Source organism: Bacillus sp. PS108 (genome assembly GCF_037963335.1).
Taxonomy (GTDB): Bacteria; Bacillota; Bacilli; order Bacillales; family Bacillaceae; genus Bacillus; species Bacillus subtilis.
Window position 1 is genome coordinate 177501 of the sequence record NZ_CP150155.1, and the last position, 57671, is coordinate 235171.

Genomic DNA, 57671 nt, shown 5'->3' on the forward strand with positions numbered 1-57671 from the left:
ATCCCAATGGCGGCGTTAGTGGCTGTAATGGTTATGGTGTCTGTCGGCACTTTTGATTGGTCTTCTTTAAAAGGTCTCAAAAAAGCGCCGCTCACGGACTCGATTGTCACGGTTGTGACTGTGGTTACGGTTGTTGTGACGGATGACTTATCTAAGGGTGTATTTGTCGGTGTTCTTTTAAGTGCCGTGTTCTTTGTAGCAAAAATCTCGAAGCTGAAAATCGTTTCTCATGCAGAGGATCAAAAGCTTAGAACGTATCAAGTGAAGGGGCAAATCTTTTTTGCGTCAGTGACTGATCTTACGAATGCGTTTATATATCAAGAGGATATTGAGCGGGTTGTGATTGACTTAACTGAAGCTCACGTATGGGACGATTCTGGTGCGGCCGCACTTGATAAGATTGTTGCGAAGTTTAAGGAACAAGGCATTGAAGCTGAGTTAAAAGGTTTGAATAAAGCGAGTAAATCTCTAATGAAACAGATGGCATAAAATAGAGAAGCCCAGATGAATGAGATCTGGGCTTTTTTATATAACATACACTTAAGCAGCATTGATATAATAGAGAGAAGAGAAATTTTAAATAGGGGACTTGCATATGATGCTTCAGAAGCTGAACCGTGTATTGGGGAGAGTGATGCCGCTGTTAACGCCGACTAGTGTGGTGTTGGGCGTGCTGCTGTCTCAGTTTTTAAATGGGTATGAATGGGCTGTGCCTTGGATCTTTGCTTTTATTACGTTTGCAGGCAGTTTGAGCGCGAACTTTCAATCTTTGAGACATGCATTGTCTCATCCTCTCCCTATGATTCTTGCACTATTCGTTCTTCATATTTTCATGCCGCTTTTTGCTTGGGGCAGCGGCCATCTTATATTTAAAGGTGATCCTTTGACGATTACCGGTTTAACATTGGCTGTTGTGATTCCTACGGGGATTACAAGCTTGATTTGGGCAGCGATGTACAAAGGGAATGTCGGTTTGACACTTTCGATTATTTTAGTTGATACTGTGCTGTCACCGCTAATCGTACCGCTGAGTCTTTCATTGCTGGCCGGCGCTCAGGTTCATATGGATGTGTGGGGAATGATGAAAGGTCTGATTGTAATGGTCGTGATTCCTTCTTTTCTGGGCATGCTGTTTAATCAGATGTCATCTCCAGAAAGAACTGCGTCTGTGAGCAGTGCGCTGTCGCCTTTTTCAAAGCTTTGCTTGATGGCAGTGATTGCGATTAACAGTTCAGCGATTGCTCCTTATTTCAAATCCATTGATTTGAGATTTGCAGGAATAGCTGTAACGGTATTCTTTATCGCGTTAACAGGCTATGCCGCTGCTTGGCTGATCGGAAAAATGATGAAAAGGCGGCAAGAGGAAATAGTCTCTCTTATATTTACGGGAGGCATGAGGAATATTAGTGCCGGCGCAGTTCTTGCCGTTACGTTCTTCCCGTCTCAGGTTGCCGTTCCTGTTGTGATCGGCATGCTGTTTCAGCAGATATTGGCTGCTTTGTTTGGCTATATGCTGAATCGTTTTGAATTAAAACCAATGTTGCAGAAAGCATAAAAAAACCGCTCATAGGGTTGAGCGGTTTTTTCCGTATAGCCATTCGAGCGCGTTGATGAACTGTTTGCAGAAATACTTGCGGTGGTGCACCGCTCCTTTTTCAATTGAAAGACACAACTGGTCTTCAGTGAAGCCTTTTTCTTTTAGACTTTGATGAACTTGCTTTGTTTTTTTCAGCATATGTCGCTGAATGGATTGTTTTTCACGGCCTTCTTCACTCCCGATAGACATGAAAACACGTGCAGTGCCGGGCTTTAAAGAAGATATATGAATGGTTTCCGCTGCGTTCTCGTACCAGTATGAACCTGATATAGAGCCTATTTTCCCGAACATTGACGGATATTTTAATATGGCGAACATTGAGATGAGGCCGCCTAATGAGGCACCGATCATTCCTCTTGACTGCGGTTCCCTGGTGACGTTCCAGTTTTCTTCGATTAGCGGAATGAACTGGTTCGTTATATCAGACAGATAGTGATATCCCATTCCGCCGAAGTCCGTGAACCGATCACTGAGTGATGCAGCCGGCCATGGGGTGTATTCATCAAGCCGGTTTTCGGGTTCGATACCGATCAGCACGAGTTTAGGCAGCCTTCGCTGTTGAAATGCGTTTTCTAATAATTCGATTTGGTTTTGGAACAAAGAACTGCCATCTTGCACATAAACAGCAGGAAATCTCCTGCTGTCTGTGCTGTAGGAAGGAGGAAGGTACAGCGTGAACCTCCTGTTGCCGGCTTTGTGTTCTGAAAGAGATCCTTTCAAGCATTCTCCCCCTTTTTTTGCTTGAAAAGCAGATATAAGAAATAAGGAACTCCGAGGATCGCCAAAATGATGCCTGCGGGAACTTCTGCGGGCTGAAAAAACAGTTTTCCGGCAAAGTCTGCGCTTATCACAAGAAGCATCCCGATTAAACCGCTCAGTGGCAGGATATAGCGATGTTCGACGCCAGCCAGTCTCCGTGAGATATGGGGAGCAATTAAGCCGACAAACGCCATGCTTCCCGCTACGGAGACACAGGCGCTGATGATTGCTACACAGGCTACGAGCAGGATGGTTTTTTCTTTATTTGATGAAATGCCGAGGCTTCTGACTGTGTCTTCATCAAAACGAATGGTGTCGAGCAGGCGGGATTTGCCGATAAGAATCGGTATAAACAGCAGCATCCATGGGAGTACGGCTGTGATATACGTCCAGTTAGCAGACCAGATGCTTCCGTTTTTCCACACCATGGCCATTTGATAGTCTTGCGGGTCCATTTTTAAAGATAAAAACAAAGACAGGGCGCTGAATCCTGAATTGATCGCAATCCCTACCAGAATAATTCTTCCTGAATCTAAATTGCCTCTGTGCCATGCAAATATGTAAATCAGGATCGCCGCGATGAGCCCGCCTATCAATCCAAAGAGCGGCATTCCCATCGCTGCAGCTATGGATGTCACTTCCTTCTGGCCTTGGAATAAGAGCATAAACGCTACAATGCCGGCTCCTGCCCCTGCGTTGATTCCGAGAATTCCAGGATCAGCAAGCCCGTTTCTCGTGATGGCCTGGATAACAGCGCCTGCAATGCCAAGACCGAGTCCAATAATAGCAGCCATGACAACCCGCGGGAGCCTTAAATCGAACAGCAAAATTTCATATTGCGGATTCGGGTCGATTTGAAAAAGAGTGGAGAGCAGCTCAGCAGGACGAACAGAAAATGATCCGCTCGTTAAGCTGAAATAACTGACAACAAGAATCAAAGCGATGAACAATGCATATTTTTTAGCCATTTTGCTCCCCTCCTTTTCGTTTAATTAAATAAAGGAAGAAAGGTACGCCGATAATGGATGTTACGACCTCAATCGGTGTTTCAAACGGATAGTTGATAAATCTGCTTGCGAGATCACACAGGGTTAAAAAGATTCCGCCCAAAATACAGGAGCACGGAATCAGCCTGCTGTAATCAGAGCCGACGAGAAATCTCGTGATATGGGGAACAACCAACCCGACAAACGCAATTTTTCCGGCCAGCGCTACGGCACTGCCGGTTAAAATGATGACGGAAAGCATCGCCATGATTTTAATGGTTTTTTTCTTTTGCCCCAGGCTTTTAGAAATGTCGTCCCCTAATGATACAGCGGTTACCTTTTTGCTGAGAGAAATGGCCATTATAATGCCAATCAGGAAAAACGGAGCGGCGAGCTTCAGGAAATCCGGACTCATTTGATGAAGTCTGGCACTGTACCAGAAACTGAGATCCTGAGAAATTTGAAAATAAATCGACATGGCCGCTGATAAGCTGCTGAGCAGCATGCTTGTGACTGTGCCGATGATGGCGAGCTGCACGGGGGTAAATCCGTTTGGCATCATGGCGGCAAGGCCGAATACTAACACAGCTCCTAACGCTGAGCCGATAAAAGAGTATATCATCATTTCAATCGAAGATGATTGCGGGAGCAGAACCATGCAAAGCGTAATGATAAACGCTGAACCATCTGAAACACCCATAATGGATGGCGAAGCTAAATAATTGCGCGTAATGCCCTGCATAAGCGCTCCAGAAACAGCAAGGGCTGCCCCTATGAGCAGAGCGCCGGCAGCCCTTGGAATCCGGGAATGCCATATAATTTGATGGTCTGTGTTTCCCGGATCGAAATGAATAAGAGATGTAAAAACAATATCTGTGCTAAGATGCTTTGCCCCATAAAGGATTGAAAGTAAAAGTGACAGCGTTATAGCAAATGGAGAAGTAATCAATATGATACGTGTCCACTGTTTTGAATACATACAAAAACCTACTCTGAATTAGTTTTGTGTCAATTTTTCAGCAGCCGCTTTCAGGAAACGGACTTTGCTCCAAGCTGTGCCGCCTTGTGCGAGAGGGTCCACTGAGTTGACATACACATGGTCTTCTTTGACTGCTTTAAGGCTTTTCCAGATTGGATTTTTCTCTAAATCTTTTAAGGCATCAGGTTTATCTGCATTTTCATCATCAGAAAATTGGACGAAAATATGGTCCGGGTTCATTTCACTTAATTTTTCTAATGAAATCAGCTCTTGCGCTTTTGCAGCTTTTACTTCGTTAGGCGCCTTAAGGCCTAAATCACCGTATAGTGTGGAGTTGAAATACACCTGTTCAGGGTAAATGTAAATGTTGCCTTGTCTAATTCTAATGACAAGCGCTTTTGAATCTTTCGCTTTATCGTTGATTTTTGTTTTTGTTTCTTTTAGATCTTGTTCATAGTCTGCAATAATTTTCTTTGCTTTTTTCTCTTTTCCGGTCAGCTGGGCAAGCAGCATCATGTTTTCCTTCCAGTTTGAAGAGATATGAGAAACTGGGATCGTCGTGCCTGCTGTGCTGATTTTTTGCAGCGTTTTTTCCGGAAACTTTGTTGAAGCAAGGATAACATCAGGCTTCATTTCAAGAATCTTTTCAATATTTGGCTCCATTTTTTCTCCGGTTGGTTCGGCTTTATCAGTGATGTCTTTGAACATATCAGGGAATTTGCCGGAGAATGAAATTGCGCCTTGCGGATGAACGTCAAGCAATTTCGCGTCTTCCATTGATTCAACGCTTCCCGTAATGGCGATTTTGTCTGTCGGTACAGTTACTTCATATGTTTTATCAAGATATTCAATTTTCTTCTTCTCAGATGCTGTGCCGCTTGCCTTGCTGGCAGTTGATTCATTTTTGCTGCCGCAAGCTGCCGCCGTCAGCGCGAGAAGCAAGATTAATAAGGTAAGAGATATCTTTTTCATCTATAGAGCCTCCTGTTCAATTGATAACTATTATCAATTGGAATTATAGAGAATGAACAGATATAACACCATGGACAAATTCCTGATTTATCATGGACAATCTCCGGATAGTAAAGAAACAGTTTGCTGAACGATGCGTTCGTGCCCGCAAGCTGAGTATTCATTCCACGGGTCAAGGGATAGAAGATAAACACGGTTATCTCGTACCGCGCTTAGGTTTTGCCATGCTTCTGTCTGCTGTAATTGCTGGTAGTAAGCTATGGTCTCCGGCTCTTTAAAAAGAAAAAGCATCATACAGTCAGCTTGGTAATTTGCGATATTTTCTAACGAAATCGCTTGTTCTGAAGGTGTGTCAGCCGTTGTTGCCGAGCTGAATCCTAAATCCCCAAAGAAAACTTCGCGGACACTTCGGTTATGTGCCAGATAGAAGTTTTGCTTATGCAGCCTCAAAAAGAGAAAACGCAGCCCTTGAACGTGCTGAAGTGTTTTTTTGGCGGCTGTTGTCTGCTGGTCATAATCCGCTAGCCACTTTTCTGCTTCGGACTCCTCCTTTAAAAATGAGGCAGTTTGCAGAAAGTGGGTTCTCCAGCTTTCTTCTGAAGGAAGGTACATGACTTCTGCGATGCGATTCAGGCGATCTTGTTCTTCTGGAGAAATAGAATCCATGCTGACAATCACATCTGGTTCTGCCTGCGATAACGTGTACAGGTTTTCTTCCCACTTTTCATTAAACCGGTATGCACTGAGCTGGACGGGTATATCTGTCGAATAATGCTGATAGTAGTAAGACGTCCATTTCGGATGCAGAGCGGCCGCAAAAGGTATGTGGTGAAGAGGGATGAGATGGCCCATTGTGCCCCTTCCGTATGCGGCGATTTTCTTTCGGCGTTTTTTCATATAGCTTGTAGGTGAACAGCCTGTATATTTTTTAAAGATTCTGCTGAAATAAAATTCATCTTGATAACCGGTTTGGTGTGCGATTTCTTTCAATTTGCAGTTTGATTTTGCCATGAGCCGTTTTGCCTTTGTGATTCGTGTTTTCGTAATAAATTCTGTTACGCTCTGTCCTGTCCATTTTTTAAAGCTTTCACTGTAGTGTTTGGCACTGATTCCTGCCATTTGCGACAGCTGGGCAAGCGTGATTTTTGTATCGGCATGTGTTTCGATATAGTGTTTTGTTTTTTCGATTGCTGAATGTGTATCCGTTTGATCAGATAAACTGGCAGTAAAAAGATCATAAATCAGGCTTTGTACTTCAATCACACATTTTAGCTGAGAAAGCTGAGACGATTCATTCCATAGTGCGGCAAGCTCTTGAAGCCGGACTGCAAGATTTTCGATATGTGAAACATTCATAAGCTTCAGTTTGGCTAATTCCGATTCTGTGCACGGTGTGTAAATATCTTGGCCGGCTTCCTTGATATAGCTTTGAAGCCTGATCAGACAGGCATCTATATGTCCATCGGCTGCTGGCATAAAGCCAAAGGTCTCGTTAGGCGGACAAACATAAAGTGTCTTTTTTTGCAGAGGATTGGTGTTTGTTCCGATCGAAATATAGCCGTTTCCTTTTAAATGAAAAATCAGCACGAATGAATCGGCTAATTGCTGTTCTGAGAAGAGATCACTTGTCTTTTTTAGATATTCAATTTGTATCGGTTGATAAATCACTGCATTTTGCACGAGTAGACCACCTTTTCAGAAGCTTTCAATTGATAATCATTTTCAATAAAAATTGTACCAAATAAATGAAAGTTTTCCTATATAAAGCGGGTGGGTTTTTAGCATGAAAAAAACCCTTACTTATGTGTAAAAGTAAGGGTCTTTCGTTCAGTAAGAATATGTTACACGTGTAACATACGATGCTTACGTTCTAATAAATGAGATATTTTTTTCTTGTTTTGCTGAATTGTTGGAGTGTTTTTTCATAGCTGTTTATGATGCCCTCAACCGAAGTTCCATTTTCAATTTTTGTCCTGATCCAGCCGTTGCCTGCCAGTTTATCGAATGAACCTGTTGACAGGAACTCAAAATCCTCAGGATAGAGATCGTGTATGGTTTTAATGACTGAAAGACCCGTTTTAACGGCTTCAAACTTATCTCTGTCTGTCACATAGAGCTGCACACCGTGGCAAAGCGTTCCTTGATGTTTAGAAAACGTCGGTGTGAAGGATGCTGCCCTAAATGTTACGCCCGGCAAATGGAGGCTGTTTAATGTTTCTTCAAGTTCTGTGCTTTTGATAAAGGGAGCTCCGATCAATTCGAATGGCTTTGTTGTCCCTCGCCCTTCGGATATATTTGTTCCTTCAATCAGCCCGGTTGCAGGATAAACAAATGTGCTTTCCACCGTCGGCATGTTAGGCGAAGGGAGGACGAAAGGCAATCGGGTATCGTCAAAATCCATTTTTCGTTTCCAGTGTTTCATTTTTACCACTGTAAGATCGGCATCAATATCAAATTCTTTGTTGAACAGTAAAGCCAATTCGCCTATCGTCATCCCATGCTTCAATGGAATGGGATACAATCCGACAAATGAGGCGTATTCAGGTTCTAAGATTGGCCCTTCAATATGATTCCCGCCTTGGGGATTCGGACGGTCTAGCACCATAAATGGAATGCCGTTTTCTTTAGCGGCTTCCATTGCGTATGCCATTGTATAAATGTACGTGTAGAAACGGGTCCCGACATCCTGAATGTCAAACATTAGAATATCGACATTTTTCAGCATTTCTGGAGTCGGTTTTTTCGTTTTTCCGTAGAGGCTGTATACGGGAACCCCGGTTTTTTCGTCAATGTAAGAGCCTACTTCGTCTCCAGCCTGGGCGTCACCGCGGACGCCGTGTTCAGGGCCGAATAAAGCTGTCAGTTTGATATCCGGGTTCTCGTAAAGGATATCGACACTGCTTTTCAGAGATGCGTTTACTCCGGTTGGATTGGTGATCAGTCCGATACGTTTTCCCTTGAGCTGTTTTTTATAGTCTGGCAAGAGCGTGTCTATCCCAGTCTGGACTTTAGGTTTTTTAGCCGTTTGATTCTTTGAATCGGGTGAAGCAGAGGCAGCGGTTATCGTTCCGAACATCATGAGCCCTGTCAGAAAAGCGAATATTGTTTTTCTCATGTGTCCCTCCTTATTAAAGCGGTCTTCCCGTTTTGATATTTAATCCGTAGCCAAATGGGTAAAGGGTGTTCCCTGGTTTCGTGACTGACGGAATGTCAACTGGAAGTGTGCCTTTAGGTTTTGCCTGGCCGAATATCGCCATCACTCCGGCCGGAATATTAGGTTGAAGATAACTGCCATTTGCGTATCCTTTAAAGCCATAGACTGCAATCAGTGCTTTTGCTTCTTCGAAATTGGCTGCGTCATAGGGGTTGCGCAGGCTCATTAAGACAAATGGTTTGTTGTGCTGCAGTGCGGCTTTCATGACAGCTCTCGGAAACACGGTGGCCCATTTGCTTGAATCTGATATTGTGTCGTCGATGACACCGTCGTTGACGACAGGGTCATTTTTGACGACATAGGAGCCGGTAATGATATAATCAGCCTCTTTTACTTGTTTTTCATGCTCGGCCTTAAATACTTGGTTGGCAAAGTTCATTTTGCTGAGGGATACGGGTTTGATTTTCTTTCGCTTGATGAGATCGTGAATGGTTTGTTCGATTGAAGCAGTTTGTTCTTCGTAAGGTGCCACAATTAAGATTCGGCTGCCTTTTTTAGGCTTGAACGGCAAAGTGTGCTGTTCATTTTTTAATACAGTTACTGCTTTTTCAGCTATTTTTTTCTCTGCTTTCAGGTGCTGCTGGCTTCCTACGATTTTTTTGGCTTTGGCTATTTTTTCTTTTGTACTGTCGCTGTTTCGTGCTGGATACATGCCGCGTTTTATTTTCAGGGAAATGATTCTTTCAACTGATTTGTTGATTTGTTGTTCAGGAATATCCCCGTTTTTCACGGCTTCTTTCAAAGCTTGAATGACACGTGCGAATTTCTGTTCTTCTTTCATTGAAGTGACTGAGGCTGGCATTAATGCAATATCGACACCAGCTTTTACGGCCATGACCACAGCCTCCTCCTGTCCGAAATGATCTGCAATTGCCTTCATATTGAGCGCATCGGTAACGATGACCCCATTAAAGCCCATTTCCTGACGAAGAAGACCTGTCATCACTTTTTGCGAAAGTGTAGCTGGAACCAGAATGTCCGATCCATCGAGTTTGCTTTTGTAAGTGGTGTCATCAAAGGCGGGAAACTGAACATGGGCTGTCATCACCATATCAGCACCAGCATCAATTGCTTTTTGAAAAGGATAAAGTTCGACCTCACGAAGCCGTTCTTGGCCATGGGAAACGAGCGGCAGTCCATAATGGCTGTCAACGTCCGTGTCTCCATGTCCCGGGAAATGTTTGAGGGCAGACGCGATATCCTGCCGCTGCAACCCTTTCATCGTGTATAAACCGAGACGTGATGTCAGTTCTCGATTGGAGCTAAATGACCGTACGCCGATTACAGGATTATCGGGATTATTGTTAATGTCCACGACAGGGCTGAAATCTGTATTGATGCCTAAGGCAGAGAGCTCTTTCCCGATGATGCTGCCGGTCTGATACGCATTGATTCTGCTTCTGGCTGCGCCCAGCGCCATATTCCCTGGGAAATTAGTGCCCTCCCCTAACCTCGTTACAATGCCGCCTTCCTGATCAATACTCAGCATGAGCGGGATTTTTGGACTTGCCTTTTGGTAATCGTCTGTCAGTTGGACAGTTTGTTTTGTTGTTTTTACATTTTCTGCAAAAAGGATGATGCCTCCGAATTGATATTTCTTGACGAGGCTGGCGACTTCATCATTCATTTCTGTAAGGGCTTGCGGAGAGGACTCGCCTTCCTTTTGCCAATTTCTAAAATCAGGCATCAGCATCTGGCCGAGTTTTTCATCTAACGACATACGATTGACAATCTGATTGGCATCGATTGCACGTTTGGATGCAGAGGCTTCTGTCAGTCTGGCCCCGAAAAAGCATGAAAGAAAGAGAACGGCTGAAAGGATAAGCGGAAAGACAGGTCTCATAGAAACTTCCTCCTATCGTCTAATCATTCACTCCATCGCTTCATAAATCGCGGTTATGACACTTCCATAACTGCCTGTTGCAAATTGATCACCCTCAAAGACGTTTGGATTTTCTTCCGGATCAATAACTGGTGTATGCTTTTTATTTGTTAACAATGCGATGCCTAAATTGTATGCTGGATCAATAATTGTAACTGTCCCCGTCCAGCCGGTATGCCCGTAAGCATTTTCACTGGCATGAGGGCCAAACATCCATTCCATGCTTTTACTTCCGTTCCGCCTCCAGCCAAGAGCGAATGTCAGATCTGTTGCTGAAGGTGCTGTAAACAGGTCGGCTGTTTTCTGATCAAATAAAGAAATGTTTCGATATGAACCTTTGTTTAACATGACTTGCAGCAGTATGGCCATATCATCTGCATTTGAGAACAATCCGGCATGCCCAGACACGCCACCCATTGAGTAAAACGCTTTTTCGTCATGCACCTCTCCTTGCAGCGTGTTTGTGCGGATGTTAGGGAATTGAATAACGCCGTCACGTGTATTGCCCATTCGTTCAGTAGCTGCGAACTGTTTCGGTTTAAAGCCCTTTTGCAGCGGATTGTACAAGGTATGCTTCAGCCTGAGCGGTTTGTAGAGCTCTTGCTCCGTGTAGACATCAAGCGGTTTGCCAGTGAGTTTTTCGACAATACACCCAAGTAGCATATATCCAATGTCACTGTATACGTGCTTTGTCCCGGTTTGATAATCGAGCGGAATTTTCGTCAAATATTCAATCGTTTTGTCCCGTTCCTGGGAATAGTACTTGCCGGCTTTTTCCGGCGTGTAAAAGTAAAAACTTGATGGGAGCCCTGATTGGTGCTGGAGGACATCGATGACACGTATCTTGTCTTTTCCTTTTATGTGGTCACCCGGCTGATCCTTGAAACCCGGCAAATATGCAGAAACTTTTTCATAGACGTCAAGTTTTCCTTGGCTGACTAAGCGCTGCAATGCAAAATTTGTTGCGTACATTTTTGTATTTGAGGCTAAGTCAAACATCGTGCGGGTTTTCATTTTGGCCGGACGGCGCAGCAGTTCTGATCCTTCGTACTTTTTACTGTAGCCGTATGCTGCTTTTTTTATGATGCGTCCATCCTTCACCACCACAAGAACGGCGCCTGGAAATCCTGCTGCAATATCCCGTTCTATCATCTGATCTACCTTCCTTAGCTTCTTCGTCGAGAATTGTGCAGTTTCTGCATTTATGATTTTCGGCTCAATCAAGTTGTCTGCTGTTTGTGCGAAGGTTTCATTTGGCGCAAATATCGATAGGGTTAAAATGGCACTGAATATGAACAGTGTCTTTGTTTTCACAGGCTAGCCCCTTTCTGTGCTTCTATCCCGTTTACTATCCCTAAAACAGAAACAATTTAATCGAACTGAGAAGCCATTTCATCTTTATATCCGAATGCATAGGTCAATAAAAAACCGGCCGCGTAGGAAATAAAGAGCCCAACGATATACAGGATGATTTGCGAAGGCAGGACTAGAAAAGAAAGCGGCAGTCCGGAGACACCAATCGCAATGGTGGCTACTTGAAAATAAGCTTGAAAGGCGCCGCCGATTCCAGCTCCTAAACATGCTGTTAAAAACGGACGGCCAAGCGGCAGCGTGACTCCGAAAATAAGCGGTTCACCAATGCCGAGCAGTCCCGATGGAAGCCCGCCGGCGATTGCTTTCCTCAGTGTTGTTTTTTTCGTCTTCACGAAAACGGCAAAGGCCGCGCCTACCTGTCCTGCACCTCCCATAGCCAAAATAGGGAGCAGAGGATCATTGCCAATTGAATTGATCAGTTCCATGTGCACAGGCGTCAAGCCTTGATGCAGTCCGGTTACGACGAGAGGAAGGAAGGTTGCGCCCAGAATAAAGCCTGCAGCGATGCCGCCGATGTCCAGGATGGACAGAAGGCCGGATGTAATGGCATCAGAAATGAATCCGCCTAAAGGCATAAATACGACATATGTTACGATTCCGGTGATTAACAGTGAAACGGTGGGTGTGACAATGATATCGAGTGATTGAGGAATAAAACGGCGAATAAATTGTTCGGTGTAAGCAATGAATATGGCTGCGAAAAGGACGCCGATCAGACCTCCCCTGCCCGGGAGAAGCTCTTCTCCAAATAAACTGATTTTTGCGATCTCCGGATTGATAATCAAGATCCCGGCCAAAGCCCCAAGTGCGGGTGTCCCGCCAAATTCTTTCGAAGCGTTAATACCGACGAGAATGCCGAGATAAGTGAACAGCCCTGATCCGATGACTGTCAGGATAATCGCAATTTGTGAGTCTGCAGAGAGCCAGCCTGCTTGAATAATTGCTTTGGTAATCCCAGTAATTAAACCGGAAGCGACTAGAGCGGGAATAAGAGGGATAAAAATGCTGGCAATTTTACGTAAGAAAAGTTTAAAAGGAGTGGCATTTTTCCGATTGATATCGGCTTTCTTTTTGGCGGCTGCTTCTTTGACATCGGCACCTTCTTCTGCTGACACGAGCTTTGAGAAAGCAGCTGTAACATGATTGACGACTCCTGTGCCGAGGATAATTTGTAAGGTTTCAGCTTCAACGACCCCCAATACGCCGTCAAGCTTTCTTAAACCCTGAGCATCTGCTTTGCTTTCATCGTAAGGTGTAATGCGCAGGCGTGTCATGCAATGCGTATATGAAGAAATATTGGATTTTCCTCCGCATAGCTCAAGGATTTTCTGTGCGAGATGATGGTAGTTATTTTCTTTGCTCATTAAAACCCCTCCCCTTCAAGATGCCTTATTTTATTCTCATAGATTGTATGGCTGCTCTCGTTTTATCGATATAACCGGTTGTCGTTTCATACTGCTCAGCCGCCATGCCTAAAAACAAAACATCAATTATAAAAAGCTGGGCGAGGCGGGAGGAAGTGGCTGCACTTCGAATCAAGGCTTCATTGGAATGGGCTGTATACAAAGGGACATCAGCCAGTGCGGAGACGGATGTCTGACTGAATTGTGTGAGGCTGATCGTTGTGATGCCTTTTTCCTTAGCCATGGCAAACAGTTCAATGATTTCCTGTGTCTCTCCTGAAAACGAAATGGCGAATACGATGTCGTCTTTATCTGCATTTGCGATTAAAGATGCCACAAGATGAGTGTCTGTAAACGCGGTTGCTTGTTTATGAATGCGAAGCCACTTTTGCTGGGCGTCCTTGGCGACAATGCCGGAAGCCCCGAGGCCGATAAAATGCACGGTATGAGCTTTGAGAAGCAGAGAAACCGCTCGTTCAAGCTCTTTGTAGTCCATCAGGTCTGAAGTATCCTGAATGGCTTGAATGGCATTGCCGGCCGTTTTTTCGGAAATGGAGGGCAGCGGCTCGTGGGGAACAATATCCCGGTAGCCCTGAAACGTAGGCTTTGCCAGATCGCCCGCTACTCTCATTTTTAAATCTTGAAATCCTTTTAAACCGAGTGATTTGCAGAGCCTGATGACGGCAGCGTCACTTGAATTGGCTAAGGCGCTGATTTCGTTGACCGTGCTTTCGATTGCTTTGTGGGGATGGGCTAGGATATAATCTGCAAGTTTGCGCTCGGATGGAGGGAGCTTATGTTTCATTGATTGGATGATCGCTAAACCGCCTGTGGCCATTCTAGTTCTCTCCTTATCATGGATGGTAATGTTCGATTGCTTTGTCAATGAAACCGTTTGCTTCATCGAGTAATGTCTTTGCTTGTTTCTGATCTGTGCTTGTTTTGAGCATGACGATTGCTGTTTTGACGTGATGATCGGCTTGTTCCAGAGTGTATCTGGCTGTGTCGTATGAAGCGTTTGTAAGGCTTTGGATGATGCTGATGGCGCGTTCTTTTAGTTTTTTGTTGCTGACGTTGACGTCTACCATCAAGTTTTCGTAAACCTTGCCGATTTTGACCATTACAGCGGTAGATATCATGTTTAGAATCATTTTATGAGCGGTTGCGGCTTTCATACGTGTTGATCCTGTAATGGCCTCAGGTCCGACGACAACCTCAATGCTGTGATCCGCATCCTTGCTGATGGCGGAGTTTTCATTGCAAGTAAGGGCGATGGTGTGTGCTCCGACTTTTCGGGCGTATCTTAGGGCGCCTGCGGCGTACGGTGTGCGGCCGCTTGCTGCGATGGCAATAACGGTGTCATTTGAAGTGAGCTGTATGTTTCTTAAATCTTCAGCTCCTGCTTCTTCACTGTCTTCAATGCCCTCTGCTGCCTGTAAAAAGGCTTTGGGGCCTCCAGCCATGATTCCGATGACCTGATCAGGGCTTACGCTGTAGGTGGGAGGACATTCAACAGCATCCATGACGCCGAGTCTGCCGCTTGTGCCGGCGCCTGTATATATGAGCCGGCCTCCATTTTGAAACGATTCATATGCGCAGTCTACAGCTGTTTTGATGTCGGGGAGAACCTCCTGAACGGCTGCAGCGATTTTCATATCTTCGTTGTTGATCATTTTGAGGATGCCAAGAGTGTTTGCTTTGTGGATTTCAACTGTTTGGCTATTGCGTGATTCCGTTGTGAGACGGTGAAGGTTTAATGGTTCTGACATGAGGATGCCCCCTGTTTTAAAATGATATATCTCAATATTCAGTATATTCATTTCTGTTATGATATTTCAACTATGTTTTTAAATTTTTGAAATTTTATTTCACTTAAGACTATAAGAAATGATGAAGGATCAACTGTTCTCCAAGCGGCCCGATTCTTCGCCGTCCTTTATCAAGGAACCCGCTTTTCATATAAAGGTGTTTTGCGCGTATGTTCAGATGATTGACGGCCAAGATGATTTCGTCGCACCATGGAAAATATCCGCTCACAAAAGCGGGAAGCAAAAGCATGGCTTTTTTCGCATAGCCTTTTCCGTGATGCACAGCGTTTAAAGACAGGGAGCTGAGCAGTAAAGCAAATGGATTGTTAGAATAGGAAGCAAGCGTTTCTTTTGATGCATGTAAAATGAAAAAACCGACTGGAAGGTCGTCTTTTAAGATGACAACCGGGTATCGGTCCTGTATGCCCAGAGCCTGAGACAGCACCTCTTTCGGGAGGGAGGTAAAGCGTTTGTCATCGTTGGTGAGCGTGAATGATTGGAGCTCGGGCAAGTGTTCAGGCTTATAGAAGGATAAAGAAATGTCTTGAGTCATGGGGTGGCCTCCTTACAATATGTCGTTAAGCTCGTTTTCCGAAATGACGCGGTAGCCCGCTTGTTTTAACAGTGCGGCGGTTACTCCGCTGCCGGTGATTTTTTTGCCAGAGAATGTGCCGTTATAGATAAAACCGCTTCCGCAAGATGGACTGTTTTCTTTTAATATGACGGCAGAAGCGTTGATTTCTTTTGCGTAAGCCAATGTTTTCGCGGCGCCTTCCATATATAGTTCTGTGACGTCTTCTCCTGAAGCTGTCACGATTTTCGCTGTTCCATTGAGGACATCCTCGCCAGTGCCTCCTATGATTTCTGCGGGTTCGCGTGGGGTAGAGAAGCCGCCGAGAAGTTCAGGGCAAGCCATGACTGCTTTCTTTTCATCGACTAGTTTTCTGATTTTCTCCGACGCTGCGTGAGAGCCGTTATATCTGCATTCAATGCCTCCAAGGCAAGAACTGACTAGTATCATATTGGTTTCTCCTCTCTTGCTTTGCTTGTCTCTATCATAAAATAAATGGCTTTAGTTGGGAGGCTTTTTCAGTTAAAAAAGGAGTTAAAAAGTTTGAAAATAAAAAATTTAATTTTTCTCTTTACAAACAGGGGGTGACCTGTATATAATAACTTTTGTCAGCTCGACGAGAACACAACGGCCCGTTGGTCAAGCGGTTAAGACACCGCCCTTTCACGGCGGTAACACGGGTTCGAATCCCGTACGGGTCACCATTTGGAGGATTAGCTCAGCTGGGAGAGCATCTGCCTTACAAGCAGAGGGTCGGCGGTTCGAGCCCGTCATCCTCCACCATCTTGCCGGTGTAGCTCAATTGGTAGAGCAACTGACTTGTAATCAGTAGGTTGGGGGTTCAAGTCCTCTTGCCGGCACTGTTTTTTCAAAATTTTATGTGGAGGGGTAGCGAAGTGGCTAAACGCGGCGGACTGTAAATCCGCTCCCTCAGGGTTCGGCAGTTCGAATCTGCCCCCCTCCACCATTATTGGGCTATAGCCAAGCGGTAAGGCAACGGACTTTGACTCCGTCATGCGTTGGTTCGAATCCAGCTAGCCCAGTCACAGACACCTTTGATCAAAAGGTGTCTTTTTTCTTTTCGGGAAAATCATTCCAACTTCTAACTGTTCAGTCTGTATAATAATTTTAAAAATATGTTAAGGTAGTTTATTCACGAATTACCATCTACACCCTGCCAAAAATTTGATAAACTTATTTTATAAAAAAATTGAAACCTTTTGAAACGAAGCTCGTATACATACAGACCGGTGAAGGCAGAGGTTAGATAAATATGGAAATGATGATTAAAAAAAGAATTAAACAAGTCAAAAAAGGCGACCAGAATGCATTTGCGGACATCGTAGATATTTACAAAGATAAAATTTATCAGCTTTGCTACCGTATGCTTGGCAATGTGCATGAGGCGGAGGATATTGCACAGGAAGCTTTCATCAGAGCGTACGTTAATATCGACAGTTTTGATATTAACCGGAAATTTTCAACTTGGCTTTATCGAATCGCGACCAATTTGACCATTGACCGCATTCGCAAAAAGAAGCCGGATTATTACCTCGATGCAGAGGTGGCTGGTACGGAAGGCTTGACCATGTATTCTCAAATCGCCGCAGATGGTGTTTTGCCTGAAGATGCAGTTGTGTCGCTGGAGCTCTCAAACACGATACAGCAGAAAATTTTAAAGCTTCCTGACAAATACAGAACAGTCATCGTATTAAAGTATATTGACGAACTCTCATTAATTGAAATCGGGGAGATTCTAAACATTCCTGTGGGGACTGTGAAAACGCGGATTCACAGAGGCAGAGAGGCTCTTAGAAAACAATTAAGGGATCTTTAAGTGGGGTGATGAAATGAGCTGTCCTGAACAAATTGTGCAGCTTATGCATATGCATCTTGATGGAGATATCCTTCCAAAAGATGAACACGTATTAAATGAACATCTGGAGACATGCGAGAAATGCAGAAAGCATTTTTACGAGATGGAGAAATCCATAGCGCTCGTACGGAGCACATCGCATGTCGAAGCCCCCGCGGATTTTACCGCTAATGTCATGGCAAAATTGCCTAAGGAGAAGAAAAGAGCTTCTGTAAAAAGATGGTTCAGAACCCATCCCGTTATCGCAGCTGCTGCGGTATTCATCATTTTGATGGGCGGGGGTTTTTTTAACAGCTGGCATAATGACCACAATTTCAGCGTGTCCAAGCAGCCGAATCTTGTGGTTCATAACCATACTGTGACCGTACCAGAAGGTGAGACGGTCAAAGGTGATGTCACTGTCAAAAACGGCAAGCTGATTATTAAAGGCAAAATAGACGGGGATGTAACCGTCGTAAACGGCGAAAAGTATATGGCCTCTGCTGGACAAGTCACCGGTCAGATTGAAGAAATCAATCAGTTATTCGACTGGACATGGTACAAGATGAAGTCTGCGGGGAAAAGTGTACTCGATGCATTCAATCCGAACGGAGAAGAGTAAAGCGCGTTAGCCGCTTTGCTCTTTTTTTGCGGGCTGAGAGGGCTGGCACATTTCACTTGCTAAATCGAAATGTGGTATAATGGGCTCGCTATGTAAAGTACATATGCGTAACACGTAAAACACAAAATACGAAATGACTGAAATCTTGGAGGACGAGGAAATGGCTTTTGAGGATATCCCTTTTTTGCAGTACCTCGGCAATGCCGTTGATATTCTCCTTGTTTGGTATGTGATATATAAATTGATTATGGTGATACGCGGCACGAAAGCGGTTCAGCTGTTAAAAGGAATTGTAGTCATCGTGCTTGTTCGTATGGCCAGCCAATATTTGGGCCTCAGCACACTTCAATGGCTGATGGACCAAGCGATAACATGGGGATTTTTAGCAATTATTATTATTTTTCAGCCTGAGCTGAGAAGAGCGCTTGAACAGCTAGGCCGCGGCCGCTTTTTTTCGAGGAGCGGCACGCCTGTTGAAGAAGCGCAGCAGAAAACGATTGAGGCCATTACAAAAGCGATCAATTATATGGCGAAACGCCGTATAGGCGCCCTGCTGACCATTGAGCGGGATACTGGAATGGGGGATTATATTGAGACCGGCATACCACTGAATGCCAAAGTCAGCTCTGAGCTGCTGATCAATATTTTTATTCCAAACACCCCGCTTCATGACGGTGCGGTGATTATGAAAAATAATGAAATTGCCGCGGCCGCCTGTTATCTGCCGCTTTCTGAGAGCCCGTTTATTTCAAAAGAACTGGGCACGCGGCACAGAGCAGCTGTCGGTATCAGTGAAGTAACAGACAGTTTGACGATTATTGTGTCTGAAGAGACCGGCGGCGTCAGTGTGGCAAAGAACGGCGACCTTCACAGAGAGCTTACAGAAGAAGCGCTGAAAGAAATGCTTGAAGCCGAGTTTAAGAAAAACACCAGAGACACTTCTTCTAACCGCTGGTATTGGAGGGGCAAGAAAAATGGATAAATTCTTAAACAACCGCTGGGCTGTGAAAATCATTGCTCTGCTTTTCGCGCTCTTGCTTTATGTGGCGGTTAACAGCAACCAAGCACCGACTCCGAAAAAACCGGGTGAATCTTTCTTTCCGACATCAACAACTGATGAAGCAACTCTGACCGATATCCCGGTTAAAGCGTATTATGATGATGAAAATTACGTCGTGACGGGTGTTCCGCAAACAGTTAATGTCACGATAAAAGGCTCGACAAGCGCCGTGAAAAAGGCTCGGCAGACCAAGAACTTTGAAATATATGCTGATATGGAACATTTGAAAACCGGCACACATAAGGTTGAGCTTAAGGCCAAAAACGTGTCGGATGGGCTGACAATCTCAATTAATCCGTCTGTTACGACAGTGACCATTCAGGAACGGACGACCAAAAGTTTTCCCGTAGAAGTGGAGTACTACAACAAAAGCAAGATGAAAAAAGGCTATTCTCCGGAGCAGCCGATTGTCAGTCCGAAAAATGTGCAGATTACCGGATCGAAAAATGTGATCGATAATATTTCTCTTGTAAAAGCTTCAGTGAATTTGGAAAACGCAGATGAAACGATTGAAAAGGAAGCGAAAGTGACTGTCTATGATAAAGACGGAAACGCGCTTCCTGTCGACGTGGAGCCCTCGGTCATCAAGATTACCGTTCCGGTGACAAGCCCGAGTAAAAAAGTGCCCTTTAAAATTGAACGGACAGGAAGCCTTCCTGACGGTGTCAGCATAGCGAATATTGAATCCAGCCCCAGTGAGGTAACGGTTTACGGCTCACAGGATGTGTTGGATTCTCTTGAATTTATTGACGGCGTCAGCTTAGATTTAAGTAAAATTAACAAGGATTCCGATATCGAGGCAGATATTCCGCTTCCTGACGGTGTCAAAAAAATCTCACCGTCAAAGGTGACTTTGCATATAGAAGTCGATAGTGAAGCGGATCAGAAGTTCGAGAATGTCCCTATCAAGACTGTAGGGCTGAGCAGCTCACAAAACATTGAATTTCTTGATCCTGAATCACAAGCGATAGATGTAACGGCTAAAGGCTCTCCCACGAATATAAAAAAGCTGAAAAAATCAGATATTGAATTGTATGTGAATGTTTCAGATTTAGAGGACGGGGAGCATAGCGTGAAGCTTGAAGTGAACGGGCCACAGAATGTAACTTGGTCCTTGGGGCGGAAAAACGCCAAAATCAAGCTGACGTCTAAGAAAAGCAATACATCAACGAATGATAACAGCAGCAATACATCAGGGAACCAGGACACAGATAAACAAACAAATGATCAAAAGAACAATCAGCAAGAAGATACAAAGAACACTGATAAAAACAGCAACGATCAAAACCAAGACGAAAATAAAGATCAAAACCAAGATCAGGATGAGGATGAATCCACTGCGAATTCACAATCCTCATCGGAATAAAAAAGGAGCGATTATAAAATGGGCAAGTATTTTGGAACAGACGGTGTAAGAGGTGTCGCCAATAGTGAGCTTACACCTGAGCTGGCCTTTAAAGTCGGACGTTTCGGCGGTTATGTGCTGACAAAAGACAAACAACGTCCAAAAGTGCTGATAGGCCGCGATACACGCATCTCCGGCCATATGCTGGAGGGAGCCCTTGTCGCCGGACTTTTATCCATTGGCGCAGAAGTCATGCGCCTAGGTGTCATTTCTACACCAGGTGTATCTTATTTGACAAAAGCGATGGATGCAGAGGCGGGCGTCATGATTTCCGCTTCTCATAACCCAGTGCAGGATAACGGCATCAAATTCTTTGGGGGAGATGGATTTAAGCTTTCTGATGAACAGGAGGCTGAAATTGAGCGCCTGATGGACGAACCTGAGGATAAGCTGCCAAGACCTGTCGGAGCAGACCTTGGACTTGTAAACGATTATTTTGAAGGCGGACAAAAATATCTGCAATTCTTAAAACAGACAGCTGATGAAGATTTCACAGGCATTCATGTGGCATTGGACTGTGCCAATGGCGCAACGTCATCCTTGGCGACACACCTGTTTGCTGATTTAGATGCAGATGTTTCTACAATGGGGACTTCCCCGAACGGATTAAACATTAATGACGGCGTCGGTTCGACTCATCCCGAAGCGCTCAGCGCGTTTGTCAAAGAGAAAAACGCGGATCTCGGTCTTGCGTTCGACGGTGACGGCGACCGCCTGATTGCTGTCGATGAAAAAGGAAATATTGTAGACGGCGACCAAATCATGTACATATGCTCAAAACATCTGAAATCAGAGGGCCGTTTAAAGGATGATACAGTGGTTTCAACCGTGATGAGCAACCTCGGCTTCTATAAGGCGCTCGAAAAAGAAGGCATCAAAAGCGTGCAGACAGCTGTCGGCGACCGCTACGTAGTAGAAGCAATGAAAAAAGACGGCTACAACGTCGGCGGAGAGCAGTCAGGACATCTTATTTTCCTTGATTACAACACGACAGGTGACGGATTATTGTCTGCTATTATGCTGATGAACACTTTGAAAGCCACAGGCAAGCCACTGTCAGAGCTTGCAGCTGAAATGCAGAAGTTCCCGCAGCTGTTAGTCAATGTGAGAGTGACTGATAAATATAAAGTTAAAGAAAATGAAAAAGTAAAAGCAGTTATTTCTGAAGTTGAAAAAGAAATGAACGGCGACGGCCGGATTTTGGTGCGCCCTTCAGGAACTGAACCGCTCGTCCGTGTCATGGCTGAAGCGAAGACGAAAGAGCTGTGCGATGAGTATGTCAATCGCATTGTTGAAGTCGTCCGGTCAGAAATGGGATTAGAGTAACGAAGTCTATTATCAGAGAGTGAACAAGACAAGCGAGGTTTACATAAGATAATTGTGAGACATACGGCAAAGTTGTTTAAAAAACAATTGACCGTTTATGCCACATGTTGTAAAATCAAGCTTGTCTTGTTCTTATTTTCTCAATAGGAAAAGAAGACGGGATTATTGCTTTACCTATAATTATAGCGCCCGAACTAAGCGCCCGGAAAAAGGCTTAGTTGACGAGGATGGAGGTTATCGAATTTTCGGCGGATGCCTCCCGGCTGAGTATGCAGATCACAGCCGTAAGGATTTCTTCAAACCAAGGGGGTGACTCCTTGAACAAAGAGAAATCACATGATCTTCCAAAAAACATGTAGGAGGGGACGATTGAAAGTCCCCTTGAAATTTGACTTTCTTCGTCTCCTTTTACAATCTTAGGAGGAAGAAAAATATGTGTGGAATCGTAGGTTATATCGGTCAGCTTGATGCGAAGGAAATTTTATTAAAAGGGTTAGAAAAGCTTGAGTATCGCGGTTATGACTCTGCTGGTATTGCTGTTGCCAACGAACAGGGAATCCATGTGTTCAAAGAAAAAGGACGCATTGCAGATCTTCGTGAAGTTGTGGATGCCAATGTAGAAGCGAAAGCCGGAATTGGGCATACTCGCTGGGCGACACACGGCGAACCAAGCTATCTGAACGCTCACCCGCATCAAAGCGCACTGGGCCGCTTTACACTTGTTCATAACGGCGTGATCGAGAACTATGTTCAGCTGAAGCAAGAGTATTTGCAAGATGTAGAGCTCAAAAGTGACACCGATACAGAAGTAGTCGTTCAAGTAATCGAGCAATTCGTCAATGGAGGACTTGAGACAGAAGAAGCGTTCCGCAAAACACTTACACTGTTAAAAGGCTCTTATGCAATTGCTTTATTCGATAATGACAACAGAGAAACGATTTTTGTAGCGAAAAACAAAAGCCCTCTATTAGTAGGTCTTGGAGATACATTCAACGTCGTAGCATCTGATGCAATGGCGATGCTTCAAGTAACCAACGAATATGTTGAGCTGATGGATAAAGAAATGGTTATCGTCACTGATGACCAAGTTGTCATCAAAAACCTTGATGGTGACGTGATTACACGTGCGTCTTATATTGCTGAGCTTGATGCCAGTGATATCGAAAAAGGCACGTACCCTCACTACATGTTGAAAGAAACGGATGAGCAGCCTGTTGTTATGCGCAAAATCATCCAAACGTATCAAGATGAAAACGGCAAGCTGTCTGTGCCTGGCGATATCGCTGCCGCTGTAGCGGAAGCGGACCGCATCTATATCATTGGCTGCGGAACAAGCTACCATGCAGGACTTGTCGGTAAACAATATATTGAAATGTGGGCAAACGTGCCGGTTGAAGTGCATGTAGCGAGTGAATTCTCCTACAACATGCCGCTTCTGTCTAAGAAACCGCTCTTCATTTTCCTTTCTCAAAGCGGAGAAACAGCAGACAGCCGCGCGGTTCTCGTTCAAGTCAAAGCACTCGGACACAAAGCCCTGACAATCACAAACGTACCTGGATCAACGCTTTCTCGTGAAGCTGACTATACATTGCTGCTTCATGCAGGCCCTGAGATCGCTGTTGCGTCAACGAAAGCATACACTGCACAAATTGCAGTTCTTGCGGTTCTTGCTTCTGTGGCTGCTGACAAAAACGGCATCGATATCGGATTTGACCTCGTCAAAGAACTCGGTATCGCTGCAAACGCAATGGAAGCTCTATGCGACCAGAAAGACGAAATGGAAATGATCGCCCGTGAATACCTGACTGTATCCAGAAACGCTTTCTTCATCGGACGCGGCCTTGACTACTTCGTATGTGTCGAAGGCGCACTGAAGCTGAAAGAGATTTCTTACATCCAGGCAGAAGGTTTTGCCGGCGGTGAGCTGAAGCACGGAACGATTGCCTTGATCGAACAAGGAACACCAGTATTCGCACTGGCAACTCAAGAGCACGTAAACCTAAGCATCCGCGGAAACGTCAAAGAAGTTGCCGCTCGCGGAGCAAACACATGCATCATCTCACTGAAAGGCCTAGACGATGCGGATGACAGATTCGTACTGCCGGAAGTAAACCCAGCGCTTGCTCCGTTGGTATCTGTTGTTCCATTGCAGCTGATCGCTTACTATGCTGCACTGCAACGCGGCTGTGATGTTGATAAACCGCGTAACCTTGCGAAGAGTGTTACTGTGGAGTAATAAATGTTTAACCCCTTTGGTTGTTTTTGTGGCTTTAAAATAAAGTTACGACGTTTATAAAAATGTTGCGATGCTTTTTCCCTTAGATAATTTTTGTCTAAGGGTATTTTTCTATTTTAACTAAAGAGGCAGGTAACTGGGATTCCAATTAATTTTGGGTCCCCTTTTTACATAAATGATGTGACACCAATATTACAAAAATGTAACTTTAATCTCAAATAATGTAATTTGATTCGATGGCAGGTCATCTAATTTTCTTTTATTATGTTCTAAAAGAGATTGGATGGTGTTGGGTTTGGATATTTCAGAAGTTAATATATCACTGTTTAGACTAGTTAATGACTTAGGAAAAGAACATCCCTTTTTGAATCCTGTATTTAGTTTTATTGCTGAATATATGGTTTTTTTACTTGCACTAAGTGTTCTTTTTATTTGGTTTACAAGAGATACGGATAATAGAATTATGATTCTTTGTGCATCTATCGCTTTCATTTGTGCCTTTACGATAGGGAAGGTTTCAGGGGTATTTCACTCGAATTATCAACCTTTTGTTGAATTGGGAGAGGTTAATAAACTGATACATAAAGAAAAAGACAATTCTTTTCCAAGTGACCATACAATTTTATTCTTCTCATATTGTATTTCATTCTGGCTCTTTAAGAGAGGGTGGTCAATTTTATGGGTATTGTTAGCTGTTCTTGTGGGAGTCTCCCGTATATGGGTTGGGGTTCATTATCCTTTTGATGTTTTAGCAGGAGTATTAATAAGCCTAGCAGTTTCAACTTTTATATATTTAACATTCCCTAAACTAAATATTACTCAAACTGCCATGAAAATTTATGAAAAATGTGAAAATATACTTCTTTATCGCTTCAAAAGAAAGGAAAACAAGTCAAAAAACCTTTAGATTTATTCAACAATCGGGTGCTAATGTTCAAAAAATCGTAACCTAAAATGCTAAACTCTTTTATAAAGATTCCATCTGTATTCAAAGCTGTAGAATCCATTTTGATCTATCTTTTTTTCTATGGATTCTTTAAATTTGCCGTAAACTGAAGGTTCATGTGTTATTTTTGATCAACCTTTATTTTAAAGCTACAGTTTTAGCCAAAGGGGTTTTTTATTTTAAAGATTAAGGATTGCCATAAGAATATGAAAATATTAAAGAAGATATTTTTAAGGAAAGTGACATCTACGGAGAAGTTGGGGAATTCTAGCTATAACAATATCCACAACAGCTAGTTCAATTTCTTGGCCGTTAAGGCTGTTGAAAATAAAGTAGGAACCAGTATTCATTTATAGTTCCTAATTGAACTCAGTTATTTACTAAACAAGAAAATAGAAAAATGATTATAAAATTCTTCTTGTATTTCTACAAAAAATTAAAGTGATAGATATCATAAACCTCGGATAAAGATTCAGGATGTATATTTAAAGGGAAAGAAGGATTTGATACTTCATTCTCCATATTCCAACATCTTGACAATGTTTAAAATTTAGCATATCTTATACTTAACTTAATAATTGGCTCAGGTGTTTATTTTCGTTTGTTAAATTATTAGGTCTTTAGCATTCTTTCAACTAATCTTGACAGGATGAAAAAGTATCCTAATTTAAATGGAAGAGGAACATAAGTAAATTTTATTTGATAATTAAGCACCTATATTATAATGTAACGAAGATTTCATTCTTTTAGAAGGAAGTTAAAGCATAGCATAAGTAAAATAACAAATAATAAGGTAGCACTTCAAAAAACTTCGCTGAAGTTAGTTGAAGTGAAGCCGACAATTTTCAGGATTCAATGATCTAACATAATCATTGAAATTTTGAAGTTGTCGGCTTTTTTGTTGGAAAAAAATAGAGATAAATAAAAATTGAAATAAATAATAGACAAATATGATCTGATTGAAAGGTCTTTTGACCAATAATGAGTTTTAAAAAAGGGAGAATTTAGAATGTTAGTTTCGCTGAGTTTGTCATCATTATTAACATTATTTTTTATTATGCTTATGGCTTCTGGGATTAGTGGACTATTGTTTTTACATCCGCGAGTACCCTTGAGTTTTGTTCGCATTCATATTGGGATCTTGGCTTTACCACTTTTGGTTTCCTTACTGATTCTTGCCAATAGTGGTGTGAGTGGAAATGTTGGCCCTTGGCACTTAGATTCCTTAGCTTGTTTAATGACTTTCTTTGTTCTTGCAATTGGATTCATCATTCAGCGTTTTTCTGTACGTTACTTAATGGGGGATCGATCTTATCGAAAATATTTTACGCTTTTTACTTTCACAACAGGAGCTGCTTCTATGACATGGTTAAGTGGTGATCTCCGCTTGATGGTTCTATTTTGGGGAGCAACTCTTGTTGGTTTAACCTTACTTATAAGGTTAAACAGTGCTTGGCAAGTGGCTAGTGAAGCAGCCAAAATTTCTGGCCGGTTATTTTTGTTAAGTTGGTTTTCTTTGTTTTTTGCGATGATGTGGCTTTTTCATGCCACAGGTCAATGGCAGTTATCATTGGTTGTAACAAATGAAAGTTTAGCTGGGCTGGGAGAATGGGAGAGAACAGGGATTCAGCTATTGATTGTATTAGCAGTGATTATTCCTGCAGCTCAATGGCCGTTCCAAAGATGGTTGGTTGAGTCTATTGTTGCTCCCACCCCTGTTTCTGCAATTATGCATGCAGGTTTAGTAAATGCTGGAGGAATAATACTAACTCGATTTTCACCTCTATTTCATGGTGGTATCGCTTCGATTATTTTACTTCTGCTTGCTGGCATTTCTGTATTGATTGGAACTGGAATTAGTTTAGTTCAGGTTGATTATAAACGCCAGTTAGTAGGCTCCACGATTGGACAAATGGGGTTTATGCTCATTCAGTGTGCATTAGGCGCCTATATAGCAGCCATTATTCATCTTATTCTACATGGTTTATTCAAAGCTACGTTGTTTCTACAAGCTGGTTCAGCAGTAGGGCGTCATGAAGTATCGGCTCGCACTAATGAAAGAACATCCTATTTATGGATCATGGCTGGTCGGATTTTATCCTTAGTTATAGGTGTTGCTTTTTGGCTCACTGCTCCTGGAGACGGGTATCACTTAATCAGTGCGCTGATCTTAGGGTGGTCATTGTCCGTTTCTTGGACTCAGCTTGTCGCTTTTGGAGAGGGCCGAATTGGCCGAATTGCCGGCTTAACTGTTTTAGGAGGAGCAGCCCTCGTATATTTTATCATTCATAACCTTTTCTATAAGTGGCTGCATACAACCATTTTTCAAAGTGTTCAACCTCCAATGTCAGCTGTCATGATTGTCGTATGTCTCTTACTATTTGGCAGTGCTTTAGGTACGTGGGTTGCTCGTCATCGTTCTTCCGTTTTTTTCGCGGTACTCTATCTTTGGTTAGTTCGATTAGGTGAAGCAAAACCAAAGTCAGTAGAGAGTCACCCAGACTACCTTAAACAATATATTTCATAAGGAGCTAATCTGAGATGGGCATTACATCAGTATTAACGAAAGATAATGTAAAAAAGATAGATACAGATATTGATGTTCAAGAAAGGGATCTTAACGTTTTCATTACATCTGCCAGCCGAGTGATTGCGCCACTTTGGCCTATTTCTACATTTGCTGCACGTAATCCGTGGATGGGACTTGAAAACCAACCTTTTGATCAGGTTGCAAGTTGGTTGAAAAACACTCGCGATGTTGATATATACCCTAGTGCGTCTATGATCCGTTCAGCAAAGAATAAAGGTGAGATTGATGAAGATTTTGTGGAAATGGGGCTGCAGCGTTGGCTTGATTCACATTCCTATCACATCCCACGGGACGTGGCAGAGCGATTTTGTCATGCTGCATTAAAGTTAGATCCCCTGCCTTCCGACCTTTTATCATCACATGAGCTGGAGAAATTAGTAAGTGAATGTAGTGGATTGGATCATATCGAGAATGTGTTTATGCAACCACTAAGTTCGTATATAGAGAATCAAGATGGTGAAAGGCTAGTCAATATACTAGATCATCATGTCATTAAGTGGAGTAAATTATATCTTGATGACTCTCAAGCAGGCTGGACAATGCCTAATCGTGAGGAAGGTTTTTATCGTGCTTGGCAGCATCTCATTCAATATGATCCAGCACTTAGCAAAAAGCAGCGAGAAAGGGTAAAAGGTTGGCCGAAAGAGGCACATTTGGCTTTACAGGAAGCTTTATTCGCACTAGAAATCCCAGAGTCAGAAATCCAGACTTATCTTGAAGGTCATTTACTTTCATTACCTGGATGGGCAGGGATGATGCTTTGGCGCTCCCAGCAATCGAGCCACGAACATGCACTCCTAACAGAATATTTAGCGGTTCGAATATCCATGGAGTGGGCTCTTATAAAGCCATACTTACCTTTGACTAATGAACGATCTAAGAAAAAAATTTCAATTGCTCCCCTTATAGCAGCTTGGATTCATTGGGGTGGGCTTACATTAGAAGAATGGTCACAGATGACGGCCATTGAACAAAACGAATATTTATCATTTGCCTACAGCTTTGATGAGAAACTTCGCAAGAAACTTTGGTTAGAAGCTTGGGAACAAACGTACACTGATCGATTAAGCCAGAAGATCATCTCGAAACAACGTGAAACCGGCCGTAAAAAATCTGCATTAGCTCAATTAGCATTCTGCATCGATGTACGATCAGAACCTTTTCGTCGTCATCTAGAAAAAGAAGGCCCGTTTGAAACGATTGGTATTGCTGGTTTCTTCGGGGTGCCGATTGCAACTTGTGAACTTGGCAGTAAACACAGTCATGCTTCCTTGCCGATCATACAAAAACCGCAAAATAAAATAAAAGAGTTCGCAGATGAGGATGTATTCAAAAAATACAATCAACGGAAGCAAGCAATTCATTCTTTAAGCCATACCTTTAAAACGATGAAGCAGAATGCGCTTTCGAGCTTACTACTGCCTGAGCTAAGCGGACCTTGGCTTACTCTGCAAATGGCAGCCCGTAGCTTTGTGCCAAGAAAGGCGGGTCGTTTCATTCGTAATCTCCGTGAGGCTTGGTTGCGCAAACCTGATACAAAACTCTCGCTTCATCATGATACTACAGAGGCAGAAATACCTGTGGGTTTTACTGATGAAGAAAAAGTGAACTATGCTCGCCAAGCATTAAAAATGATGGGGTTAACAGAAAACATCGCACCCTTGGTCGTGATCTGCGGGCATGGCAGTCAAAGCACTAATAATCCTTATTCCGCAGCCCTTGATTGTGGTGCCTGCGGTGGAGCGGCCGGTGGATTCAATGCTAGAGTTTTAGCTGCTTTATGTAATCTATCAGAGGTACGAGAAGCTCTTTTAGCTGAAGGAATTCAAATTCCTGAGGATACGGTTTTTGCAGCAGCTGAACATAATACAACAGTAGATGAATTACATTGGCTTTATGTACCAGAGCTTTCCGAAGCTGCACAAGAAGCATTTGAACAAATTGAAGCTGTTATGCCGAAAGTGAGACATCATGTAAACGCAGAACGTCTGGCCCAATTACCGAATTTCCAATCGAAGCTAAAAAATCCGAAGGCTGAGGCAAACCGATTTGCGGAAGATTGGAGTGAGATACGTCCGGAATGGGGACTGGCTCGTAATGCCGCTTTTATTATCGGTAAACGTGAACTAACTCAGGATTGTGATTTGGAAGGCAGAGCCTTTCTCCATAATTATGATTGGAAGCAGGATGAAAGCGGTGAACTCCTAGCAAATATTATTGCAGGACCTGGAACTGTAGCCCAATGGATTAATTTACAATATTACGCATCAACGGTAGCACCTCATTATTATGGCAGCGGAAATAAAGCAACTCAAACCGTTACTGCAGGTCTCGGCGTTATGCAGGGGAATGCAAGCGATTTGTTAGCCGGACTGCCTTGGCAATCCGTCATGGAATCAGATCACGAGGCCTATCATTCTCCTCTTCGTTTATTGATACTCATCCAAGCACCTAGAGAATATGTAGAACGGTTATTAAATAATGATTCAGCATTTCTGCAAAAAGTTCAAAATGGATGGGTCCGACTGGCTAGTCTTGATCCAGAAGGATGTTGGGAAAGCTGGTAATGATGAATCTAAGCATTTATCAAATGGATTTGTTACTCAATACAAAAATGATAAACATAAGGAAGAGGTGTGCTGTATGAATGTAAACCAAAATAAAAAAGTATTATTTTTGACGGATATTGAAAACGGTTTGGAGCCTATTTTACAAGAAGCGACTAACACTTCTGCAGAGAATATGTTGACTATACAAAGCTATGGTGCCGGTATTTCACATCCTTATGGAGAAATCATGAGGTCTGTTATTTTTGCGATTTACCAGGAAGATGTTGAGGAGATTTTTGTAGTAGGAACAAAAGATAAGAAGACTTCCGCAGGTAATGAACTAACTCAACTTGAAACAATGAAAGATAAAATACAAACATTGGATTATCTCTTTCAAAATTGCAAGCCTGAATTTTTTGGTGGTACGGTCGATGAATGGCTAAATGAAAATAGCAGTGACACCATTGAAAAAAGTGTTGATATGATTCGACATCATCCACTAGTGCCGTCATATGTTAAAGTTAGAGGTTTATTCGTTAATCATAATGATGGAAAACCCTCAATCGTGGAGGTTCCTGATGTTAAAACAGGTCAAGCCATACCTGATCATTGCTTGTCACGATGAAATACAGGTTCAACTTCTAAACGCACCTATATATGGAGAAAGCAGTTCTAAGGAGATTGTATGAGCGCTAATTTAACTGATTTTGTCACGAAAACAATAGAGGAAATGAACTCGTTTGATCGTGAAAATATGGAATGTATGAAAAAACTAATTAGAAAAGCAATTGATTTTTATCATCTAAAGTCTTATGAAGAAGTTGAGGAAACCCATTCAGGAAATGTTCGATTTTTGCATGTCCACTCTATGATGGAAGAAAATATGTTATCCAAAATGATAGTGGTCACAAGAAACGGTAAAACTGATTTGGATATTGAAGGTGTATATGAAGGATATGTTGTAAGAGAATATTAATGAGACGAAATCACAAATAGAATATGCCAATTTTTTTGCTCAGGAGATGTATTAGATATGAAAAAGTCTAAGGGTTCTATTGAATCAGAGATCAGTAAGTCCATCACTCAATGGGAGAAGGATTATCTTGGGCGGGGGTCTGTATCTGTTAAGACTGATATACTGCGGGACATGATCATCGTCAATTTAAAAGGGATTTTAACACCAGCCGAATATGTAGTTTGTGGATCAAAAGAGGGTATGTTATCTATCAAACAAACTCGTTCGGAGTTAGTCGAATCAGGTATAGAAGGCCTTAAGGATATTATCTTAAAAATAACCGGAGAAAAAGTGAAAAGTTTTCATACTGATTTAAGTTCCCGGACAGGTGAACGAGTGATGGTGTTTAAATTATGTAATGATCTGGAGAAAAATTTGGAAAAGATCTTATAATCTAAAGAAAATAAATGTTTTGACGGTATGGAATTTGTTGTGAATTGAACATAAAGAACTGCCGATTCTTTTGTTTTACAATTATGGTATCATTGATAACTTTTATTCATATCCTAAGCGGACATAAAGAGATGTCAATTCATAGTACACTGTTGTGTTATTCCTGTCGAAAGATCTAACATCCGCTGTTGTTATGAGCGGATGTTTTTTACATCTAAATTTGCTGCTGGTGATTAGTCACTTGAACAATATTAAATTCATTTTAATTGAAAACATCCTTGTCACCTGCCGGGTTCCCCCAAGTGTTTAGTGACATGATTATGAGACCAATTTCGTAAAGCTTGATGATAAATTTAAGCGGTGAACAAAATTGATATGCTGTCTTCAGTTTCATTTCACGGAATTAGTCAGAGATAAACCTTTAATTAAAAATATCCAAAAAACGGATTGACATATCGGAATATAACGATATAATAATCGATATGGAACCAATTGAAGTATTCAAAGCCTTATCAAATGAATCAAGGCTGCAAATTTTACAATGGCTGAAGGAGCCCGATCGTCATTTTGCACCCCATGAAGGGATTGATATGAACACAATCGGGGTATGTGTCAGTCAAATAACAGACAAATTGAAAATGACGCAATCGACAGCTTCTCAATATCTTATCATCCTTTTAAGAGCCGGCTTGATTAAGGCGGAGCGTATTGGAAAGTACACATATTACAAAAGAGATGAAGAAGCCATTGGGAAACTTGCTGACTTTCTTAAAACAGAGATATAAAAATAAACATCAAAAGATGTTTATTTTTACACCATACATATCGACATATTACGATGTGTTTATTTTTTATAATAACATATCGATAATTCGTGATATGTTTATTGATAATTAAGGAGTGAATGTTTTATGTCTAACACTTGGAAAATTTATATTTTAGCCATTGTCAGCTTTTTAGTTGGAACCTCAGAGTACATCATTTCGGGAATTTTGGATCAAATTGCTCATACTCTCGGGATCACTTTAGCTGCCGCGGGCCAGCTTATTACCATTTTCTCACTTGTATATGCTCTTTCTACACCCATACTTATGGCGTTGACAGCAAGTATGGATAGACGCAAATTGATGATGTATGCCCTAGGTTTGTTTGTGTTCGGTAATGTCCTGGCTTTTGTACTGCCTGGTTATGGATGGTTTATTGCAGCGCGGATCATTATGGCGATGGGAGCAGGTGTGGTTGTTGTCACCGCATTAACGATTGCCGCTAAGATTGCATCGGAAGGGAAGCAGGGAAGTGCCATCGCTACGGTCGTGATGGGATTTACCGCTTCTTTAATCATTGGTGTTCCGCTTGGAAGAATGATAGCAGTAGCATTAGGCTGGAAGTCTGTATTTGGAGCAATTGCTTTGTTGGGATTGATCGCAATGGTCGTTATTTTCTTTACTCTTCCGCATACTGAAGGGGATAAGCCTGTGCCTTTGCTTCAACAGCTTGCTCTTTTCAAAAAACGGAAAGTGGCTATGGGATTATCAATCACTTTCTTCTGGCTCGGGGGATATTCTGTTGCTTACACTTATTTGTCACCGTATCTCTTGAACATCTCAGGTATAAACGGCAAGTTGCTTAGCGGTGTTTTGCTTATATTTGGAATTGCCAGTTTGGTTGGATCAAAGTTTGGGGGATATAGCACCGATAAATGGGGAGTACCCTTTACACTCGTTGGTGGGATGACGTTGCATATCGTCACACTGATTCTTCTGTCACTTGTTACTCATTCCTATATCGGAGTGTTGGTGATTCTCATATTATGGTCGTTTGCCGCATGGTCCACCGGTCCGACACAGCAATTTCACCTGGCTACAATAGAACCGGAAATGTCTGGTGTTTTGCTTAGCATGAATCAGTCAATGATGCAATTCGCCATGGCGGTCGGCGCAGGAATAGGAGGGGTTTTTGTGGAAAACATATCATTGGCCTCGATTACCTGGGTTGGTGCGTTAGGGGTTATGATTGCCATTATTGCATCATTGCTGATTTTCAATTCGCAACCGAAACAAGCGCTAAAAGATATCAATCAATAATTTCGAAAGATCTAACATCCGCTCGTTATACAAGCGGGTGTTTTTTTATAGGCTCAAGTAGAAGGCACACTGAAGCTGAAAGGGATTTTTGCCGACGGAGAGCAGAAGCACAGCAAGTTATAATATACTAGGAAGGGAAATAACGGTATGGCAGAAGGGTTCTAGCGCTTCTCGCCTGTAAGATCATTACTTTGAGGATGTGTCATCGTGAATCAAAAGACGTACATTGAAATGAGCAGGACATCGCAGTACATCAACAAAATGAGAGAGTATTCAGTGCTAATTGATGGGGCTGAGATGGGAACTATCAAAGATGGAGGAAGGCTGCGAATTGATTTACCGCCTGGTGAGCATGTTATTCAAGTGAAGATTGCTTGGTGTACAAGCCCAACTTTGAGGTTTACTTTAGCGGAAGGAGAAGTGTTGAAGTTTAGATGCGGAAGTCCGCTTCGAGGTTGGAAGTTGCTTTTGGCACTTTTTTCTGTTTTGGGCCGTCCTGAAAATTATCTGTTTATCGAGCAGGAAGAAGAGAAAAAGCTTTGTGGTGACTTTGTTGTGTGAATAAATAGGAATAAATAGATTAAATACCCCTGAATTATGTTTTGTGAAAGATTGATATAAGCGGTAGCCTTCTCAATGTCGTTCTCGGTTGGAGAAGGCTGCGTATAAGAAATTCTCGGACTTTGCGGATAGACCTTCCGATTTCAGGATTAATGTCTTCTGGGTGGATGAGTCCGATTTCATCATAGTATCGCAGTGTTTTTGTTGATACTTTGCATATCTTTGAAAATTCGCCGATCGATAGCCGAGTGATCACCTCTATGCTCCAAATGTACACCTTTCCGTAAGGGCAAAGTCAAATGTGAAAATAAAACTGTTCCAAAGTTAATCAGAAATTTATTTTCATATTGTATCCTTTCAGTATCACGTGAAAGGAGCATCATATGAAAACATTATGGAAAGTCCTAAAAATTGTTTTTGTCAGCTTGGCTGCTTTGGTTTTGCTTGTATCCGTCTCGGTATTTATTTATCACCATTTCCAGCTAAATAAGGAGGCGGCACTGCTGAAAGATAAAGGCACAGTAGTCGATGTTGACGGTAAAAAGATGAATGTGTATCAAGAGGGAAGCGGGAAGGATACGTTTGTGTTTATGTCCGGTTCGGGGATTGCTGCGCCTGCTTATGAAATGAAGGGGCTGTACAGCAAGTTTTCAAAAGAAAATAAGATTGCTGTTGTAGATCGGGCAGGTTATGGATACAGTGAAGTGTCTCACGATGACAGAGATATTGATACGGTATTGGAACAGACGAGGAAAGCGCTTATGAAAAGCGGAAATAAGCCTCCTTATATTTTAATGCCTCATTCGATATCCGGGATTGAAGCGATGTATTGGGCACAGAAATATCCTAAGGAAATCAAGGCCATTATTGCGATGGATATTGGATTGCCCCAGCAGTACGTCACGTATAAATTGAGCGGAGTTGACCGATTGAAAGTGAGAGGGTTCCACCTGTTAACCTCGATTGGTTTTCATCGGTTTATGCCTTCCGCTGTATATAATCCTGAGGTGATTCGGCAGTCGTTTTTAACTGATGAAGAAAAAGAAATCTATAAAGCCATTAACTTTAAGCAATTTTTTAATGCAGATATGGAGCATGAGCTTTTACAGTCTTACCAAAACGGCAGCAAATCTGTGAATCTGCCGGCGCCAAAGGAAACTCCCGTCTTGATTTTAGATGCGGTCTCTGACCAAAATAGACATTCAAAGTATGCTATACAAAACCGAAAAGACTATGAAGCGTTTGCGGCTCAATTCAATACTGCCGATATAAAGGAACTGAGGGGAACACACAGTATTTATTTATATCAGCCTGATCAAATATATAAACTGTCCATGGAGTTTATGAGAAAGGTTCGCTAGGATGAAGGGATATCATATTTTAATCGTGGAAGACGATGTGATGATTGGTGAATTGCTGCAAAAGATTTTGCAGCGTGAGGGATATCGTGTGATATGGAAAACAGATGGAGCGGATGTGCTTTCGGTGATTCAGAAGGTGGATTTGGTCATTATGGATGTGATGCTGCCGGGTGAAGACGGGTATCAAATGTCTGCAAAAATCAAAGAGCTGGGGCTGGGCATTCCGGTAATTTTTCTTTCGGCCCGTAATGATATGGACAGCAAGCTTCAAGGTTTACAGATCGGCGAGGATTATATGGTAAAGCCCTTTGATCCGAGAGAGCTGCTATTAAGAATGCGGAATATGCTTGAGCATCATTATGGCACCTTTACGCAAATCAAACATTTGTATATTGATGCGGTAACGAAAAAAGTGTTCAATGAAAGCCTGCATGATGAGGTATTGTTTACTGCGATTGAGCGGAAAATTTTCTTTTATTTATATGAAAATAGAGACAGTATCCTGACAAAGGAACATTTCTTTGAATATCTATGGCAGCTCGAAGATAGAAACCCGAATATTGTCAATGTGCATATTAAAAAAATCAGAGCTAAAATCAATGATCAAGCGGGTGAGATGATTGAAAATATATATGGAGAAGGGTATCGGCTGAATACCGTTGTGAAGAAATGAAGCTCAAGACAAAATATCAGTTGTTATTGTTTACGGCTGTCATTAGTGTTCCGATGCTGTTGCTGGCGGTCAGTGTTTTGATGTCTGTTATTTATGACAGCATGTTTAAACCGATGAATCATGGTATGCCCTTTCACAGGTCGTTTGCGTACCCGGCAATGATCGTTGTATTTTTGATATCGCTCTTATTGTTAGCTTTTTTATTTTCAAAGTCGATTCATTCTCTGTTGCATAAAATCAATCTATTAAATCAAACCATTCGGCATTTGGCGAGTGATCAAAGGGTGCCCGATAAAATTGAAGTGAAGCGTGCTGATGAAATCGGGGAACTGATCAAGTCGGTCAATTTGTTAATTGAACGGACGACATATCGTGAACTGGAGCTGAGACAGCAAGAGGAAATCAAAAAGGAGCTTTTGCAAAAACTGCGGCATGACATTAATACACCTTTAACGGCTCTCAGGTTGCATTTATTTTATTTGGAAGACCAATGTCATGGTCAGGCTGTATTCGAATCATTGTATCAGCAAATCGAATATATCTCGGAATTAACCAATGAATTCAATCTATATTCCGCTGAGACGCTGGAAAGCTCTTATATTGTAAATGAAGAAGTGCGTCTAAACGAGCTATTAGAAACAGCGGTGAAAAAGTGGGATTATTTATACAGTATGAGTGGGATTGAGCTGCACTATAAGCCGGCAGATCAAGATGTGATATGGATGAGCAACGCGTTATGGATGGAAAGGCTGTTTGATAATATTTTTCAAAATACGTTAAAGCATTCAAAAGCTGAAAAGATGGAAGTCACGATTGAACATGGCGATGTTTTTATTCGTGATGACGGTATTGGATTTGACCGGAATGAGGGCAGTGAGGGACTTGGGTTAAAGATTATTGAGGATACATGCAGGCTGCTTGCGATTACTTATGAGCTGCATACAAATGATAACGGAACGGGGTTCTTGTTTTCAAAAGAGTGACCCCGCTGATGTTTTTCTTTCTCCTATAAAATTTATATAATAGGGAGAAAGAAATGGGGTGAACATCATATGTTTAAAAAAATCATCAAAACGATTAAGTACCTCTCAAGCAGTTCTAGTGACCGATATCGCAGACACCGGCATTACAGCAGCAGCCGGCGCAGACATTATCGCAGCTACAGCAGCAGCTCGGGCAAAAGAAGACACTACGACCGTTATGGCGGCAGTCATCGTTACAAACGCCGGAGCTACAGCAGCAGTTAATCCAAAAAAGTTCTTGTTCCGCTTTTGGGACAAGGGTTTTTTTATGTGACCGATTGAATGGCCCGGTTTAGATCCTCGCGAATGGAAGCGGTGTGCTGATACTCTTCCTCGATGCCCAATAATCTTTTCAGCAGCAGGGTTACTTCCTTTGTCAGTGTTAATTCCTCCAGCCAAGTGCCGTTTTTCTTCTTTTTTCCTTTATATTGAGAGTACAGCAGAAATAACAGCGTTTCTCCGAGATCGAAGAAGTCATCCTGTTTTCGTACCTTTATTTCCTCCATTTCTTCAGGAGTCAATTGTTTGGCAAGGCCGAAATCGATGAGGCAGAGCCTGCCGTCATTGATGATGATATTAGGCGTTCTGATGTCGCTGTGGAAGATAAGGCGATCATGCAGGTATTCTATAATCTCAAGCAGCTGCGAAATCAGTTGTAACGCCATAAGCTCTGTGAACGGCTGTTTTCGAAAAAATAATAATTCTTCTATATTCTCTCCCTCAATGAACTGCATGACATAATAAGCCTGTCCGTCTATGATGAACTCATCTATGAAGCCCGGAATTTGCGGGTGGTGAATACTTTTGAGCAGTTTTATTTCCTGTTGGAATCGGACTCTCTCTTTTTCCTTTTTCGCTTTTGTCGGCCGAAGCTGTTTTAAGACATAAGGTGTTTGAGTTAGGATATCGGTGCACAAATAAACCAAACCGTAGCCTCCCATACCAAGGCACTCTTCGATTTTGTATTGATGATTTAAGATAACGCCGTTCTTTAGAGGGCGGTCAAATAGCAGTTTTTTTAGAAGTTTTAATGCCATGTCTGCACTTCCCTTGGTTGTACTGACTATAGTTTACCTTCTAGACGGAGAATAAAAAAGAGCCGGATAACCGGCTCGGTATAAGTTAAAACTGCTTTGTCACGTCGTATTCATAATCTATTTTTGCTTTTACGTTGCTCATCGTCGATCTGGCTGTCGCTAATGTATTATATTTAAAACTCCATACCTTTGCCACACTGAGTTGATCTGACAAAGAGATATCATAAGACCCTGAAGTCGAGCTGTTTACAAGAGCACGGCGCCATTCGTTGTTTTCACTCGTCATGATCAGGTGGCGTGTATTTCCCTGGCTTGGTGTTTGAGTGGCGGTTGTCTGAACTCTGGTTACAATGGCATCACGCGGTATCCCAGATTGGTTTGTTAAATCAACCTTGATCACGCTGGAGTCAGAACCTGAGGGGCTAAGGCTTGTATTTCCTTTATTTTCAGCAACGCCGCTGAATTGGAACGTTCCGCTGCCTGATTTGATTCGGTCTTCAATTGAAAGCGTAAAGTACATGTTTCCAGTATAGGTGCCTCGTGACACTTTCACATAAAAGGTATCTGTCGTGTTTTGGGCGTCTGCATTTGCATAAATAAAAGAAGAGAACGTATTAGGGTTAATGACTTCTGTCCCTTGAGAAACAGGTATTCTATTCTTATCATAAATTTCAATTTTCATCCCTGTATACGCGCTCTGGTATGTACTCCTCACGTATACTTTTTCTCCCTTATTAGCCGTAAAAGTGAAATAGGCTTCATCTTGACCAGCTTCCAGTATTGTTGTATCGATATTTTTATATTTCCAATAACCGATCGGCATTGCGGTATCAAATGAATTGTTTCCTGTGATAGCAGTGACTCCGACAGCTGATGCCGAATACGTAAAGGTGAATAAGACAGACAGCATAACAGCGAATGGAATAAGCCATTTTTTCACCATGCAAACAACCTCCTTTTATTTCCATCATACATAATAACGATTTAGGTGTAAATAAATGTTTTTTGAGGTTAATATATACATTATCTTTGCCGATAAAAAAGAATAAGAGAGAATACTCGGGAGGGAATTCAATGCGTCTGAATCGGCAATTTATCCGCACTCAGCTGATGGCACAGAACATATTGAGCAAGAATGCGCCTGCCAAACGGGAGAATGCGACTGAAAATCCAGCGGCAGTTCTGGAAAAGGCATACAGCAGGCTTAAGTCACAATCTTCAACTGGGGGAATCAATCAGTTCAATTATTCTAAAACCAGCGTGTCGGGAAACAGCGGGGCGTTCAGCAAAGTGTATCAATCAGCGAATGATCGAACAGTGACAGACACAGGGGAAGAAACAGTGATTCAATCCCAAAACCCCTATGAATCTGAGAGTGATATCAGAATCAAAATACTAGATGAAAAATACAGCAGGATGAATGCGATTAATAAAACAAAGTCTGATCCATTAGGCTATATTAAGGATAAGTACCAAAATTCAAAGTCTCCTTATTTCAGAAGTGATCTGTCAGCTGCAGAAAGACAGGCCGCTTACGATAATGAAACAGAATGGTTATTCAAAGGGAAGGCGCAAAACTATAACCTTCAGGATGCTGCGTTTCGGAATGTCACATTTCATGGGGAAGTGGAAGCTGAGAATGAAAAGGTGTATCAGCGGGGACAGGTTAACCAGCAGCTGCAAGTGCTGTTGAATCGAAACCATATTTATATTCCAGAGGGGACAGAGCTGACGTTTACAATCACACCGATTGACTATCAGGTGCGGGTGAGCGGGACAGACGATCAGGATCTGATCAAGCAAATTGAGCAAGTGCTGCAATCTGGAGACAACAGCAAAGAACTATTTTTGCACATCATGAAAAGCCAAAGCAGTGATTCAGCACAATTTTCCGAAGAGGCCTATCAAAAGTATCAGGCTGCTCGTGAGATGTACGAAGTTACAGGCTACCATTTAAAGGATTTAGAAGTGATTGATGGGCGGTATGTCAGGCCTGATGGACGTGACTTATTAGACGTCTATAAAGAAGAACTTGAAAAAGATCCAGTGCAGAAACAAACGGCTTCTTATGCTATATCTTACTATCGTTCAGAGCTCAGTAAAATCGCGGAAGCCGGGTATAATGCCATTCCGGAATTCATCCTATCAATTGATTACAGCAATGGATCTCTGAGAGATGTGGGACAAAGGAAGAGCTATGGGACCGGAGATACCGGGTGGCTTGAAGCATTAAAGCGTCAAACGGGTGTGAATTATTAGGTAAGCTGTTCATGTAGAACAGCTTATTTTTTATGAGAATCTAAGGGGTGTATTAATTTCAATATTCAAATAATTTTATTATTTTTATATAAAAGATTTTAAAAGAAGTGAACGATTCAAAACTCTGAACAAAGGTGTTTACCTGAAAAAAACAATTGTATTTTCCAGAGAAATTTATTATGATGAAATAAGTAATTTAGGAGATTATATAACAATTTTAAGTTTGAATTTTCTGATTGTTATCGCTGATTCATGTGAAGGCAAGCAGGTCTGCTGTTTTCTCATTTATGTTAGGAGGAGGAAGAGGAGTGGCAAATAAAGAATTAAAGAGGGGCCTGGGCGCGCGCCATATTCAGATGATCGCCTTGGGCGGTACAATCGGTGTTGGCTTGTTTATGGGTTCTGCCAGCACGATTTCATGGACTGGCCCATCTGTCCTTCTGGCTTATGCAATATGCGGAATTTTTATCTTTTTTATTATGCGTGCGATGGGTGAAATGCTGTATGTCGAGCCGAGCACAGGCTCTTTTGCGACGTTCGGCCATCAATATATTCATCCGATGGCAGGTTATATAACAGCATGGAGCAACTGGTTCCAGTGGATTATCGTCGGCATGTCAGAAATTATCGCTGTCGGTTCTTATATGAAGTATTGGTTCCCGGATTTGCCTGCTTGGATACCTGGTATCGTGGCAATGGTGATTCTTGGTGCGGCGAATTTAATTTCTGTTAAGTCGTTTGGGGAATTTGAGTTTTGGTTTGCGATGATTAAAATCGTGACGATTATCTTGATGATTATTGCGGGAATCGGAATTATTTTCTTCGGTTTTGGCAATGGCGGAGATGCGATCGGTTTGTCGAACCTGTGGTCTCACGGGGGCTTCTTTGCAGGAGGTTTCTCAGGTTTCTTCTTTGCACTGTCTCTTGTCATTGCGGCCTATCAAGGAGTTGAGCTGATCGGGATTACAGCGGGTGAAGCAAAGGATCCGCAAAACACGCTAAGAAATGCGATTCAAAGTATTATCTGGCGTATTTTGATTTTCTACATTGGCGCTATTTTTGTGATCGTGACGGTGTATCCTTGGGATGAGCTCAACTCACTCGGAAGTCCGTTTGTGTCTACGTTCTCGAAAATCGGGATTACGGCAGCGGCCGGCATTATTAACTTTGTCGTGATTACTGCGGCAATGTCCGGCTGTAACAGCGGTATTTTCAGCGCGGGCCGCATGCTGTATACACTGGGTGTCAATGGACAAGCACCGAAATTCTTTAAGAAGATTTCACGCAATGGTGTGCCGCTGTATGGCACAATTGCGGTGCTGATCGGTTTGGCTGTCGGTGTTGTACTGAACTATATCGCGCCGCCGAAGATCTTTGTCTATGTATACAGCGCAAGCGTGCTCCCAGGGATGATTCCTTGGTTTATCATTTTGATCAGCCATATCGGATTCAGAAAAGCGAAGGGTGCTGCATTAGATAAACATCCATTCAAAATGCCGTTTGCTCCTTTTACTAACTATTTGACGATTGCTTTCTTGCTGATGGTTCTGGTTGGCATGTGGTTTAACGATGATACTCGTATCTCTCTGATTGTAGGCGTAATTTTCTTAGCGCTTGTGGTCATTAGTTATTATGTGTTTGGGATTGGCAAACGCACGCAGGCCAATTTGACAAAAAGCGAACAAGCAGCTGAATAACGATAAAAAAGAGACATTCACGGATGTCTCTTTTTTTATTTTTCGCGTATGGATTTTCCCTATTTTAGCAAGCTATAGGGTAAAGATAGCAGAAGGAAAGGTGTTCATAAAATGGATGTTACACTCGGTTATTTGCGCGAATCACTTTCGAATCATCTAGAAAATGAAGTCTGCCAGCGTATTTGCAAGAAGATGCTGGCGAAGCGTTATGCAAATGAAGAGGAATTTGTAAAAGACTTAGATGATAATGAAATGTCTTTTTTGAACCATGTATTAGAAAAAGAAATTAAGTATGCCCAGAATGAACAGGATCAAAAACGGGCCAAGGAATTAAACGAGGTGTATGAATTACTGCTTTGAGAAAGGCGGGTAAGAAATGGGAGCAATTGAACGAAGCGGATATACATTTCAGCCGGAGTTTAGCGTTGTCCGTCAAAACGGAGCCATCCATGTGTACCATCAAGGAGAATTTGTGGAAGAAATCGAATTTGAATTTAACGGGGAATATCCCGATCATGATTTGATTGAAGAGCTTGTGAATCATTATTGTTTTGAGCATGAGATTTAGAGCCCTGCCGTGCAGGGCTCTTTTATTTAGGATGTGATCAGGCCATACTTTTTAAGGATATCCACGGTGATGTTTTTGGCTTTTGTGCCGGAATCATCGACATTGGTGACAAAGACATAAGAGCCATGCTCTGTTTTGATGAATCCGACAAACCATCCTAATCCCATATCTGTCAGGCGAGTTCCGGTTTTCCCGTAGAGCGTGTAATGATCGCCTTCCTCTTGAATCATCATGCGCTTGACGGTTTTCATTACCGGCTTGTCAAATGGAAGCTCCTCGTTAGCCAGTTTCTCCAAAAAAGTTTCTTGTTCCAGCGGAGATATTGTGAGCGAGCTTTGCAGCCAAAACTGGTCGATTCCCCCGCTGATATCCTCGTTGCCGTAAGATAGAGTATGAAGCCATGTTTTCATTCTTTCCTCGCCGATATCTCTCGCTAATGCCTGATAATACCAGATTGCGGATTCGCGCATGGCCGAGCCAAGCGTATGGTCGCGGTTCCATGATTCGAATTCACGCTTGACCCCGTCCCATCGTTTAACATCGTATTCATCTCTTACAGCTTTGACCTGCAAACCGATTAAAGCGTTCACGACTTTAAAGGTGGATTGCGGAGTTTGTCTTTGATTTGCCCGTTTTCTGTTATAGACAAATGTCTGATCCTTTTGTAAATCGTGAAGAATGAAGGTTCCATCCGTATCCATGAATTCGTCATCGACATTCATTCTGCTGACATTCAAGTGTTTTTCATGAGCAGATGATGCTGCGTGGACGGAGAAGCCGCCGATTCCTGCAATACTCAGCACAAGCACAACATATATCCATTTTTTCATTTTGTTCTCCCCTTTGTTTTGATTAACTACCTTTTCTCTCTTTCGTTTGTTCTTCCTTTAAAAAATAATCAAAAAGCGCTTAAATTTGGTTTTGTAAACAAATACTGTTACTGGGTTTATAGTCGGAAGATAACGTGAAAATAGAGGGTAAAAAGGAAGGCAGGGTAAGCGGATGAATGAGCAGATTCCACATGACAAAAGTCTCGATAACAGTCTGACACTGCTGAAGGAAGGGTATTTATTTATTAAAAACAGAACAGAGCGCTACAATTCAGATCTGTTTCAGGCCCGTTTGTTGGGAAAAAACTTTATTTGCATGACTGGCGCTGAGGCGGCGAAGGTGTTTTATGATACGGATCGATTCCAGCGGCAGAACGCTTTGCCTAAGCGGGTGCAGAAATCGCTGTTTGGTGTTAATGCGATTCAGGGAATGGATGGCAGCGCGCATATCCATCGGAAGATGCTTTTTCTATCATTAATGACACCGCCGCATCAAAAACGTTTGGCTGAGTTGATGACAGAGGAGTGGAGAGCAGCAGTCACAAGATGGGAGAAGGCAGATGAGGTTGTGTTATTTGAAGAAGCAAAAGAAATCCTGTGCCGGGTAGCGTGCTATTGGGCAGGTGTTCCGTTGAAGGAAACGGAAGTCAAAGAGAGAGCGGATGACTTCATTGACATGGTCGACGCGTTCGGTGCTGTGGGACCGCGGCATTGGAAGGGAAGAAGAGCAAGGCCGCGTGCGGAAGAGTGGATTGAAGTCATGATTGAAGATGCTCGTGCCGGCTTGCTGAAAACGACTCCCGGAACAGCGCTGCATGAAATGGCTTTTCACACACAAGAAGATGGAAGCCAGCTGGATTCCCGCATGGCAGCCATTGAGCTGATTAATGTATTGCGGCCTATTGTCGCCATTTCTTACTTTCTGGTGTTTTCAGCTTTGGCGCTTCATGAGCATCCGAAGTATAAGGAATGGCTGCGGTCTGGAAACAGCCGGGAAAGAGAAATGTTTGTGCAGGAGGTCCGCAGATATTATCCGTTCGGCCCGTTTTTAGGGGCGCTTGTCAAAAAAGATTTTGTATGGAATAACTGTGAGTTTAAAAAGGGCACATCGGTGCTGCTTGATGTATATGGAACGAACCACGACCCTCGTCTATGGGATCATCCCGATGAATTCCGGCCGGAACGATTTGCGGAGCGGGAAGAAAATCCGTTTGATATGATTCCTCAAGGCGGGGGGCACGCCGAGAAAGGCCACCGCTGTCCAGGGGAAGGCATTACAATTGAAGTCATGAAAGCGAGCCTGGATTTCCTCGTCCATCAGATTGAATACGATGTTCCGGAACAATCACTGCATTACAGTCTCGCCAGAATGCCGTCATTGCCTGAAAGCGGCTTCGTAATGAGCGGAATCAGACGAAAAAGTTAAATTAAAAAGCTCTCTTCCTTTATCGAAGAGAGCTTTTTGATTACTTCTTTTTTTCATCGTAGTATTGGACGGGATACATGGAGCCTTCTGATACCATTTTGTTGTCCTCGATATCTTGCGGGTCCGGGTGGCCGGCTTTATCAACTGGGAACGTTTCCATGTCTGGCTGTTTTGTTATTTTCATCTTCATGCTGTGAATGAATTCTCTTGCCTTTTGGCGATTTGACGGGTCTTTTAATAGATAAGAAGTGATGCCGACAGTTGAAACAGCGAGACCTGAAAGTAACAGCTTTTGTTTCATGGTGATACTCCTTTCTATTTTAAGAATAGTGTTTCCTGTATCATTCCCGTTTTGGAAATTGCTAAACCTGTTGTGTTTTTATCATTGGAATTAACAGTAAATTCCATTTAAGAAGAAACTAGTGACTTCATTCCTGTATTGGAAGGTAATATACATTGACTTATTATAGATTTCAGTCAAAATTCGATAAATATTGACAAAGTAAAGTAATCAGAATAATAATATAATTAGCAAGAGAATGTCATCATACATGAAAGGTGTTTACGATATGAATCAATTGCATCGAAGAATGGGAACGTTTTCCCTCATGATGGTCGGGCTCGGGTCGATGATCGGTTCAGGCTGGCTGTTCGGGGCTTGGCGTGCGGCTCAAATAGCAGGACCAGCTGCTATTATTTCATGGGTTATTGGAATGGTCGTCATTTTATTTATTGCTCTTTCTTATAGTGAACTAGGTTCTATGTTCCCTGAAGCGGGGGGAATGGTAAAATATACGCAATATTCACACGGTTCGTTTATCGGTTTTATTGCGGGCTGGGCCAACTGGATTGCGATTGTGTCCGTCATTCCGGTTGAAGCGGTGGCCTCCGTTCAATATATGAGTTCTTGGCCATGGGAATGGGCGAAATGGACAAGCGGTTTGGTGAAGAATGGAACGCTGACTGGGGAAGGACTAGCATTTGCCTCTGTATTGCTTCTCATTTATTTTCTGCTGAACTATTGGACAGTCAATCTATTTTCGAAAGCGAATTCATTAATTACGATTTTTAAAATTATTATTCCGGGTCTTACGATTGGAGCTTTGCTGTTTGTCGGATTCCACGGAGAAAACTTTACTGGCGGTCAAAGCATTGCGCCGAATGGCTGGGCAAGTGTGCTGACGGCGGTTGCCACTTCTGGTATCGTTTTTGCGTTTAACGGTTTCCAAAGCCCGATTAATATGGCGGGTGAAGCAAAAAATCCGGGGAAATCAATCCCGATTGCGGTTGTTGGCTCTCTTTTCGTTGCGACAGTGATTTATGTCCTGCTGCAGATCGCCTTCATTGGAGCTGTGAATCCTTCTGATATTGCTCACGGCTGGAGCCATCTGAATTTTAATTCTCCTTTTGCTGATCTGGCGATTGCGCTGAATATTAACTGGCTAGTTATTGTGTTATATGCAGATGCATTTGTATCACCGTCTGGAACGGGGATTACGTATACGGCGACAACGTCCCGAATGATTTACGGAATGGAAAAAAACAAATACATGCCGAGTATATTCGGGAAGCTTCATCCGATTTACGGCGTTCCGCGACAAGCAATGTTCTTTAACTTGATTGTGTCGTTCATCTTTTTGTTCCTGTTCAGAGGGTGGGGCGTATTAGCGGAAATTATTTCCGTTGCTACGTTAATTTCTTATATCACCGGCCCGATCACAGTTATGACATTGAGACGGACGGGGAAAGACCTGTACAGGCCTCTTCGTTTAAAAGGCTTAAACGTGATTGCGCCGCTTGGATTTATCTTTGCGTCACTGGTGCTGTATTGGGCGCGCTGGCCGTTAACAGGGCAGGTTCTGTTTATTATCCTGATCGGTCTTCCGATTTATTTCTATTATCAGGCGAAGGCGAAATGGAAAGGGTTTGGCCGGAACTTTAAAGCCGGCGTCTGGATGGTGTTTTATCTGCTGGCCATGATGGTCATTTCTTATTTGGGCAGTGATAAATTCGGCGGCCTGAATGTCATTCATTATGGCTGGGATATGGTTCTGATTGCGATGGTATCACTTGTATTCTATGTGTGGGCGCTGAAGAGCGGCTACCAGACAGAATACTTAAAGGATGCGAAAGAGATAAATTCTCAGCTGCTTAATGGACAGTCAGAAGCTGCTGCCGGAAAAGAATAAAATAAATAAGAAAACCTTGCGATAGTTGTCGCAAGGTTTTTTGCTTTTAATAACCCTTTTTTACTTTGTGGAAAAGATCAGGATAGTTGGTGAACACTCCTGTTACGCCCCAATCAAGCAGGCGATGCATATCAGCTTCATTATTGACTGTGTAAGGATGAAGCAGGAGGCCGTGGCTGCGGATCATACGGACGTTTTCTTGATTTAAAGCTTTATAATCCGGGCCCGCACCGACAGCGTATGTTTTGATTTCTTCCAGGGCAGCATCTGTCATTGACGCCATTTGTTTGGCTTCCAGCAATTGAACGGTCGGCAGGTTTGGCTGTAATTGATGGATTTTTACCAGGCTTTCTTTGCTGAACGATTGAATGATCACCTGGCCTGGCTTAGAATGCTTCCCCAGTAATTTATGTTTCTGCAAAGAAGCGATCAGTTTTTCTTCCATACCTGGGTAGGTGTCAGGCGATTTTGTTTCAATATAGTAGTTCGCGTGCTTTCCGAAACGGTCTAATACCTCTTCTAATGTAGGAACTTTAAGGCCGACGTACTGCGGCTTTGCTTTTTCCGGATAGGCTTCATTAAACCAAGAACCGGCGTCAAGCTTCTTAATGTCTGCGAGCGTATGGTCTTTCACCCAGCCCGTTCCGGTTGTGGTGCGGTCCAGTTTTTCGTCATGCATGACAATCAATTTCCCGTCTTTTGTCATTTGCAGATCCAATTCAATATAATCAGCCTTCATTTTCTGAGCGGTTTCGTAAGACAGAATCGTGTGCTCAGGCACATATCCAGAAGCCCCTCTGTGCGCGACGGTCAGGATACGGTCAGGTGACAGCAGGTTTCCTTTTGACGCTGCCGACACTGGCGTTACCATAAATGAGAGTAAGCCCAGCGACAGAACAAACAAGGCCAGTATTCTATTTTTTCTCATGATTTCTCCTCCTTATAGATAAGCACTACCTGTCTTTCATATTAAAAAACGGATGTAAACGGCGTGTTGGAAAACTATTAATCTTTTATGTGTCTTTCTTAAACATGCTCTGCCCGTTTTCCTGTATTCCACGTCAAAGCCAAGAAGACGATGGCAAGAATGCAGGAAGAGATCAGCATGATAAAGCCGCCGTTCCAATTAAAGCGGTCAACGACAAAGCCCATAATGGCATTTGCGAAAGCGGATCCGCCGATGTATCCGAAAAATCCGGTCAAACCGGCTGCAGTTCCGGCTGCTTTTTTCGGTGCAAGATCAATTGCTTGAAGGCCGATCAGCATAACAGGTCCGTAGATTAAGAAGCCAATGCTGATCAGGGCGATATTGTCCACGAGCGGATTGCCGGCCGGATTTAGCCAGTACACCAATACGGAAATGAAAACACCCGCCATAAACAAAACGCCTGCCGGTGCCCGGCGGCTTTTGAAGAATCGGTCACTGATCCAGCCGCACAAGATCGTTCCCGGTATGCCTGCGTATTCGTAAAGAAAATACGACCAGCGTGAGTCTTCAGGAGAAAAGCCTTTGGCTTCTGTTAAGTAAGTAGGCGCCCAGTCAACCACGCCGTATCGCACGAAATAAACAAATACATTGGCAAAAGCGATGTACCAAAGAAATTTGTTGTTCAACACATATTGAAAAAGAATTTCTTTTGTTGTTAATTCTTTTTCCTGATTTTTAAAAGCGTGTTTTGGATAGTCATTCCGATACTCTTCAATTGGCGGGAGTCCGCAGGATTGAGGCGTATCACGAACCAATAAAACAATTAAAAATGAAATGATAATGGCGATGATGGCAGGGAAGAAAAACACGCTTTTCCAAGTGACGAACATCGCGATCCCAAGAGTCACAAGCGGAGCAAGAATACCGCCCCCTATGTTATGGGCGACATTCCAGATCGACATTTTTGTGCCGCGTTCACTTATGGAGAACCAATGGGCCATCGTCCTGCCGCATGGCGGCCAGCCCATTCCTTGAAACCATCCGTTGATAAACATAAAAATAAACATGATGGTGACGCTCGAAGTCACCCAAGGCATTGAAACGAATAGAATATTAACGATTGCTGATAAAAATAGGCCTGTCGCCAGAAAATATCTCGGATTACAGCGGTCAGACACCATTCCCATGATGAATTTGCTGAAGCCGTACGCAATGGACACAGCGGCCAGCACCAAACCCAGTTCTGTTTTCGAAAATCCCTGTTCCTGCAGATAAGGAATGGCAAAGGCAAAGTTTTTCCGCAGCAGGTAGTAGCCTGCGTAGCCAATGAAAATACCAATGAATACTTGCAGTCTGAGCCGTTTGTATGCCGCATCCATCTTTGAATCATCCAGTCTCTCAATATGAGGAGCCGGTTTAAATATATTAAGCATTAAAATTATCCCCCTTTGCTGTTTGTGCTGGATGTGTGGCGTGCCTCCTTTCCCGAAAAACAAAAAGAGCCAGAAAACACCCCTTGTCAAAAGGGGTTGGATTCCTGGCTCTCCTCATCTCCATCCAAGCTATTAACTTATCATGATAGCGCTTTCTTAAATTATCATAGTCCGGAGCGAATGTAAACGGGTAATTTTCAAATTGGGCCTTAGGGAAGTGAATATTATCCTTTTACTAAATGCAGTTATGTTTTTTTACTAGTAACATAAAAATCTGGAGGGAGGCTGTTTAAAGATGGATGAATTAGATATCGCATTCTTTATTTTACCGTTAGGAATTATGCTGCTATCGATTGTCGGGACCTGTATTTGTAAAAACCCGTATCTGATGCCAATGCTTAGTTTGGTGATTTCTCTTGTGCTCACCTTTACCATTTTTAATGAATCATTTTTGGGATGGGCTGTTGTCTATAGTTTGGTTTCTCTGGCTTTATCTTATATCACATTGATTGTAGAAAGGAAAAGGAAGGAATCAGAAAATTAAAAAGACCTCACTTTCTAATATATCGTTGACTAAAGCAACTATATGTGATTATAATTGCCTTAGTCAACAATATTAGAAAGTGGGGATTGATTTGAAAACAAGAGAATCATCTGTCGGGTTAAAATTCAGAAAGTTCAATCGATTTTATACAAACGTCCTTGGTTTCCTTAATGAGCACATTTACGACAGCCCGTTTTCCTTAACAGAAACACGGATTTTATTTGAGATTTATAATACGCCTAATTGTACGGCAAAAGCTCTTCAGGATAAGCTGGGGCTTGACCGAGGATATGTCAGCAGGATTGTGAAGCAGTTTGAAAAAGAAGATTTGGTCTATAAACAGAGGAGCAAAGATGACGCCCGCCACCATTACATTTTTGTCACAGAAACAGGAAAAACGATTTATAAAAAGCTGGAGGAGAAAGCCAACGAACAAGTAGAACTGATGCTGAATGAAATCAACCAAAAGGAGCAGCACAAGCTTGCCGAGGCGATGGCAGAGATTGAAGCGATTCTTTCACAGTCGCTTTCTGCCAGAGCATCAGAGATATCGATTAGAGATTATTTTCTTTCGGAGGATCTTCAACTCCTTATTGAGAAACAAAGACAATTTTACGCGGAGGCTCACGGTTGGGATGACACGTTTTTAGCTTATCTTCAGGAGACATTTGACGCTGACATTGAAAAAATATGGATTGCAGAAAGCGGCGGGAAATTTGCCGGCTCTGTCGGGTTGGTCAAGCACGATAAAAAGACAGTCCAGCTCAGATGGTTTCTGGTTGATGCAGATTTTCGGGGCAGGGGGCTTGGCACGCAATTGCTTGAGCTTCTGGTTGCATACTGCCAAGACATGAAGTTTGACCGCATTTTCCTTTGGACGGTGAGCACCATGGCTGAGGCTCGCCCGCTCTATGAAAAATTTGGATTCAGGATAAGTGAAGTAAAACAAGAAGCGCCATTATGGGGACAGCAGCTGACAGAAGAACGGTGGGATTTGGAGCTGTCATGAAAAGACTGCATTATGCTTGGATCATCGTCTCCATCACCTTCTTGATCTTATTGGCGGTTCAGGGGGTGCGGCTGTCGTTTGGTGCGTTTGTGGAGCCGTGGGAACGGCAGTTTTCAATGGATAGAAGCACCATCTCGCTGATTTCGACGGTGAGTTTTATTGTTTATGGCATATCACAGCCTGTGATCGGTCGGCTTGTGGACAAATGGGGTGCCCGGGCTGTTTTGGCATGGAGTGCGTTACTGACAGGAGTCAGCATTTTCTTAACATACCTTGTGACTTCGCCTTGGCAGCTGTTTTTGCTTTATGGGCTGGGTGTCTCGCTTGGAGTGGGCGGAGCATCGAATGTGGCGGCAAGTGTATTAGTCGTCAATTGGTTCAGCAAAAAGCGGGGACTAGCCTTTGGGATCATGGAAGCAGGCTTTGGCGCGGGGCAAATGCTTCTCGTTCCCGGCTCACTCATGTTGATCCATTGGTTTAGCTGGAAGCTGACGGTTGTGGTGTTGGGACTGCTGTTAATCTTGATTGTCTTTCCGGCTGCGCTGCTGATGCTGCGGAACAATCCTTCAGAAAAGAATACAGAGCCGATAGGCGGACTGGCTGCATCAGAAAAAGAAACAGCACCCAAAACAACAGCTCTTTCAGTGGCCGGGATGTTTCGTATGAGGCAATTCTGGTTCTTGATTTTTCCGTTTTTGATCTGTGGTTTTACGACCGTGGGGCTGATGGATACCCATTTGATTCCGTTTTCTCATGATCATGGCTTTTCAACGACAATCACGAGTGCTGCTGTCAGTCTGCTGGCAGGCTTTAATATTGCTGGCATCTTGCTGTCCGGAATTGTAGCGGATCGGTGGAGCAGCCGGAAAATCCTGTGCTTTTTATATGCGGTGCGGGCGCTGTCGATCGTGATTCTTATTTACAGCCACGAGCCCTACTTGCTTTTAGCCTTTGCGATTTTGTTTGGATTAGTGGACTTTGCAACGGTAGCACCGACTCAAATACTCGCCACCCGGTACTTTCAAAACTACTCGATCGGCCTCATGATTGGCTGGCTGTCACTCGCCCATCAGATCGGATCGGCACTAGGTGCGTATGTGCCCGGCGTCATCTACACGGTAACGGGTGAGTATACACTGGCTTTTTATTTGTCGATTGGAATGCTCGTGCTTGCGAGCGTAATGAATGTGATGCTGAGGGAGCCAGCGGCGGTTACGCGTGACAGTGCGGCTGTGGTAGACAAGTGATGAGGACAAAGGGAAAGCATCTCTGATTTGGGATTATTCAGAGATGCTTTTTTTGTATTTTTGTTCTAATACGAAGTCGATCATACCGACTATGCGGGCGTTTTCGGATTTTTGTTTGAAGCGTTCTGAACGATTATAAGCGTAAAACCTCAAACATCTATTGGGAAGTTGAGACTATTTAACATATTTTCATAGTTGATTTGTAACGCAGCGTGAGATGTCTGTCGTCTACCCATAAACTGTAATTTAGACATTAAGCATCCATTTTACATCCATTCTCCAACAGCTTCGATTTCGGTTTCATCTCCGAAATGTAGAGGCCTAAAAGCGTAAGGGCGCCTCCTAGAAGAGCGATCCATGTCATGTTTTCATGCAGGATCAGGACGGAGGCGGCGATTGTGATAACCGGGACCATGTATATATACGCACTGGATTTGACGGCTCCGAGCACGCCAACTGAATAATTCCAAGTAGCGAAGCACAGGGCCGAAGCGCCAATCCCTAAGAAAAGCATGTTGAGTATATTTGAAGCAGATGAAAATCGGCTTAGGTCAAAATGGAAGTCGAACAAAAATAAAGCGGGAACCATAAATAATAGGCCATACAAAAATACTCTCTGTGTCAGCTCGATGATGTGGTATTCGTAAGCGCTTAATTTTTTCATGAATATCGAGTATCCGCCAAACACGAGAGCAGCCCCGGCTGCCATGATGTCTCCGAGCGGATTTAGACGCAGTACCACATTGCCGTTGAACGTAATCAATAAAAGCCCGATCAGTGCCGAGACAAATCCAATCAAAAAAGTCAGACGCAGTTTTTCGCCTTCGAGCAGAAAATGGGCCAAAACCGCAGTGATCATCGGTATAATGGCCACGATCATGCCGACATTGGATGCGTATGTATAGGTGAGAGCTATATTTTCTAATAGAAAGTATAAGGTTACGCCAAATAAACCAGCCCCGGCAAATAACAGCTCCTGCCGCCAATTCCTGAACGGAATCATGTTGGGACGGACGAGGATAAGAGCGATAAAGCCCATCAAAAACCGATAAAATAATATTTCCATTGGAGAGAAGTCAGCCAGCAGAACTTTTGTCGAAATAAAGGTCGTCCCCCAAATCAGAATGGTCACAATGGCTGCGATATGCCCCGAAGTTTCTCTTTGTATGTTCATCTGTGAAGCTCCTTTTCAAAAATCTTCATGTATTGCTTCGGCGTCAGCCCCACCTGCCGTTTAAAAAACTTCGTCATATGACTCTGATCGCTGAATCCTGTCTGAAATGCCGCATCAATCGGCCTTACCCCTTGTTCAAGGAGTTTTTTGGCTTGATTAATCCGGATTGTTTCCATGTAGCTATTAGGGGTAATGCCTTTTTGTTTTGTAAATGAACGCAATAAATGATACTTGCTCCAGCCTGTTAATTCACTCAAATCATTGAGTGTAACATTTTCGGCATAATGCTCTTCTAAAAATTCACAAACCATTTTGACTTCGTCTGATGGTTCTGGAACGCTGCTAAGGAACGTGACATCTGAATAATGGCGGATCAGCTCCTCTAATAGATGAAGAAACAGCTCCTCCTTACGCAAAGCTTGTTTTTCCTCGGATATCAAAATATGCAATTCCTGCAGGCTGGCTGTCAGCTCATGGCGGAATAACACATGCTGGGAGAAATAAGGGAGATGCCCGGCGCCAGTAATCTCTTTCACCGCCTTCTCCATGATATCCGGCATGACATTGATACACCGATAATCAAGCGTCCGGCCGTCAATCTGTTCACAGCTATGCGTGTCACGGGGGTTAAAGAGGAGAAGATCACCTGGATTGATGATATATTCTTGATCCTGACAGGCCAGATATCGCTGCCCTTTTTCAATAAATCCAATCACATAATAATCGTGAAAGTGGTTCGGGAATTTTTGCATAATTCCCTTGAAGCGGTAGGCTTCTATATGAAGGTGTGGGTCAAGCTGCAGTGTGCGGGTTTCGTTTTGCATGGGATGCCTCCTGTCGGTGTGGTGGTCTTGAATTAAGTGTAGCATGATTTAGGGGGATTTCTTGTATGATGTTGCTGTTTAGGAATAGAGAAAGCAGACCGTTATTGGTCTGCTTTCTTTTCCATCAGTCATGAATAGGATTTGTGGTGCCCATCTCAACTAATGTAAACGTATACATATTAAGCTAATAGGCGGTCATCTAGATTTTTCCAACTCAACAGGGCTTTAAAATCTATGCTGACTTTCTATGTGAACGAATTCTGTCATCGGGTAGAAGAAAACAGGAGGTCAAAAATATACTCTTATGTACATTGATTTCACCTACGTTCGTTATAACTTAGTATTTTAAAATTAAACATCTGGTAAAGAAGTATATCGACACAAATTTTCAAGAAGGTTTATATGATGAATGATTCAAACTTGTTGTGAACGTATTATGCCACGTAGGGCATTATATTAGTTGTTCACCACATTTACCGCTAACACCAGCCATAGGCAATACGATTAAATCCTTTAGAAAATCAGCAGGTCAATTGGGCCCTCTGCCCTTTTTATATAAAATCACTGCCGCGTCGTAGACATAATGTCATTAAGCGCCCGTGGTTCTAATACCTAGCCTTACCTGTGCTGACAGGGATGAATTTTGTCACCTTATCAATAGTCCATGAGATCACTTGTGTAAGCAATTTTAATCAATTCGGGCAATTGACTTCTAGAAAAAGCATATATTCATGATTCTACCACATAGAAAGAGAGGAACTGGAAAAGTTCCGATGTTTGATTACTGTTTTTCCTCTTCAAAGGTTTGTCGAAAGTCCGGGTAACCGAGTTTTAGTTTTCATAGAGAGTGACGTAGGCTTTGAGACGCACTATCTATAAAAAGTCCTAATGGAATAGATTATGTATCAAACAAGCCTTTAAGGCTATGTCTATACCCTTTAGGTCTTTTATTTACAAAAAAATAAACTTTTGGATTATTTTTAGAGTTTTCAGCCAGAATAAGGTTACAAATATTAGAGATGAAAGAATTTTTTACAATTAAAATAGGTATATAGGGATAAATCTAAAAACAAATGAAAGGATGAAAGTAGGTTTCTTTTAACAAAAATTCCTTGTTTTTTATATCGAATGTTTTTGGGGACAATTAATTAAAATAACACATGTTCGATTTTTTCTAGGAAAAGAAAGGTGATTGCATATGTATACACTTCAAGAAATTAGTAAACCTAAAAGAAAAAAACTAGTGAAAAATATTGAGAAGCACTTAAAGAACTACAATAATTACAAAGTTGCCATCCTTAATCTAAGTAAACAGCTTGAATTCATAGCTACAAATGATAATATGGAAATCTTTAAAGAAAGCATCGATGATGACTGTGAGTTTCAGGAATCGGTGGATAAACTCGCCAGTGAGTTGCAACATATCAAACTTCTAAAAGATTCAATCGATATTTCATTATCAGAATTAACAGAACTAGAGTACAGATTTGTTCAATACCGTTATTTCAAAAATTGGACCATCGAAAAAAGTGCACTAGAGATCGGTTATAGTGATAAAGCACTGTTTGTAATACGTAATCAGGTAATGGATAAATTATTGATCAGCTTAGGGAGCGTTGTTTACATGTAAAACTTGATAGAGCTGTATAAAAGCAGATTGGTACATAAAATCTTTAAAGTTGAAGATAGAAGTATAACTAAATCAAAATACTTCTACCTTTTTCTTTAAAGTTATCAATTATTATACTTTTAAAAAGATAGCTCTTAACTGATAGCAATAGATTTTAAAAATAAAGGAGATTTGATGATGGATAAAGGGACATTTGTTAGAACGTTCGTCTTGATCATAGCACTTATAAACCAACTACTCACAATATATAACAAATCACCTCTTCCTTTAGACAATGAACAATTGGAACAATTCGTATCTATGGTATTCACCTCTGTAGCAGCAATAATAGCATGGTATAAAAACAATTATGTTACAAAAAAAGGGCACTCACAAAAACAATTATTGAAGGAGAAGAATTTAATTAAAGTCAAAAAATAATAATCATAAGACCTGTAGCTCTCCTAAATAGGGGAGCTTTTTATTTATATACCTAGAATGAGATACATAAAATATAAAATTACTTTGCACTCAATGATAGGCGCATCATCTTTGACTGAGCTTACTAAGGGAGTAAGTCTATTATCTATCTAGAGATAGGAAGTTTATAAAATGAATGAGACAGGGAATTAAAAGTCAATTATAGCCCTAAAAAGCTGGTCATACTGCTTTTTTAACCTGTGCCTAAGAACCTAAGGTTGAATACTTTTTAGGTTCTTTTTTTTATTTTTATGGGATTTTTAGCTTACTTAATGAGTACTCTTAAACCTCATTCTAGATTTAAGATAATTATGTACTCTTCCTCATGGGGATTAAAAAAAAAATGGAGGTTTATTATGGCAACAACATATTCTACAACCACTTATACTGTTAAATCTGGAGACAATTTAGGAAGTATCGCTCAACGATTTGGAATGACATTGTCAGAGATCCAATCACTGAATAACATTAGCAACCCAGATAAAATTCAAGTCGGCCAAGTATTGAAAGTTTACGCTAGTGGCAATGATTCTGGCGGTGATGGTTCCACACGAAAAACGACCACTTATACTGTTAAATCTGGAGACAATTTAGGAAGTATCGCCCAACGATTTGGAATGACATTGTCAGAGATCCAATCACTGAATAACATTAGCAACCCAGATAAAATTCAAGTCGGCCAAGTATTGAAAGTTTACGCTAGTGGCAATGACTCTGGCGGTGATGGTTCCACACGAAAAACGACCACTTATACTGTTAAATCTGGAGACAATTTAGGAAGTATCGCCCAACGATTTGGAATGACATTGTCAGAGATCCAATCACTGAATAACATTAGCAACCCAGATAAAATTCAAGTCGGCCAAGTATTGAAAGTTTACGCTAGTGGCAATGACTCTGGCGGTGATGGTTCCACACGAAAAACGACCACTTATACTGTTAAATCTGGAGACAATTTAGGAAGTATCGCCCAACGATTTGGAATGACATTGTCAGAGATCCAATCACTGAATAACATTAGCAACCCAGATAAAATTCAAGTCGGCCAAGTATTGAAAGTTTACGCTAGTGGCAATGATTCTGGCAGTGATGGTTCCACACGAAAAACGACCACTTATACTGTTAAATCTGGAGACAATTTAGGAAGTATCGCCCAACGATTTGGAATGACATT

Annotated in this window: 53 protein-coding genes, 5 tRNA genes and 2 pseudogenes (2 of these 60 cut by a window edge); 38 read left to right on the forward strand and 22 right to left on the reverse strand. The window is 42.4% G+C overall.

All coding sequences use genetic code 11. The annotated features are described in order from the left end of the window. Both NSQ16_RS01020 and NSQ16_RS01025 read left to right on the forward strand, forming a co-directional pair. Positions 1-489: the final stretch of a SulP family inorganic anion transporter gene (locus NSQ16_RS01020; RefSeq protein WP_015252977.1), read on the forward strand. The gene continues 948 nt to the left of window position 1, outside the view; 489 of the gene's 1437 nt are visible here — the last part of the coding sequence; its start codon lies off the left edge, out of view; it ends in the stop codon at positions 487-489. 145 nt (positions 490-634) lie between these two features. Then, positions 635-1555 (forward strand): bile acid:sodium symporter family protein, encoded by a 921-nt coding sequence (locus NSQ16_RS01025; protein WP_072557088.1) that lies wholly within the window; start codon positions 635-637, stop codon positions 1553-1555. Between the two features lie 9 nt (positions 1556-1564). Here the strand turns inward: NSQ16_RS01025 and NSQ16_RS01030 are convergent, their stop codons facing one another. From NSQ16_RS01030 to NSQ16_RS01090, 13 genes are all read right to left on the reverse strand, one after another. Further along, entirely contained in the window at positions 1565-2317 is a 753-nt protein-coding gene (locus NSQ16_RS01030) for an alpha/beta hydrolase (protein ID WP_089172435.1), read from the reverse strand. Beyond that, entirely contained in the window at positions 2314-3324 is a 1011-nt protein-coding gene (gene feuC / locus NSQ16_RS01035) for an iron ABC transporter permease FeuC (RefSeq protein WP_003234980.1), read from the reverse strand. Before feuC ends, NSQ16_RS01030 begins: the two co-directional genes overlap by 4 nt. Next, the gene (locus NSQ16_RS01040; RefSeq protein ID WP_015715127.1) at positions 3317-4321 is read right to left on the reverse strand and encodes an iron ABC transporter permease; all 1005 of its coding nucleotides are present in this window, start codon (positions 4319-4321) and stop codon (positions 3317-3319) included. The genes feuC and NSQ16_RS01040 overlap by 8 nt, the downstream gene beginning before the upstream one ends. Positions 4322-4339: 18 nt before the next feature. Beyond that, entirely contained in the window at positions 4340-5293 is a 954-nt protein-coding gene (gene feuA / locus NSQ16_RS01045) for an iron ABC transporter substrate-binding protein FeuA (RefSeq protein WP_014475620.1), read from the reverse strand. A 90-nt stretch (positions 5294-5383) separates the two neighbouring features. Further along, the gene (gene btr, locus NSQ16_RS01050; RefSeq protein WP_029726922.1) at positions 5384-6973 is read right to left on the reverse strand and encodes a bacillibactin transport transcriptional regulator Btr; all 1590 of its coding nucleotides are present in this window, start codon (positions 6971-6973) and stop codon (positions 5384-5386) included. A gap of 190 nt (positions 6974-7163) precedes the next feature. Next, on the reverse strand, positions 7164-8408 hold the full coding sequence (locus tag NSQ16_RS01055) for an exo-beta-N-acetylmuramidase NamZ domain-containing protein (protein ID WP_015252972.1): 1245 nt from the start codon (positions 8406-8408) through the stop codon (positions 7164-7166). A gap of 13 nt (positions 8409-8421) precedes the next feature. After that, entirely contained in the window at positions 8422-10350 is a 1929-nt protein-coding gene (gene nagZ / locus NSQ16_RS01060) for a beta-N-acetylhexosaminidase (RefSeq protein WP_230488401.1), read from the reverse strand. Positions 10351-10377: 27 nt separating this feature from the next. Beyond that, complete coding sequence (amiE, locus tag NSQ16_RS01065; protein WP_038428285.1) at positions 10378-11703, reverse strand: N-acetylmuramoyl-L-alanine amidase; 1326 nt, start codon at positions 11701-11703, stop codon at positions 10378-10380. Positions 11704-11759: 56 nt separating this feature from the next. Then, on the reverse strand, positions 11760-13127 hold the full coding sequence (locus tag NSQ16_RS01070) for a PTS transporter subunit EIIC (RefSeq protein WP_015715132.1): 1368 nt from the start codon (positions 13125-13127) through the stop codon (positions 11760-11762). Between the two features lie 25 nt (positions 13128-13152). After that, on the reverse strand, positions 13153-14004 hold the full coding sequence (locus tag NSQ16_RS01075; RefSeq protein WP_015252968.1) for a MurR/RpiR family transcriptional regulator: 852 nt from the start codon (positions 14002-14004) through the stop codon (positions 13153-13155). 16 nt (positions 14005-14020) lie between these two features. After that, the gene (murQ, locus tag NSQ16_RS01080; protein WP_015715134.1) at positions 14021-14935 is read right to left on the reverse strand and encodes an N-acetylmuramic acid 6-phosphate etherase; all 915 of its coding nucleotides are present in this window, start codon (positions 14933-14935) and stop codon (positions 14021-14023) included. Positions 14936-15044: 109 nt separating this feature from the next. Then, positions 15045-15527, reverse strand: a complete 483-nt coding sequence (locus NSQ16_RS01085; RefSeq protein ID WP_014475628.1) for a GNAT family protein — start codon at positions 15525-15527, stop codon at positions 15045-15047. A gap of 12 nt (positions 15528-15539) precedes the next feature. After that, positions 15540-15995, reverse strand: coding sequence for a DUF523 domain-containing protein (locus NSQ16_RS01090; RefSeq protein WP_003234960.1), 456 nt, complete (start codon positions 15993-15995; stop codon positions 15540-15542). 179 nt (positions 15996-16174) lie between these two features. Between NSQ16_RS01090 and NSQ16_RS01095 the strand changes: the two genes are divergently transcribed. From NSQ16_RS01095 to NSQ16_RS01190, 20 genes are all read left to right on the forward strand, one after another. Beyond that, positions 16175-16249, forward strand: a tRNA-Glu gene (locus NSQ16_RS01095). A gap of 3 nt (positions 16250-16252) precedes the next feature. After that, positions 16253-16328: transfer RNA gene (locus tag NSQ16_RS01100), tRNA-Val, on the forward strand. Between the two features lie 4 nt (positions 16329-16332). Next, positions 16333-16405: transfer RNA gene (locus NSQ16_RS01105), tRNA-Thr, on the forward strand. A gap of 22 nt (positions 16406-16427) precedes the next feature. After that, positions 16428-16512 (forward strand) — tRNA-Tyr (locus tag NSQ16_RS01110). Between the two features lie 4 nt (positions 16513-16516). After that, positions 16517-16588, forward strand: a tRNA-Gln gene (locus tag NSQ16_RS01115). A gap of 230 nt (positions 16589-16818) precedes the next feature. Continuing rightward, positions 16819-17382 (forward strand): RNA polymerase sigma factor SigW, encoded by a 564-nt coding sequence (gene sigW / locus NSQ16_RS01120; RefSeq protein ID WP_014478649.1) that lies wholly within the window; start codon positions 16819-16821, stop codon positions 17380-17382. A 13-nt stretch (positions 17383-17395) separates the two neighbouring features. Continuing rightward, entirely contained in the window at positions 17396-18022 is a 627-nt protein-coding gene (rsiW, locus tag NSQ16_RS01125; protein WP_003234951.1) for an anti-sigma-W factor RsiW, read from the forward strand. A 160-nt stretch (positions 18023-18182) separates the two neighbouring features. Then, complete coding sequence (cdaA, locus tag NSQ16_RS01130) at positions 18183-19004, forward strand: diadenylate cyclase CdaA (RefSeq protein ID WP_003223651.1); 822 nt, start codon at positions 18183-18185, stop codon at positions 19002-19004. Next, positions 18997-20448, forward strand: coding sequence for a CdaA regulatory protein CdaR (gene cdaR / locus NSQ16_RS01135; protein ID WP_089172437.1), 1452 nt, complete (start codon positions 18997-18999; stop codon positions 20446-20448). The genes cdaA and cdaR overlap by 8 nt, the downstream gene beginning before the upstream one ends. 18 nt (positions 20449-20466) lie before the next feature. Continuing rightward, complete coding sequence (gene glmM / locus NSQ16_RS01140; RefSeq protein WP_327838097.1) at positions 20467-21813, forward strand: phosphoglucosamine mutase; 1347 nt, start codon at positions 20467-20469, stop codon at positions 21811-21813. A 433-nt stretch (positions 21814-22246) separates the two neighbouring features. Continuing rightward, positions 22247-24049 carry a glutamine--fructose-6-phosphate transaminase (isomerizing) gene (gene glmS / locus NSQ16_RS01145; RefSeq protein ID WP_327838099.1) on the forward strand — a complete coding sequence of 601 codons (1803 nt, stop codon included), beginning with the start codon at positions 22247-22249 and terminating at the stop codon, positions 24047-24049. A gap of 283 nt (positions 24050-24332) precedes the next feature. After that, on the forward strand, positions 24333-24956 hold the full coding sequence (locus NSQ16_RS01150; RefSeq protein WP_080497366.1) for an undecaprenyl-diphosphatase: 624 nt from the start codon (positions 24333-24335) through the stop codon (positions 24954-24956). Between the two features lie 1048 nt (positions 24957-26004). Then, the gene (locus NSQ16_RS01155; RefSeq protein WP_326145584.1) at positions 26005-27522 is read left to right on the forward strand and encodes an NADH dehydrogenase subunit 5; all 1518 of its coding nucleotides are present in this window, start codon (positions 26005-26007) and stop codon (positions 27520-27522) included. Between the two features lie 14 nt (positions 27523-27536). After that, positions 27537-30152 (forward strand): YbcC family protein, encoded by a 2616-nt coding sequence (locus tag NSQ16_RS01160; RefSeq protein WP_327838105.1) that lies wholly within the window; start codon positions 27537-27539, stop codon positions 30150-30152. Between the two features lie 76 nt (positions 30153-30228). Beyond that, the gene (locus NSQ16_RS01165; RefSeq protein ID WP_029317262.1) at positions 30229-30759 is read left to right on the forward strand and encodes a carbonic anhydrase; all 531 of its coding nucleotides are present in this window, start codon (positions 30229-30231) and stop codon (positions 30757-30759) included. A 60-nt stretch (positions 30760-30819) separates the two neighbouring features. Next, positions 30820-31110 carry a DUF6407 family protein gene (locus NSQ16_RS01170; protein ID WP_014475635.1) on the forward strand — a complete coding sequence of 97 codons (291 nt, stop codon included), beginning with the start codon at positions 30820-30822 and terminating at the stop codon, positions 31108-31110. 57 nt (positions 31111-31167) lie between these two features. Then, on the forward strand, positions 31168-31542 hold the full coding sequence (locus tag NSQ16_RS01175) for a DUF2294 domain-containing protein (protein ID WP_003246482.1): 375 nt from the start codon (positions 31168-31170) through the stop codon (positions 31540-31542). 482 nt (positions 31543-32024) lie between these two features. Next, the gene (locus tag NSQ16_RS01180; RefSeq protein ID WP_230488397.1) at positions 32025-32327 is read left to right on the forward strand and encodes a metalloregulator ArsR/SmtB family transcription factor; all 303 of its coding nucleotides are present in this window, start codon (positions 32025-32027) and stop codon (positions 32325-32327) included. A gap of 126 nt (positions 32328-32453) precedes the next feature. Further along, positions 32454-33626 carry an MFS transporter gene (locus NSQ16_RS01185; protein WP_029317261.1) on the forward strand — a complete coding sequence of 391 codons (1173 nt, stop codon included), beginning with the start codon at positions 32454-32456 and terminating at the stop codon, positions 33624-33626. Positions 33627-33833: 207 nt separating this feature from the next. Further along, entirely contained in the window at positions 33834-34187 is a 354-nt protein-coding gene (locus tag NSQ16_RS01190; RefSeq protein ID WP_029317260.1) for a hypothetical protein, read from the forward strand. A 106-nt stretch (positions 34188-34293) separates the two neighbouring features. Here NSQ16_RS01190 and NSQ16_RS01195 read toward each other — a convergent pair. Next, positions 34294-34440, reverse strand: a pseudogene (locus NSQ16_RS01195) (MerR family DNA-binding transcriptional regulator); the annotation flags it as partial. Positions 34441-34570: 130 nt separating this feature from the next. Here NSQ16_RS01195 and NSQ16_RS01200 point away from each other — a divergent pair. The 4 genes and pseudogenes from NSQ16_RS01200 to NSQ16_RS01215 all read left to right on the forward strand — a co-directional run bounded on the left by NSQ16_RS01200 (position 34571) and on the right by NSQ16_RS01215 (position 37525). Then, positions 34571-35548 (forward strand): alpha/beta hydrolase, encoded by a 978-nt coding sequence (locus tag NSQ16_RS01200; RefSeq protein WP_181216745.1) that lies wholly within the window; start codon positions 34571-34573, stop codon positions 35546-35548. 1 nt (position 35549) lies between these two features. Then, complete coding sequence (ybdJ, locus tag NSQ16_RS01205) at positions 35550-36221, forward strand: two-component system response regulator YbdJ (protein ID WP_015252948.1); 672 nt, start codon at positions 35550-35552, stop codon at positions 36219-36221. Then, the gene (ybdK, locus tag NSQ16_RS01210) at positions 36218-37204 is read left to right on the forward strand and encodes a two-component system sensor histidine kinase YbdK (protein WP_230488396.1); all 987 of its coding nucleotides are present in this window, start codon (positions 36218-36220) and stop codon (positions 37202-37204) included. The genes ybdJ and ybdK overlap by 4 nt, the downstream gene beginning before the upstream one ends. Before the next feature lie 58 nt (positions 37205-37262). Continuing rightward, positions 37263-37525: pseudogene (locus NSQ16_RS01215) on the forward strand (hypothetical protein). Here the strand turns inward: NSQ16_RS01215 and NSQ16_RS01220 are convergent. Together NSQ16_RS01220 and NSQ16_RS01225 are read right to left on the reverse strand one after the other, a co-directional pair. Then, positions 37510-38280, reverse strand: a complete 771-nt coding sequence (locus tag NSQ16_RS01220) for a protein kinase (protein ID WP_230488395.1) — start codon at positions 38278-38280, stop codon at positions 37510-37512. The pseudogene NSQ16_RS01215 and the gene NSQ16_RS01220 sit on opposite strands and share 16 nt — an antisense overlap. An 85-nt stretch (positions 38281-38365) precedes the next feature. Further along, complete coding sequence (locus NSQ16_RS01225; RefSeq protein WP_123374006.1) at positions 38366-39223, reverse strand: hypothetical protein; 858 nt, start codon at positions 39221-39223, stop codon at positions 38366-38368. Between the two features lie 131 nt (positions 39224-39354). Here NSQ16_RS01225 and NSQ16_RS01230 point away from each other — a divergent pair, with 131 nt between their 5' ends. The 4 genes from NSQ16_RS01230 to NSQ16_RS01245 all read left to right on the forward strand — a co-directional run bounded on the left by NSQ16_RS01230 (position 39355) and on the right by NSQ16_RS01245 (position 42804). After that, the gene (locus tag NSQ16_RS01230; protein ID WP_230488394.1) at positions 39355-40539 is read left to right on the forward strand and encodes a DUF4885 domain-containing protein; all 1185 of its coding nucleotides are present in this window, start codon (positions 39355-39357) and stop codon (positions 40537-40539) included. 308 nt (positions 40540-40847) lie between these two features. Then, positions 40848-42236, forward strand: coding sequence for an amino acid permease (locus tag NSQ16_RS01235; RefSeq protein WP_015252942.1), 1389 nt, complete (start codon positions 40848-40850; stop codon positions 42234-42236). A 111-nt stretch (positions 42237-42347) separates the two neighbouring features. Further along, positions 42348-42596: a sigma-G-dependent sporulation-specific acid-soluble spore protein CsgA gene (gene csgA, locus NSQ16_RS01240; RefSeq protein ID WP_003234887.1), complete on the forward strand. Its 249-nt coding sequence runs from the start codon at positions 42348-42350 to the stop codon at positions 42594-42596. Between the two features lie 16 nt (positions 42597-42612). Further along, positions 42613-42804, forward strand: coding sequence for a DUF5370 family protein (locus tag NSQ16_RS01245; RefSeq protein ID WP_003234886.1), 192 nt, complete (start codon positions 42613-42615; stop codon positions 42802-42804). Positions 42805-42830: 26 nt separating this feature from the next. On the opposite strand, the gene blaOXA is transcribed toward NSQ16_RS01245, so the two are convergent. Then, positions 42831-43634: a class D beta-lactamase gene (gene blaOXA / locus NSQ16_RS01250; RefSeq protein WP_339175710.1), complete on the reverse strand. Its 804-nt coding sequence runs from the start codon at positions 43632-43634 to the stop codon at positions 42831-42833. A 172-nt stretch (positions 43635-43806) separates the two neighbouring features. Between blaOXA and cypC the strand changes: the two genes are divergently transcribed. Continuing rightward, on the forward strand, positions 43807-45060 hold the full coding sequence (cypC, locus tag NSQ16_RS01255) for a fatty-acid peroxygenase (RefSeq protein WP_124073468.1): 1254 nt from the start codon (positions 43807-43809) through the stop codon (positions 45058-45060). A gap of 40 nt (positions 45061-45100) precedes the next feature. Here cypC and NSQ16_RS01260 read toward each other — a convergent pair whose 3' ends face one another. Beyond that, the gene (locus tag NSQ16_RS01260) at positions 45101-45361 is read right to left on the reverse strand and encodes a hypothetical protein (protein WP_003234883.1); all 261 of its coding nucleotides are present in this window, start codon (positions 45359-45361) and stop codon (positions 45101-45103) included. Between the two features lie 268 nt (positions 45362-45629). Here NSQ16_RS01260 and NSQ16_RS01265 point away from each other — a divergent pair, with 268 nt between their 5' ends. Further along, entirely contained in the window at positions 45630-47249 is a 1620-nt protein-coding gene (locus tag NSQ16_RS01265; RefSeq protein ID WP_003246447.1) for an APC family permease, read from the forward strand. Positions 47250-47295: 46 nt separating this feature from the next. On the opposite strand, the gene NSQ16_RS01270 is transcribed toward NSQ16_RS01265, so the two are convergent. Both NSQ16_RS01270 and glpT read right to left on the reverse strand, forming a co-directional pair. Further along, positions 47296-48177, reverse strand: a complete 882-nt coding sequence (locus NSQ16_RS01270; RefSeq protein ID WP_088325235.1) for a glycerophosphodiester phosphodiesterase — start codon at positions 48175-48177, stop codon at positions 47296-47298. A gap of 98 nt (positions 48178-48275) precedes the next feature. Then, on the reverse strand, positions 48276-49610 hold the full coding sequence (gene glpT / locus NSQ16_RS01275) for a glycerol-3-phosphate transporter (protein WP_088325236.1): 1335 nt from the start codon (positions 49608-49610) through the stop codon (positions 48276-48278). Positions 49611-49905: 295 nt separating this feature from the next. Here glpT and NSQ16_RS01280 point away from each other — a divergent pair, with 295 nt between their 5' ends. From NSQ16_RS01280 to NSQ16_RS01290, 3 genes are all read left to right on the forward strand, one after another. Continuing rightward, a complete protein-coding gene (locus tag NSQ16_RS01280; RefSeq protein WP_029317253.1) occupies positions 49906-50154 on the forward strand; it encodes a YbeF family protein in 249 nt (82 codons plus the stop codon). 91 nt (positions 50155-50245) lie between these two features. Beyond that, a complete protein-coding gene (locus NSQ16_RS01285) occupies positions 50246-51163 on the forward strand; it encodes a helix-turn-helix domain-containing GNAT family N-acetyltransferase (protein WP_230488393.1) in 918 nt (305 codons plus the stop codon). Beyond that, on the forward strand, positions 51160-52410 hold the full coding sequence (locus NSQ16_RS01290) for an MFS transporter (protein WP_230488404.1): 1251 nt from the start codon (positions 51160-51162) through the stop codon (positions 52408-52410). The genes NSQ16_RS01285 and NSQ16_RS01290 overlap by 4 nt, the downstream gene beginning before the upstream one ends. Before the next feature lie 253 nt (positions 52411-52663). Here NSQ16_RS01290 and NSQ16_RS01295 read toward each other — a convergent pair whose 3' ends face one another. Next, positions 52664-53584 carry a DMT family transporter gene (locus NSQ16_RS01295; RefSeq protein ID WP_230488392.1) on the reverse strand — a complete coding sequence of 307 codons (921 nt, stop codon included), beginning with the start codon at positions 53582-53584 and terminating at the stop codon, positions 52664-52666. Beyond that, the gene (locus NSQ16_RS01300) at positions 53581-54408 is read right to left on the reverse strand and encodes an AraC family transcriptional regulator (RefSeq protein WP_015382640.1); all 828 of its coding nucleotides are present in this window, start codon (positions 54406-54408) and stop codon (positions 53581-53583) included. Before NSQ16_RS01300 ends, NSQ16_RS01295 begins: the two co-directional genes overlap by 4 nt. A gap of 1198 nt (positions 54409-55606) precedes the next feature. Here NSQ16_RS01300 and NSQ16_RS01305 point away from each other — a divergent pair. From NSQ16_RS01305 to NSQ16_RS01315, 3 genes are all read left to right on the forward strand, one after another. Further along, complete coding sequence (locus tag NSQ16_RS01305; protein ID WP_076458348.1) at positions 55607-56038, forward strand: transcriptional regulator; 432 nt, start codon at positions 55607-55609, stop codon at positions 56036-56038. A 177-nt stretch (positions 56039-56215) separates the two neighbouring features. Beyond that, on the forward strand, positions 56216-56458 hold the full coding sequence (locus NSQ16_RS01310; protein ID WP_033881264.1) for a phage holin: 243 nt from the start codon (positions 56216-56218) through the stop codon (positions 56456-56458). 395 nt (positions 56459-56853) lie between these two features. Beyond that, positions 56854-57671 carry the start of a LysM peptidoglycan-binding domain-containing protein gene (locus NSQ16_RS01315; protein WP_339232521.1) on the forward strand. It continues 1219 nt past the right edge of the window, so the window shows 818 of its 2037 coding nt (coding positions 1-818); it begins with the start codon at positions 56854-56856; its stop codon lies beyond the right edge, outside the window.

Excerpts from the sequence above, each read along its gene's own strand:
- NSQ16_RS01025 (WP_072557088.1), top strand. The coding sequence starts at position 635 with ATGCCGCTGTTAACGCCGACTAGTGTGGTGTTGGGCGTGCTGCTGTCT.
- feuC (WP_003234980.1), bottom strand. The coding sequence starts at position 3,324 with ATGGCTAAAAAATATGCATTGTTCATCGCTTTGATTCTTGTTGTCAGT.
- NSQ16_RS01040 (WP_015715127.1), bottom strand. The coding sequence starts at position 4,321 with ATGTATTCAAAACAGTGGACACGTATCATATTGATTACTTCTCCATTT.
- feuA (WP_014475620.1), bottom strand. The coding sequence starts at position 5,293 with ATGAAAAAGATATCTCTTACCTTATTAATCTTGCTTCTCGCGCTGACG.
- NSQ16_RS01055 (WP_015252972.1), bottom strand. The coding sequence starts at position 8,408 with ATGAGAAAAACAATATTCGCTTTTCTGACAGGGCTCATGATGTTCGGA.
- nagZ (WP_230488401.1), bottom strand. The coding sequence starts at position 10,350 with ATGAGACCTGTCTTTCCGCTTATCCTTTCAGCCGTTCTCTTTCTTTCA.
- NSQ16_RS01070 (WP_015715132.1), bottom strand. The coding sequence starts at position 13,127 with ATGAGCAAAGAAAATAACTACCATCATCTCGCACAGAAAATCCTTGAG.
- NSQ16_RS01075 (WP_015252968.1), bottom strand. The coding sequence starts at position 14,004 with ATGGCCACAGGCGGTTTAGCGATCATCCAATCAATGAAACATAAGCTC.
- murQ (WP_015715134.1), bottom strand. The coding sequence starts at position 14,935 with ATGTCAGAACCATTAAACCTTCACCGTCTCACAACGGAATCACGCAAT.
- NSQ16_RS01085 (WP_014475628.1), bottom strand. The coding sequence starts at position 15,527 with ATGACTCAAGACATTTCTTTATCCTTCTATAAGCCTGAACACTTGCCC.
- NSQ16_RS01090 (WP_003234960.1), bottom strand. The coding sequence starts at position 15,995 with ATGATACTAGTCAGTTCTTGCCTTGGAGGCATTGAATGCAGATATAAC.
- sigW (WP_014478649.1), top strand. The coding sequence starts at position 16,819 with ATGGAAATGATGATTAAAAAAAGAATTAAACAAGTCAAAAAAGGCGAC.
- rsiW (WP_003234951.1), top strand. The coding sequence starts at position 17,396 with ATGAGCTGTCCTGAACAAATTGTGCAGCTTATGCATATGCATCTTGAT.
- cdaA (WP_003223651.1), top strand. The coding sequence starts at position 18,183 with ATGGCTTTTGAGGATATCCCTTTTTTGCAGTACCTCGGCAATGCCGTT.
- cdaR (WP_089172437.1), top strand. The coding sequence starts at position 18,997 with ATGGATAAATTCTTAAACAACCGCTGGGCTGTGAAAATCATTGCTCTG.
- glmM (WP_327838097.1), top strand. The coding sequence starts at position 20,467 with ATGGGCAAGTATTTTGGAACAGACGGTGTAAGAGGTGTCGCCAATAGT.
- glmS (WP_327838099.1), top strand. The coding sequence starts at position 22,247 with ATGTGTGGAATCGTAGGTTATATCGGTCAGCTTGATGCGAAGGAAATT.
- NSQ16_RS01150 (WP_080497366.1), top strand. The coding sequence starts at position 24,333 with ATGGTGTTGGGTTTGGATATTTCAGAAGTTAATATATCACTGTTTAGA.
- NSQ16_RS01155 (WP_326145584.1), top strand. The coding sequence starts at position 26,005 with ATGTTAGTTTCGCTGAGTTTGTCATCATTATTAACATTATTTTTTATT.
- NSQ16_RS01160 (WP_327838105.1), top strand. The coding sequence starts at position 27,537 with ATGGGCATTACATCAGTATTAACGAAAGATAATGTAAAAAAGATAGAT.
- NSQ16_RS01165 (WP_029317262.1), top strand. The coding sequence starts at position 30,229 with ATGAATGTAAACCAAAATAAAAAAGTATTATTTTTGACGGATATTGAA.
- NSQ16_RS01170 (WP_014475635.1), top strand. The coding sequence starts at position 30,820 with ATGAGCGCTAATTTAACTGATTTTGTCACGAAAACAATAGAGGAAATG.
- NSQ16_RS01175 (WP_003246482.1), top strand. The coding sequence starts at position 31,168 with ATGAAAAAGTCTAAGGGTTCTATTGAATCAGAGATCAGTAAGTCCATC.
- NSQ16_RS01180 (WP_230488397.1), top strand. The coding sequence starts at position 32,025 with ATGGAACCAATTGAAGTATTCAAAGCCTTATCAAATGAATCAAGGCTG.
- NSQ16_RS01185 (WP_029317261.1), top strand. The coding sequence starts at position 32,454 with ATGTCTAACACTTGGAAAATTTATATTTTAGCCATTGTCAGCTTTTTA.
- NSQ16_RS01200 (WP_181216745.1), top strand. The coding sequence starts at position 34,571 with ATGAAAACATTATGGAAAGTCCTAAAAATTGTTTTTGTCAGCTTGGCT.
- ybdJ (WP_015252948.1), top strand. The coding sequence starts at position 35,550 with ATGAAGGGATATCATATTTTAATCGTGGAAGACGATGTGATGATTGGT.
- ybdK (WP_230488396.1), top strand. The coding sequence starts at position 36,218 with ATGAAGCTCAAGACAAAATATCAGTTGTTATTGTTTACGGCTGTCATT.
- NSQ16_RS01220 (WP_230488395.1), bottom strand. The coding sequence starts at position 38,280 with ATGGCATTAAAACTTCTAAAAAAACTGCTATTTGACCGCCCTCTAAAG.
- NSQ16_RS01225 (WP_123374006.1), bottom strand. The coding sequence starts at position 39,223 with ATGGTGAAAAAATGGCTTATTCCATTCGCTGTTATGCTGTCTGTCTTA.
- NSQ16_RS01230 (WP_230488394.1), top strand. The coding sequence starts at position 39,355 with ATGCGTCTGAATCGGCAATTTATCCGCACTCAGCTGATGGCACAGAAC.
- csgA (WP_003234887.1), top strand. The coding sequence starts at position 42,348 with ATGGATGTTACACTCGGTTATTTGCGCGAATCACTTTCGAATCATCTA.
- NSQ16_RS01245 (WP_003234886.1), top strand. The coding sequence starts at position 42,613 with ATGGGAGCAATTGAACGAAGCGGATATACATTTCAGCCGGAGTTTAGC.
- blaOXA (WP_339175710.1), bottom strand. The coding sequence starts at position 43,634 with ATGAAAAAATGGATATATGTTGTGCTTGTGCTGAGTATTGCAGGAATC.
- cypC (WP_124073468.1), top strand. The coding sequence starts at position 43,807 with ATGAATGAGCAGATTCCACATGACAAAAGTCTCGATAACAGTCTGACA.
- NSQ16_RS01260 (WP_003234883.1), bottom strand. The coding sequence starts at position 45,361 with ATGAAACAAAAGCTGTTACTTTCAGGTCTCGCTGTTTCAACTGTCGGC.
- NSQ16_RS01265 (WP_003246447.1), top strand. The coding sequence starts at position 45,630 with ATGAATCAATTGCATCGAAGAATGGGAACGTTTTCCCTCATGATGGTC.
- NSQ16_RS01270 (WP_088325235.1), bottom strand. The coding sequence starts at position 48,177 with ATGAGAAAAAATAGAATACTGGCCTTGTTTGTTCTGTCGCTGGGCTTA.
- glpT (WP_088325236.1), bottom strand. The coding sequence starts at position 49,610 with ATGCTTAATATATTTAAACCGGCTCCTCATATTGAGAGACTGGATGAT.
- NSQ16_RS01280 (WP_029317253.1), top strand. The coding sequence starts at position 49,906 with ATGGATGAATTAGATATCGCATTCTTTATTTTACCGTTAGGAATTATG.
- NSQ16_RS01290 (WP_230488404.1), top strand. The coding sequence starts at position 51,160 with ATGAAAAGACTGCATTATGCTTGGATCATCGTCTCCATCACCTTCTTG.
- NSQ16_RS01295 (WP_230488392.1), bottom strand. The coding sequence starts at position 53,584 with ATGAACATACAAAGAGAAACTTCGGGGCATATCGCAGCCATTGTGACC.
- NSQ16_RS01300 (WP_015382640.1), bottom strand. The coding sequence starts at position 54,408 with ATGCAAAACGAAACCCGCACACTGCAGCTTGACCCACACCTTCATATA.
- NSQ16_RS01305 (WP_076458348.1), top strand. The coding sequence starts at position 55,607 with ATGTATACACTTCAAGAAATTAGTAAACCTAAAAGAAAAAAACTAGTG.
- NSQ16_RS01310 (WP_033881264.1), top strand. The coding sequence starts at position 56,216 with ATGGATAAAGGGACATTTGTTAGAACGTTCGTCTTGATCATAGCACTT.